We start from the raw sequence: 57671 nt of genomic DNA on the forward strand, positions 1-57671 counted from the left end.
CGTCGTCGAAGTGGCCCGGCCCCAAGAAGCTGGACCAGATGGGCGACCGTAAGGTGTCGGCCGGCCGTGGCAGCCGTTGCTCACCGTCCCAGCCGCGCGCACCCATCGAGTTCCACGACTACGCGCCGGAGCCCGACGAGAACCTGACGCCGACCGTCCGCAGCTTCGCCGACGGAAAGATCTCCCGGCTGACGCTCATGCTGATGGCCAAGGACGAGTCCGACACGATCGCATGGAAGCGGTTCGACGACGATGCCGTCCTGAGCGTCGACTACGTGGGTAAGCCGGCCAAGCCCAGCAACATCGGCCCTGTCGTGGGAAAGTCGCACGACTGCAACACGGTCGAGTCCGCTCCGGCGATCGTCACCGACCCCACCCCCGATCTGACAGCCACACCTCAGACCGCGTCCGGCGGTGAGTCCGGCGCGAAGCTGCGGGTGGCCATGGACGTGGACAAGAAGCAGAGCGACGGCACCTGGGTCAACGCCATGAGCGAGATCGTCCGTCCCAGCAGTGGATACGTCGGCGACAACGTGAAGGTCACAGCAACCGCCCCGGCTCTGCCGGAGAACACACTCCTGCGAATGCGCGCATGGACACGGTCCCACTACGGCTCCACGTGGCTGGCCGGGCCTTCCAACGGGTCCACCACGGGATGGTGCTACTTCAAGATCGACAGCAAAGCGCCGAAGCCACCGACCATCACGTTCAACAGCACCGGGACGGACTCCTACACGCCCTGCACGCCGAATGACTGTGTTCCCCACGGCAAGCCGGGGAAGGCGGGCTCCTTCACGCTCGGCCCGGCGCCCGGCGACGTGAACACCGGCTACCGCTACAAGTTGTCCAGCGGGTCCTACAGTTCGGGCTGGTCCTCCTACGTATCGGGAGCAACCGCAAAGATCAGCCCTGTGCCACCCGTCTCCGGCACGATGACCTTGCACGTCGAAGCGAAAGACAACTATGGGCCGGGGGCCGGCAACTCCGTTGACTTCGTGGTGAAGGAAGGCGACGGACCCGTCGCCCGCTGGAACTTCGCCGAGGCATCCGGCGCGGCTCTGGATACATCCACCGCTGATCCGAGTCTGCGGGACAACGCGAACCTGACCGGTGGAGCGGCCCGTACCGACCAGGGACGCCGGGGCGAGGTCACCGTCACCCCCGCGACCGAGACCGCTCCTGCTGTCAGGACCACCGACAGCGGCCTCAAACTGAACGGCACCACGTCCTACGCGGCCACCACCGGACCGGTCATCGACACCCGAGCCTCCTACACCGTCGCCGCATGGGTCCGGATCGACGCCCCCTCGCGCAACGCCACCGTGATGGGCCAGGACGGCGTCAACCGCAGCCCCTTCCTGCTGGGTTACGAGCACAACCTCAAGAAGTGGACCTTCCGGGAGGCCACCGTTGACGCCCCCGCGGGAGGAAGCTGGCCGTACGAGCGCGTCGTTTCCAAGAACGAGGCAGTGCCGAAGGTCTGGACGCACCTTGCGGGCGTCTTCAACGCCGTCGACAACACCATCAGCCTCTACGTCAACGGCGAGCTGCAAGCATCCACCGCCTTCACCACGCCATGGGCAGCCAAGGGACCCTTGCAGATAGGCCGGGTTCACTGGTCGGGCGTCTACACGGACTACTTCCCCGGAGTGATCGACGAGGCGGCTGTCTGGCAGGAGGCCCTGACCGGGGCACAGATAGCGCAGGAAAGCGCCCTTCTGGCTGCCGACGGCAAGGCCTCGGTCGAACTCGTCGCCGCGTGGAACCCGGCCGGAGCGCAGGGGGCGTCCCTGGCGGACGGTGTATCGGGCTACGGCCGCGCCCTGGCCCTCTCTTCGGGCGCTTCGCTGACCGATGAGGGTCTGGTGCTGGACGGCACTGCTGGAGCGGGTACGACACCTGGACCGGTGGTGGACGACTCGGGTTCCTTCACCGTGACCACACAGGCGATGGTGGATGGGGCGAAGGTGCTGACAAAGCCGAACGGCTACAAGGCCCAGGTCCTGGGCCAGCGCACCGCGACCGGCTCCTCATGGAGTTTGTGGTTCGAGAAGACCGGCACGAGGCAGGAACCGGAGTACGACGAGAACGGCGATCCGGTCATCGACGAGAACGGCAACCTCAAGACCGTCACCGTTCCCGTCGGCCGCTGGAACTTCGGACGCCTGACCGCGGACGGCAGCGGCGCATCCGTGCAGAGCATGGAAGAAGCGCTGGTGGATACGGAAACCCGCCTCACCGGCGTCTACAACGCGCAGGACAGAACGATCCAGCTGTATCTCACGTCCGACCAGCAGACCAGCGACGGCATCGCCTACTCCGCACAAGTCGGAACCGGTGAACTCGCGGTCGGCAAGGGCTATCTCGGATCCTGGGGCAATTTCCTCCCCGGCCGGCTCAGCGACATCCGCCTCTGGGCGGGAGCGCTGAGCGACAGCGAGCAGGTCTCCGACGTCGTCGGAACCTGAACTCTGCGCCCCGCGCCCCGAAACCTCGGGCGTGGCCGGCTCCGTACGAGCCGGCCACGCCCTCCCTCCCCGTACTCCACCCTGCTGTCCCGCCTTCGAGCGGTTCGGCCGCTCCCGGAGAGAAGACGTGTCCGTGTCCCGATCCCTTCCCGCCTTCATGAGGCGCACCACGCCAGGCCGCTCCGGCTCCGGTGGCACCCGGAAGTTCCGTGTACCCCTGGTCGGGGCGTTGGCACTCGCCCTCTCCGTACCCGCCGGACTCACGCCGATGGCGATAGCCGCAGACCCCTTGGGACGTCCCGACGTTCCGGCACCTCGGGTCAGCAAGGTCACGGCTGTCCCTGCCCTGGGTACGAGCAAGGCGCGCGAGCGCGTGGCGAAGAACAAGGCCCTCAACGCCAGGCAGGCGGCACAGGCCCGCAGTGAACACGCGGCCCGCTGGCCCAAGCCCTCCCGGAGCGACCAGGAGATATCCGGCAAGCAGGGCGCACCGGGTGCCGGGCCCGTCTCTCTGACCGCGCCTCGCCTCACCAAGGCCTCGGCCCGTGCGGCGAAGCCGGCACCGACTGCTGACGGCACCGCCAAGGTGAGCGTTCTCGACCAGAGGACCGCTCGCAACGCGGGCATCACCGGTGTGGTGTTCACCGCCGCGGTGGACTCCCCGGGCGACGCCGGGCTGACCGTCGACTACTCCTCCTTCGCCGACGCGATCGGCGGAAACTGGGGTTCTCGCCTCGGGCTCGTGTCCCTTCCCGCCTGTGTGCTGACCAGCCCGCAGAAGCGGGAGTGCCGGACACAGACCGCCGTGCCGTCCCGGAACGACGCCGTGGCGCAGACGGTCTCCGCGCAGGTGGCCGTACCCCGGGCTGCCGCTGCCAAGGGCGGCACGTCCTCGGCGGCCGTCTTCGCCGTGACGGCTTCCGCCACTGCGGCGTCCGGCGCGGGCGACTACAAGGCGACGCCGCTGGCATCGTCCTCCAGTTGGGAGGCCGGTGGCTCGTCGGGATCGTTCACCTGGTCCTACCCCCTGAGCGTGCCGCCCGCAGCCGCCGGTCCTGCGCCCTCGCTGTCCGTTTCCTACGACTCGGGCAGCGTCGACGGCCGGACCTCGAACACCAACAACCAGGGTTCCATGCTGGGTGAGGGATTCGACCTCACCTCCTCCTACATCGAGCGCAAGTACGGCTCGTGCGAGGACGACGGCCAGGACGACAAGTCCGACCAGTGCTGGAAGTACGAGAACGCCTCCCTCGTTCTGAACGGCAAGGCGACCGAACTCGTCAAGGACGACACCACGGGTGTCTGGCGCCTGAAGAACGACGACGCCTCCCAGGTCACCCACGAGACGGGCGCCGCCAACGGCGACGACGGCGACGACACCTCGGGTGGCAAGGGCGACGGCAAGGGTGAGTACTGGAAGGTCGTCACCGGTGACGGCACGGTCTACACCTTCGGTCTGAACAAGCTGCCCGGTGCGGGCACGGAGCGGACAAACTCCGTCTGGACCGTCCCCGTCTTCGGCGACGACTCAGGCGAGCCCGGCTACTCCTCCGGCACCAGCTTCTCCGGCCGTGCCAAGACCCAGGCGTGGCGCTGGAACCTCGACCTCGTCACCGACGTCCACGGCAACGCCTCCACCTACTGGTACAAGGCGGAAACGAACCACTACGCCAAGAACGGGGACAAGACCGAGCTCGCCGAGTACACCCGCGGCGGCTACCTCCGCGAGATCAAGTACGGCCAGCGTTCGGACACCTTGTTCACCGGCAACGCGTCCGGGAAGGTGTCCTTCGACTACAGCGAGCGCTGCACCGCCGATGACTGCTCCTCGCTGACCGAGGACACCGCGAAGCGGTGGCCGGACGTTCCGTTCGACGCCATCTGCACGGCCGGGGAGACCGACTGCCTGGCCACCGGGCCGTCCTTCTTCACCCGCAAGATGCTCACCTCCATCGAGACGAGGGTGTGGTCCACGGCTGCCGAGCCCGACGCGTACAAGCTGGTCGACAGCTACGCGCTCGCGTACCAGTTCCTGGACGGCGGGGACATCGGCAACCTCTCGGACAAGACGCTGGTCCTCAAGTCGCTCCAGCGGACCGGCAAGAACGGCGGATCCGTCACCGTGCCGCCGGTGGAATTCGACTACCACATGCGGCCCAACCGGGTCGACGCCACCGACGACATCCGCCCGCTGACCCGCCCGCGTATCAACACCGTCACCACCGAGACAGGCGCGATCACCACGGTCACGCTCTCCGACCCGCAATGCGTCCGGGGCAGCAAGATGCCCAAGGCGGAGGACGACAACAACCTCTCCTGCTACCCGGTGTACTGGCCGGTCAACGGTGGCGACCCCCAACTTGACTGGTTCCACAAGTACAACGTTCTCGCCGTCACCACATCCGACCCCGCGGGTCAGAACCCCGCGGTGGAGAACGCGTACACCTACGAGAACCCCGGCTGGCACTACAACAACGACCCCTTCACCCCCGAGGACGAGCGGACCTGGTCCAACTGGCGCGGCTACCAGAAGGTCACCACGTACACCGGTGACACCGACCATCCGCAGTCCAAGACGGTGCGTCTCTACATGCAGGGCATGCACAAGGACAAGCGCCTCGACGGCACGACCCGTAGCGCGAAGGTTCTGGGAATCGACGTCGCGGGCCTGAACGCCTCGGATGCCACCGACTATGAGCAGTACGCCGGATTCCTGCGTCAGGAAATCACCTACAACGGCAGCCAGCCGGTGTCCGTAGCCTTCAACAGCATCTGGAACAAGGTGACCGCGAGCCAGCAGCGGTCCTATGCCAACACCAAGGCGTACTTCGTACGCACCTCCCGCACAACCCAGTACACCTACCTGCCTGTCAGCAACACCTGGCGTCGCGGCTACACCGCCCATACCTACGACGCCACCTACGGCATGGTCACTCGAACCGAGGCCATCGGCGACCAGGCCAAGACCGGCGACGAGACATGCAGTCGTACGTGGTATGCCCGCAATCCCGCCAAGGGGCTGACCAGCCTCGTCTCCCGCACACGCGTCGTCGGATCAGCCTGCCTGGACTCCGCCGGGACGACCATCACCGACGACGAACTGAACCTCCCCGCGAACTCCAAGACCCGCGGAGACGTCCTCTCCGACACCGCGGCCGTCTACGACAACGCCTCCGCGACCGGCTGGACCGCATCCCAGACCCCGACGCGCGGGCTCGCCACCTGGTCCGGGAGAGCCAAGGCCTACCCGGCTGCCGCAGGCACCAGTGACCGACACCCCGCGGTGAACGGCGGCTGGCAGACCGTCGCCAAGACCACCCACGACACCCTCGGCCGCCCTCTGACCGTCACCAACGCCAAGGGCTACGTCACCTCCACCGCGTACTACCCCGCCGCGGCAGGTCCGCTGACCGCCACCATCGTCTCGGCACCCAAACTCACCTCCTCCAACGGCAAGATCCACAAGGCGTACACCTACCTGGACCCGGCACGAGGATCGGTCGTCAGAACGCTCGACGCCAACCTCAAGAAGACCGAGAGCGCCTACGACGCTCTGGGTCGTGTCACTGCCACCTGGGCGCCGAACCGGACCAAGGGCATCGACACGCCATCGGCGAAGTACGACTACAACATCGCGCGTGGCAGCCAGCCCTGGAGCTCCGTCAGCACCCTCAGGGCCGACGGCCAGAACTACCGGACCAGCTTCGCCATCGCCGACGCCCTGCTGCGTCCGATCCAGTCCCAGACCGAATCCCCCCTCGGCGGCCGGATCCTGACCGACACCCGCTACGACTCTCGCGGACTCGCCTACGAGACGTACGCCGACATCTACGACAACACGAAGGGCCCGAACGGCACCTACACCCGTGCCTCCTACGCCCACACCCCGGCCCTGACCCGGACCGCATACGACGCGGCGGCCCGGCCCACGACGACCACGTTCACGGTGTTCGGTGAGGACCGGTGGTCCACCACGACCAGCTACACCGGGGACTCGACCGCCACCACCGCGGCCAAGGGCGGCAACGCCACGCGCACCATCACCGACGCCCTGGGCCGTACCACCGAAACGCGTACGTACGGGGGCACGACACCGGCGGACACGGCGTACGGAGCCACTACTGGTACCTCGTACACACGGGTGAAGTACGAATACACCCGGGACGGCAAGCCGTCGCTGATCACCGGTATCGACGACGCCAAGTGGAGTTATTCCTACGACCTGTTCGGCCGCGAGACCAGCGTGACCGACCCGGACAAGGGCCGCACCCGCACCGATTACACCGACCTGGACCAGATCGCCCTCACCACCGACTCGCGCAACGCGAAACTGCTCTACGAGTACGACGAACTGGGCCGCAAGACCGGCCTGTGGCAGACGGCCAAGACGGACGCCAACAAGCTCGCCGACTGGACCTACGACAGCCTCCTCAAAGGTCTCCCCGACGCGTCCACCCGCTATGTGGGCGGAGCCGCCGGCAAGAAGTACAAGAAGCAGGTCACGGCATACGACACCCTCGGCCGCGCCACCAGCACCGACGTCGTGCTGCCGACCGACGATCCGTTGGTCACCTCCGGGGCCGTCACGTCCACTCTCACCTTCGGCACGGCCTACCTCCCGGACGGGAGCATCGCCAACACCAAGGAGCCGGGCGCCGGGGGCCTTGCCGCTGAGATCATCTCGCCCAAGTACAACTCCACCGGCCTGGTAACGGAGCTCTCGGGCACCAGTTCCTACCTCCTCGGTGTCACGTACTCCGCACTCGGCCAGGTGGAGCAGCTCTCCCTGGGGGCGGGCGCAAAGAAGACCTACATCACCAACAAGTACGAACCGGGCACCGGCCGCCTCACCCGCAGCCACGTCACGGACCAGACCCACCCGTACATGCTCCAGGACCTCAACTTCGCCCGGGACGACGCCGGGAACGTCCTGTCGATCCTCGACCCCACGACGCTGGGCGGCACTGCCAAGGCCGACAACCAGTGCTTCGCCTACGACGCACACCGTCGCATGACCGAGGCCTGGACCCCGAAGTCCGCCGACTGCGCCACCTCCGGCCGCACCACGGCCAACCTCGACGGCGCGGCACCGTACTGGACGAGTTACACGTACAACAGCGCGGGCCAGCGCAGCACCGAGACCACCCACACCGCGACCGGCAACGCGACAACCAACTACGAGTACAAGACACCGGCCGGCCAGCCCCACCCCCTGGTGAAGACCACCGGGGCGAAGGCCGCCACGTACGGCTACGACCAGGCGGGCAACACGACCACCCGCCCCGGCACCCAGGCCACCCAGACCCTGGCCTGGAACTCCGAGGGCGAACTGGCCTCCACCACCGAACCGGCGGCCGGGACCAAGCCCGCCCTGGGCACCGGCTACCTGTACGACGCGGACGGAGAACTGCTGATCCGCCGCGCGACCGGCGACGGGGACACCGTCCTCTACCTCGGCTCGACCGAAGTGCGCCTCACCGTCAAGGGCACAACGAAGAAGGTCACCGGCACCCGCTACTACAGCGCCGCCGGTCAGACGCTCGCCGTCCGCACGGCCACGTCGGGCACGGCCGGCACCAAGCTCAGCTTCCTGGCCGCCGACCACCACGGCACCAGCAGCATCGCGACCGACGCCAGCACCCAGACCGTCACCAAGCGCTACAGCACACCGTTCGGCGCTCCACGCGGCACCAAGCCGACGTCCTGGCCGGACGACAAGGCGTTCCTGGGCAAGCCGGCGGACTCGGCAACGGGCCTGACCCACATCGGTGCTCGCGAGTACGACCCGCGGGTCGGCCAGTTCATCAGCGTCGATCCGCTGCTCGAAATCGACAAGCACCAGACGCTCAACGGCTACAGCTACGCCGGCCAGGCCCCGGCCACGAACTCCGACCCGACCGGCACCTGCCTGGATCCGGGCAACGGCAGGTGCCAGCCGGGCAACAACAGCGGCAAGCCCGACCCGGCGTTTCCCAAGAACACTAACCCGGCGCCGCCGAAAGCCACGTCGCCTTCAAACCGTGGTGGAACTTCCAGCTCTTCTGGCCCGGCCGCTGCGAAAGCCCCCGAGGTGACATCCTCAAGACTTCAGGGAATCCTCAACGACATCTATCTCAAGCCCGGATCGATTCCAGAGGTCGGAACGGGCAAGGTAGGTGAGGCATTGATCAACGAACTGGAGACAGGGAAGCCGACCAAAGGCTTGTGGCATGTGGCAGACGCCGCGGATCAACTGACCCGGATCGCGAAACTTCTGGAAGATGACAGGAAGGGGGCGATTCCACCTCTCTCTGCTGCCGACAGGGCGGTAGCCCTGAGTGAAGCGGACGAGTTGTGGAAGGCCCTCGACACCAAGGACAAAGCTGGCAAAATTACGGCAATCCTGGAATCCAACAAAGAGGTATCCTCTTCGGTGAAAGCTGCGGCGAGGCGAGTTATCCGTGCACCCTCCATGTCTTCTGTTACTGGAGGAATCTATGAAGAGGTCCCGCATAAGGCGCCGAGGCTTGTCAACAGCCCGAAACTGCCCAAGGTAATTTTTGGGCTAGGTGTTGCTGGTGAATTGCTGTGGTTCCTGGATTCCGTGAAGAGTATCGTCGAAGGCGACTGTGTCTACGACTGCGATTACAGGCCACAGGTGGCCTGAGTCGCTACTGGGGTAGGGTGCCGGGTGCTTTCGGTGCCCCACCCCACCTTTGAGTGGAGGTAAAATGGGTGACTATGATTTTGTTCGCGGTGTAATTTGGAATTCATTGCCAGAGCTTCGCAGGACCCTGATGGAAATCGAAGCCGAGCAGGCGGAATTTGATGAAGGTGAGGATACTCCTTCTACGGTGAGCATCTACTCACTTGCTAGCGATGTATTTATCGACGGCGCCCTCGCCCCCTTGTTGTCCAGCGAGGAAATCGAGAAAGATGTTGCCATCAGGTGTGCCGGCGTGATCGAGACGCTCCTTCTGCGCGGGTCCACCGAGGTTCGGCAAATGGTAAGTATCCGAATCACCGACTATCTCCTCGGGTGGAATCTTTGGGAAAAATTCTCTCAGCATTCGGGTCCCGCTCTCTTGGAGGAGGTAGGTCGCAGAAAGCGCTACTATTTTTAACCTCGATCTTTCGTGACGGTCCGTCGGTTTGTCTGGCGGGCCGTTTCGGTTGTTCGGGCTGGTGGTGGGCACGCTGATGGCCCGGCTGTCGCGTCGGGTGGGCGCCGGGTTCCACTGCTCCGGTCGGGGTGGTGCTGCTCGTAGGGACGGGAACTGGCTGGTCAGCCGGGGTTCGGGAGAGCTTCGAGCCGTGTCAGGGCGTTGGTGATCGCATTGGTCCAGGGCCAGTGGCGTGCGAATCTCAGGTGCCGGCGGCGGGCGGTGGTGACGATCTGCGCTGCGGCGGAGAACAGGCGGAGTCTCAGACGGCGGGGCTCCCACCTGCGGGTTTTCCCGGTCAGGGCGAGCATGGGCATCCATGCGAGGAGGTCGAGGGCGATCTGGACGATCTCCAGCCAGATCTGGTTCTGCGCGGTGTCGTGTAGGGGCAGGTTGCGCAGGCCGGTGGCGCGGGCGGCACGGATGCGGTCCTCGGCGCGTGCCCGCTGGCGGTGCCGCAGTTCGAGTGCAGCGATCGGAACGTCCGCCGTGTTGGCGGCGAACGCGGTCAGCCGTAGTCCATCGGCGTCGGTGATCCGCAACTGGGCTCCGGGGTGGGGCCGTTCCTTGCGGACGATCAGCCGCATCCCCTTCGGCCAGACCTTGAGGGCGTCGCCGGTGATCTCGGCGACCCAGGCCCCGTCCCGGATTTCACCTTCCGGTTCGACGGCGGGTGTCCACGCGGGGGGGCCTTCAAGGTGGCCTGGTGGATGGCGTCGGTGATGGTCATGCCGACCGAGTACGACAGCCACCTGCCCCGCTGGGCGAGCCAGGCGACGAACTCATGAGTGCCGCCGCCGGAGTCGGTACGGATCAGCGTCTGACGTCCGCGCCGGTACTTCGTCGGCAGCTGGGCCAGAGCGAGTCGGGCTGCGGTGATGTGGTCGGCGGCGGTGTTGCTGCCAGCGTTTCCCGGCCTGAGCAAGCCGGCCACCGGCTCCCCGGACCCGCCGCTTCCGTGATCGACGAAGGCCATCAGAGGGTGGTGGCCGAGGGTCTTCTTCCAGGTCGCGGTGGCGTCCTGCTTGTCGGAGTGGGCCAGCACGAGCACCCCGTCCAGGTCCACGATCACCTGCCCTGAGGCGTCCGGAGCCGCGTTCTTGGCGAGATTCCAGACGCGCTCGCGGGCCTCTGCCCGAGCGGCTCGTATCGCGGCCAGGGCCTTCGGTCCAGCAGTGGCGAGAGTGTCGATGAGTCGGGAGACCGTCGGGTCGGAGGCCACCGGCCCGAACAGGCCGGGTTCGGCCCGCAGCATGGCCACATCGGCGAGGCAGTCGCCGCCGAGCGCGACCGCGAGCGCGAGATCCAGCACTGTCTTGCCGGGATCGTGCACCGCGCGGGACTTCCGCCAGGATGCCAGTGCCGTCGATATGGCCTGATCCAGACCGGACTTGCGGACCGTCTCTACCAGCAGCACCGCCCCGGCCTGCGAGACCACCCCGCGACCGCCACCCTCAACGCGGACACGCGGGTACGACCCGATACGCTTCTTCACCTGGAAAGTGCCTCCGACAGGGGCGGGAACAAGGGCCTAGGCAATCCTCATTCTCGCTGGGCAGAGGCACTTTCTGCTGTCTCGATCACCTGCTGGACAGCCCACTTCGTGAAAGCGCGAGGCTAGAAACCACCCCCCGGGGTCGCGGCCTTGATCGCGGAGATGTCGAAGGTCAGCTTCACCTTGTCGCTGACCATCACGCCGCCGGTCTCCAGCGCCGCGTTCCAGGTCAGGCCCCAGTCGGAGCGCAGGATCTCGGCGCTGCCCTCGAAGCCGACGCGCTCGTTGCCGTAGACGTCGGTGGCGGAACCGTTGAAATCCAGGTCGATCGAGAGCGGGCGCGTGACGTCCTTGATGGTCAGGTCGCCGGTGATGCGGTACGCCTCGCCGCCCAGCTGCTCGGCCCGCGTGGAGCGGAAGGTCATGAGGGGGAACTTCTCGGCGTCGAAGAAGTCGCCGCTGACCAGGTGGCCGTCTCGGTCGGCGATGCCGGTGTCGACACTGGCGATCTTCACGTCGATGGCTGCGGTGGAGTTCGCCGGGTCGGTGCCGTCCAGGACCAGGGTGCCCTCGTGCTCACCGAAGGAGCCGCGCACATTGGTGACCATCGCGTGGCGCACCGTGAAGCCGATGCTGCTGTGCGCCGGGTCCAGGGTGTACGTGCCGGTCAGCGCGGCCAGCGCCGGGTCCACCGCGGGGGCTTCGGCGGCGACGGGGGCGGCGGTCGACTTGCGGGTGAACAGAGCCATGGCTCCTCCTCGGGGTGTCCTGCGGGGGCGGGATCGAACGGCTGCCGAAGATGTTGTTTAACCTTCAACGAGAATGACTCTAACGCCATCTAGTTCAAAGTTCAACCTTTATGCCTCCGGGATCTCCGGGATCTCCGGGGCTCACTCTTCGCGCCTAGGACCGGCGGCTGCTGAACCCCGGCGCAGGCGCGGGTGGCCCCCGCCGGGAGCCGACCGCCGGTCTCACGGGATCGGTTCGGCGTCCGGCCCCTCCTGTTCCAGCAGCTCCCGGGCGAAGTCCTCCCACTGCGCGTACCGGTCCGGATGCGCGGACCCCTGGACCGCCTGGCACACGTCGCCCGGGGCCATCGACTCCCAGTCGTCGATCTGGAGCAGCCCCGGATTGGCGCTGGGCGAAGGCAGCCCGTAGAAGGACTTGGACGCGGTCGGCACGTGGGTGATCTGGGCCGGAGTGCCCCAGCCCATGCTGGGACGCTGCTGGAAGACGCCGAGCGAGTCGTGGTCGACCGGGGAGGTGTAGTTGACGAACTTCGACTCCTGCATCGCCGTCATCAGGGCGATCACCTGGGCTTCCGCGGAGAGGGCCGCACCCTTCCCAACGCCGATGACCGTACGGGCATGGGCCAGTTGCTCCCGACCCAGGTCGGACGGGTCCGCGAAGGCCTCCCGCAGCTCGCTGTCCGGGGCCGCCTTGAGCAGATGGGCGGTGACCGTGCCCACCTCGCCGGTCGGAGGCAGCCCGTAACTCTGCTGGAAGTCCCGCAGGCCCTGAGCGCCAGGGGCCTGGGGGGCGGGTGACGGCGGCGGGGCGGGGTCCGCGTGTGCCGGGGCTGCCGCGGTGAGCAGGAATCCGGCGACGGTCACCGCGAGCATGCGGTGGAGGAGTAGGCTCTTCGGCCGATTCGTTCGCGTACGGACCTTTCCCGCACGGACCTCGACCGTACGGCCCCCTCGCGTACGGCCCCTTCCCGCACGGACCTCGCCCGTACGGCGCCCTCCCGCAGGAGCCTCTCCCGCACGGATCTCCCGCATACGGATCATTCGCATACGGAACCGTCCCGAGGTGCCGTCGCGAAGTCAAGAACGTCCCACACCGTGTCAATCAATGAGGTATCGACCAAAGGCCACTGCGACTGGACATGCGAGTGCCCCCGCCCGGACGGACAGGGGCACCGGGCCTGCGGGCCTGCGGGCCCGGCCCGTCAGGACCCCACGCTGAGCGTGAACCGGCGCGGGTTCCCGTCGTGTGCCGCGCCCGAGACGTCCGGCTCGCCGTCCGGGCGGACGTCGTCGTACGGGAAGGCGTAACCGATCGGGCTGTTCGCGTGGACCACCCGGGACCAGTGGTTGGTCACCGCCGCCCTGTAGTAGTCCGCCGTCGACGTGCCGTTCGGCTGGCTCGGGTGGCTCAGCATGATCGAGCGGTTGAATCCCGCCGCCAGCCGGGCCAGGATCGCCTTCTTGTCGTCGGAGTCGCCCGGGTTGTTGGTGAACGGGCCGTGGTTGCAGGTGAAGATGTCCTTCGACTCCGGCTTGGTGAACGTGTGGCCGCCCTCGAACGTGAGGACGTCCCCGCTCACCCGGCCCGCCCGCGAGCCCCGGCCGCCCTGGAGGTCGATGCGTAGGTCCTCGGAGCGGTACTTCGCCCACACCTCGTCGATCTGAGCGGCGAAGAGGTCCCGGAACGGCATCTCGGCCGGGCGGTCGAAGTACGGGGCCATGATGTTCTGCGGCGAGACGACCCGCAGGACGCTGCCGCCGTCGCCCCGGGTGATCAGCCTGTCCCAGGGCTGCCCGTCGGCGGCGGCCTGGGCGGTGAGGTCGTCGGCGATCCGCCGCACCGCGCCGTCCGGGAGCGGGGCCACCGTGTGCGTACCGTCGCCCTCCAGCGTGATGCCGATCGGCAGGGCGGTCACCAGGTCCACGTAGCTGATGTTGGAGTACAGCTGCTCCGTGTTGAACGTGAACTCGCAGAAGGACCAGGTGCGCCCGTGGTTCGGGTCCGAGGGCGTCGCGAAGGCGGGCTCCACCAGCGCGGGGCCCGGGTTGAGGTAGAAGTCCAGCTTGTCGTCGCGGGCGAAGTAGACCCGTGCCCCGTACATCCGCGGCAGGGTCAGCACGACCGGGCCCGCACCCGCGGACTTGAGCGGGATCGCGCAGTCGACGGGCAGGGGGGTCTGCGGGGCGCCGGGGGAGTCGGGTCGGTAGACCTCGCCGTTCGGCCGCAGCAGCAGCCAGCGGCCGGTGCCCAGCTCGTGGCCGGTGACGTACGCGTGCACCGTGCCCGGCAGCGACGTGTTCTCCAGCGCCAGTTCACAGGTCGCTGGGGCCGCGGAGGCGCGCGGGCCGAGAGCGGTTCCCCAGGCGGGGTAGGTCAGCGCCGAGGCCGTGGCGGCGGCGCCGGTCAGGAACATTCTGCGCGAAATCACGAGGGAGCTCCCTGGGTGTGTGGGGGCGCAGGCCGGGCGGTGTGTGGGGGAGAGAGGTGGGAGAGGTGGGGGGTGCCGGACCGTGGGGGTGCCTGCGGTGCGCACCACTCTCGCGAGGCCCGGGGCGAGCGTCAAGACTTGTGACTGAGAGCGCTCTCAGAAATTCAGGGTCTTCACAACTCGACGCCGGGAAGCGGCACTTGCCGGAACCGAGCGGGCGTGAAGCGTGGCCACCCGGAAGTGGCCCGGAACAAGAGGTGAACGAACTCCCGGTCCGGCCCGCCGGCTCCCCGCTCCGGCCCGCTCACCACCCACTTGGACTTACGCACCGGGGTTGTTGGACGGAGTCGGCCCCCGGAGCCGAAGTTCGTTGACGGTGTCCCGACACGGCGGCTACTCAGGGGCCATGTCGCCAAGATGCCCCTCCGTCGGCCTGGTCGCCGTCGCCTCAGCAGCCGTTCTGGCGCTCGTGGGGACCGCCCTCCCCGCCGCAGCCGCCGATCCGTCCCCCGCACCGGCCGGGGCTGCGAAGCCCAGCGGCTCCGCCACCATCGGCTCCCCCCAGCTCTCGGTCGCCGTCGGCGACGACTTCCCGCGCGTCCTCTCGTACACCGACAGGGCAAGTGGCAAGCGGCTCCTGGGCTCCACCCGGCCGGTCACCGCCGTCACCCTCAACGGCACGGCCCACCCGGTGAAGCTCAAGAGCGCGCCGAAGGTCACCGGCTCCGCCGCCCGCTACACCCTCGCCTTCGACGGGCTCCCGGGCGTCGAGATCGACGCCTCGCTGACCGTCTCCGGGCGGGCCGCCACGTTCAAGGTGACCGCCGTCCGGGACACCGCCGCCTTCCGGGTCGGCACGATCGGCATCCCGGGGCACGACCTCATCTCCGTCGGCTCCGCCGAGGCCGGGGCCGCCACCGCGTTCACCACGCTCGACCCGGACTCCACCCGGACCGCCGACCGGTTCGCGAAGGTCACCGGGCAGACACGCCCCGACGCCGCGCCCGTCGGGGCCAGTTACGCGATCCTCAACACCGGCTCGCTGGCCGCCGCGATCGAGTCCAACTCCTCGTACGACAAGCCCTCCGGCCCCACCGGCGGTGACGACGCCCGCTTCTGGCACCAGGCGCGCGCCGAGGAGGGCGGCGGCGTCCGGGTCGGCGTCTGGTCCGGACAGTGGACCTACCGGGGCGAGGGCGCGCCGAAGCCCGAGAGCGGCGAGAACCTGCCATGGGCCAAGGTCGTCATCACCCCGGACGCCAACGGCGACAAGACCGTCGACTGGCAGGACGGGGCCATCGCCTTCCGCTCCATCGGCGTCACCGCGCCCGGCAGCGAGGACACCGCGAAGCGGGTCGTGACCCACATCCCGTTCAACTTCGCCAGCCAGGCCACGCACCCCTTCCTGCGCACCCTCGACGACGTCAAGCGGATCTCCAAGGCCACCGACGGCCTCGGCCAGCTCGCCGTCCTCAAGGGGTACGGCTCCGAGGGCCACGACTCCGCCCACCCGGACTACGGAGGCAACTACAACAAGCGGGCGGGCGGGCTGAAGGACCTCAACACCCTGCTCAGGAAAGGCGAGAAGTGGGGTGCCACCTTCGGCGTCCACGTCAACGCCACCGAGTCCTACCCGGAGGCCAACGCCTTCAGCGAGCAGCTCGTCGACAAGACCAAGCCCGGCTGGAACTGGCTCAACCAGAGCTACTACATCGACCAGCGCCGCGACATCAACAGCGGGGACCTGGAGAAGCGCTTCCAGCAGCTGCGCGACGAGACCGACCGGAACCTCAGCTTCCTCTACATCGACGTCTACTACTCCCACGGCTGGATCGCCGACAAGACCATCCAGTCCGTGCAGAAGCAGGGCTGGACCGTCGGTACCGAGTGGTCCGACAAGTTCGAGCGCGCCTCGCTCTGGTCGCACTGGGCCAACGACCTCAACTACGGCGGGGCCACCAACAAGGGCCTGAACTCGCAGATCATCCGGTTCATCCGCAACGGTGAGAAGGACATCTGGAACGATCACCCGGTCCTCGGCCAGAGCGCCCTGGAGGACTTCGAGGGCTGGACCGGCGAGACCGACTGGAACGCCTTCACCGCCAACATCTGGCAGAAGAACCTGCCCGCGAAGTACCTTCAGCAGCAGAGGATCACCCGCTGGGACGGCGACGACATCACCTTCACCGGCGGGGTGCGCGGCACGGTCGAGGACGGGAAGCGGACCTTCTACGAGCAGGGCCGCAAGGTGCTCAGCGGCACCGGCTACCTGCTGCCGTGGGACGCGGGCAAGAAGCTCTACCACTACAGCGAGACCGGCGGCACCAGCAGCTGGGAGGTGCCCGGCAAGGGGCCGTACACCGTCTATGAACTGAGCGACAACGGCCGCGAGAAGGTCGCCACCGTCCGTCCGGTGAACGGGAAGATCACGCTCACCGCCACCGCCGGGCAGCCGTACGTCCTCTACCACGCCCGTGCCCCGAAGGAAGCCGCCGCCGACTGGGGGCAGGGCACGCACCTGAAGGACCCCGGCTTCAACGACCGTGCCCTGAAAGGCTGGAAGAAGACCGGCACCGCCGTACGGCACACCGACGAGCAGGGGCGCAACAGCGCCGCCCTCTCCGGCCCCGCCCAGGCCGCCCTCTCCCAGACCGTCACAGGCCTCAAGCCCGGCAAGCGCTACACCGCCTCCGCCCTCATCGAGGTCGAGCCGGGCAGGACCCGGCGTACGGTGCTGAGCGCGGGCGGGACGTCGGTCGCCGTCGACCGTTCCACGGTGAAGGACCACGTCGCCGCATCCGACTGGCACGGCACCTACTTCCAGCGCGCCAAGGTCAACTTCACCGCCCCCGCGAACGGCCGCACCACCCTGCGGATCGCGGCGGCCGCGGGCAGCGGGGCGAGGGTCCGCGCCGATGACGTACGGATCGTGCAGAACGCCCCCGCGACCCGGCCCGGCACGGTGGTGTACGAGGACTTCGAGGCGGTCGACCAGGGCTGGGGCCCCTTCCTCAAGGGCGACGCGGGCGGCTCCACCGACCCCCGCACCAGCATCTCCCAGCTCCACGCCCCGTACACCCAGTCCGGCTGGAACGGGAAGCTGATCGACGACGTGCTCGGGGGCGGAGAGTCCCTGAAGTCCCATGAGGAGAACACCGGGCTGGTCCACCGGACCGCCCCCTGGACCGTCCCCATGAAGGACGGCCACCGTTACAAGGTGGAGTTCGCCTACCAGTCCAGCCACGCCGGGGCCTACAGCTGGGTCGACGGCTACGACCGGGTCGCGGGCGGCAGGGCCACCTCCACGGAGACCCGCTCCACCCCCATCGGACAGCAGCGCACCACCGGCCACTTCAGCCGGACGCTCACCGCGGGCTGCGGCGACACCTGGACCGGGCTGCGCAAGAGGGCCGGAGCACCCGAGGGCGCGGACTTCGTGCTCGACGACTTCACCGTCACCGACCTGGGCCCGGCCCCCGCGGGGCAGGAGGCCGTCTGCGGCACGCTCGACGTGGCCGCCGACGCGGAGACCCTGGAGCCGGGGGCCGCGAACACGGTCAAGGCGACCTTCGGCAACGACGAGGCGACGGCCGCCACGGGCGTGCGGCTCGCGCTGACCGTGCCCGAGGGGTGGCGGGCCGAGCCTGCGGGCCCGGTCGCCTTCGACACGGTCGCCCCGGGCGCGAAGGTCACCGGCAGCTGGCGGGTCACCCCGCCGGCCGACGCCCCCTACGCGACGTACCAGCTGGAGGCGAAGGTCACGTACGCCGTCGAGGGCGCCGGGCGCACGCTCGGCGCGGGGACCTCCGTCCGCACCCTCCCGCCGCCGCCCACCGAGGACAGCTGGGCCAGTGACCTCGACTGGACGGCCTCGCGGAACGGCTGGGGGCCCGTCGAGCGCGACCTGTCCAACGGGGAGACCGGCACCGGTGACGGGGGCCCACTGAAGATCGGCGGGGTCGCGTACGCCAAGGGGCTGGGCACCCACGCCCCGGCGAAGATCCGCTACTACCTGGGCGGGAAGTGCGCCTCCTTCACCGCCGAGGTGGGCGTGGACGACGTCCAGGCCACCCGGGGGAGTGTGCGGTTCTCGGTCACCGCCGACGGTACGGAGAGGGTGAAGTCGCCGGTGCTGGGTGCCGCCGATCCGGCCTGGCAGCTCGCCGCCGACATCACCGGCGCGAAGTACGTCGAACTGATCGTCGACGACGCCGGTGACGGCAACGGCAACGACCACGCCGACTGGGGCAACGCCCGTTTCCACTGCGGAAGTTGACGCAGAGGGGCGATACGGGGAGGGGCGGCGCCGGAACCGGAGCCGCCCCTTCGGCCTTTCGCCCCGGAGCGCTGGGCCATACTGGGGGGAGCTCGGCGGCCCCCTCTGTGCCGTGTGGCCCACCGCACACCTTCCCTTTGTGGGGTCTCTACAATGCAAGGCGGCGTTTCGCTGGTGGATCGCCTGCATGGTGCAACGGTTCTGTCCACTCCCACCACGAAACCGGGCGGGAGACTGTACGGAGTCGACGGCACGATTTCTGGGTCCGGGTTCGTAGGGTCAGTACATGACCGTTGTGGACGAAACCCAGGGTGAGCCGAGCGACGCCCGAGGCCGGGTGGCCGAACTGCTGGCCCTGCGCGAGCAGGCACGGCGCGGACCGAGCGAGCGGGCGACCGAGGCGCAGCACGCCAAGGGCAAGCTGACCGCGCGGGAGCGGATCGAGCTGCTGCTGGACCCGGGCTCGTTCAAGGAGGTCGAGCAGCTGCGCAGGCACCGGGCCACCGGGTTCGGCCTGGAGGCCAAGAAGCCGTACACCGACGGTGTCATCACGGGCTGGGGCACGGTCGAGGGCCGCACGGTCTTCGTGTACGCGCACGACTTCCGGATCTTCGGCGGGGCGCTCGGCGAAGCGCACGCCACGAAGATCCACAAGATCATGGACATGGCCATCTCGGCCGGCGCACCGCTGGTCTCCCTCAACGACGGCGCGGGCGCCCGCATCCAGGAGGGCGTCAGCGCGCTCGCCGGGTACGGCGGCATCTTCCAGCGCAACACGCGCGCCTCGGGCGTCATCCCGCAGATCTCGGTGATGCTCGGCCCGTGCGCCGGTGGCGCGGCCTACAGCCCGGCGCTGACCGACTTCGTCTTCATGGTCCGCGAGACCTCCCAGATGTTCATCACCGGACCGGACGTCGTGAAGGCGGTCACCGGCGAGGAGATCACCCAGAACGGCCTCGGCGGCGCGGACGTGCACGCCGAGACCTCGGGCGTCGCGCACTTCGCGTACGACGACGAGGAGACCTGCATCGCGGAGGTCCGCTACCTCATCGGGATGCTCCCCTCCAACAACCGCGAGAACCCGCCGACCGTCGACAGCGACGACCCCGCCGACCGGCGCAGCGACGTCCTGCTGGACCTGGTCCCGGCCGACGGCAACCGCCCGTACGACATGCACCAGGTCATCGAGGAGCTCGTCGACGACGGCGACTACCTGGAGATCCACGAGCGCTGGGCCCGCAACATCATCTGCGCGATGGCCCGCCTCGACGGCCAGGTCGTCGGCATCGTCGCCAACCAGCCGCAGGCGCTGGCGGGGGTCCTGGACATCGAGGCCTCCGAGAAGGCCGCCCGCTTCGTCCAGATGTGCGACGCGTTCAACATCCCGATCATCACCCTTCTGGACGTCCCCGGCTTCCTTCCCGGAGTCGACCAGGAGCACGGTGGGATCATCCGCCACGGCGCGAAGCTGCTCTATGCCTACTGCAACGCCACCGTGCCGCGGATCTCGCTGATCCTGCGGAAGGCCTACGGAGGCGCGTACATCGTCATGGACAGCCAGTCCATCGGGGCCGACCTCACCTACGCCTGGCCCACCAACGAGATCGCGGTGATGGGCGCCGAGGGCGCCGCCAACGTCATCTTCCGCCGGCAGATCGCGGACGCGGAGGACCCCGAGGCCATGCGCGCCCGCATGGTCAAGGAGTACAAGTCCGAGCTGATGCACCCCTATTACGCGGCCGAGCGCGGCCTGGTCGACGACGTCATCGACCCCGCCGAGACCCGCGAGGTGCTCATCGCCTCGCTCGCGATGCTCCGCAACAAGCACGCCGACCTGCCGTCCCGCAAGCACGGCAACCCCCCGCAGTAGTCACCGCCGCCGCGGCGCGATCCGCCGCCCGGTCCACGACCATCTGCCGAGAAGACGGAGACACCCCACCATGAGCCTCACTTCCGCCGAGTCCGTCCTGCGCGTCGAGAAGGGGTACGCCGACCCCGAGGAGCTGGCCGCCATCACCGCCGTCCTGATGGCCCGCGCCGCCGCCCAGCCCGCCGCCCCCGCCCGCCGCGGCCGCGACACCGCGGGCTGGCGCCGCCTGGAGCGCACGCCGGGCTTCCGCGCTCCGCACAGCTGGCAGGGCTGACGCCAGCCGCCCCGGCGTTCCCAGGGTCACGAAGAAGGGCCCCGCACTCCTCTCAGGAGTGCGGGGCCCTTCTCGGTGCCGGAGGGGGCTGCTCAACGCAGGCGTGCCATCAGGGCGTGCTCGACCAGTGTGATGAGCGCGCTCTTGGCGTCGGCGCGGTGCCGGGCGTCCGTCGTCAGGATCGGCGTGTCCGGGCCGATCTGGAGTGCTTCGCGTACCTCGTCGGGAGTGTAGGGCTGGTGTCCGTCGAACCCGTTGAGGGCGATGACGAAGGGCAGGCCGCTGTTCTCGAAGTAGTCGACGGCGGGGAAGCAGTCGGCGAGGCGGCGGGTGTCGACGAGGACGACGGCGCCGATGGCGCCGCGGACCAGGTCGTCCCACATGAACCAGAAACGGTCCTGACCGGGCGTACCGAACAGGTACAGGATCAGGTCCTGGTCCAGGGTGATACGCCCGAAGTCCATGGCCACCGTCGTGGTGGTCTTGTCCCCGGTGTGGGTCAGATCGTCGATGCCCGCCGAGGCGGACGTCATCACGGCTTCGGTGCGCAGCGGGTTGATCTCCGAGACGGCACCGACAAACGTGGTCTTACCCACGCCGAAGCCCCCTGCCACCACGATCTTCGCCGAGGTAGTGGAGCGGGCCGCTCCGCCGCTAGAGCTTGCGAAGTCCACTGAGCACCCTTTCGAGCAGTGTCACATCTGGCTGGCCGCCGGCGGCCTCGTCGCCGCCGGGCTGATGGATAGCGACGAGTCCGGCCTCGGCCAGGTCGGCGACGAGGATCCGGGCAACGCCGAGGGGGATCGAGAGAAGGGCCGAGATCTCGGCGACCGACTTGATCTCGATGCAGAGCCGGCAGATCCGCTGGTGCTCGGGCAACTGCCCTTGCAGCCGGGTCGGATCGGCCGTCGTGCTGACCAGCGCCTCGATGGCGAGCTGGTAACGCGGTCGGGTCCGGCCGCCGGTCATGGCGTACGGGCGGACGAGCGGGTTGTGCGCGGCGGGCTTGGCGGCCTTGGGGGCCTGCCGCTGAACGCGGGGCTGCTGCTGGGGTGCGTCATATCGCTGGGGCTGCTGCGGCTGCTGAGGCCAGCCCGACCCCGGCTGCTGCTGCGGCCACTCGGACCCCTGCGCGCCGTGAGCGCCCTGCGGCTGCTGATATGGCTGATACTGCCCGGGGCCCTGCCCGCCGGGCGCGCCGGGGAAGCCGAAACGGTTGTCACCGTGCTCACCCGGAACCCGCTGCTCACCGTCGTATGGGTGTCCGCCTGTGGGTGCTGCCACGTTTCCTCCTCCGACTGCCGGTCGCCGATCCCAGTGGGGCCGCGCCACCGCACCTTATGGCGCGGTGGCGAGAAACGCACTGCCTGTCTACTAGTTAAGAAGACTTCCCTGGAGCTCGGCACGGAGGTCCGGGGTCAGGACACTGCCCGCGCGGTCGACCAGAAGTGCCATTTCGTACCCAACCAGACCGATATCGGCGTCCGGGTGGGCGAGAACGGCCAGCGAAGATCCGTCGGAGATGGACATGATGAAGAGGAATCCTCGCTCCATCTCCACAACTGTCTGGTTCACGGCGCCGCCCTCGAAGATCCGCGAGGCACCCGCGGTCAGCGACGTCAGACCGGAGGCGACGGCCGCCAGCTGGTCGGCGCGGTCACGCGGGAATCCTTCGGACATCGCCAGCAGGAGTCCGTCGGCGGAGACCACCACCGTGTGGGACACCCCGGGGGTGTTGTCCACGAAGTTGGTGATCAACCAGTTGAGATTCTGCGCCGCCTGGCTCATCGGGCTCACACTAACGCTCCTGGTTGTAGGTATTACTGGTGTCCGACCCCGCGCTGCGTCCCTGCTGGATTCCCCGCCGCAGGTTGCTCAACCTGCCGCGGACGTCCTCGGGTGCGCGGGAGACCTGTGGGCCGCCCTGCTGGGTCTGCTCCGCCGTGCCCTCGACCAGGTTGGCCTTGGGTACGCGCCGGGGGAGACCGGAGGGGGTTATTCCGCCCGCCTTCGGCTCACGGAGCTTCTCGGCTCGCTCCCAGCGCTCGTCGTTCGCCGAGCGCCAGTCGTCGGTGCCGTTCCCGTCCGTCTGCGGTGCCTGCCGCTGTTCCTGCTGCGGAGTCGGAGCGGGCTGGTCGTTGCCACGGCCACCGGGGCCGGGCTGCCAGTGCTGCTGACCGCCGCGGCGCGGCAGACCGGCTTCGGTCAGCTCGGGGCCGACGTTCGGGGTGGATCCCGGACGGTCGAAGCCTACGCGCTCCGAAGGCTCCGCGGGAGCGCTCGGAACAGATTCCGATTCGGCCGGAGCGGTCGGCTCAAAGGTGTTCTGGAAACCGCTCTGAACAGGCCAATCGTCCTGGTGGGACTGGTCTGCCGAAGCGGTGTACGGGTCGGAGTACTGACCCTGGGGGGCGTCCTGCGTGGCATATGCCGATTCCGGATAGCCGTCGTAGCCGTCCTGCTGTCGCGGCTGAGGATGCGGGTGCCCCTGCTGCTGCGGGTAGCCGTCCTCGCCGTCGTGCTGCTGCTCGTAGGGCGCCGGGTAGGCCTCCTGCTGCGGCTGCTGCCCGTACTGGTTCTGCCCGTACTGGTCCTGGCCGTACTGCTCGTCGGCGTAACCCTGCTGACCGCCGTACTGGTCCTGCCCGGCGTACGCCTCCGGCGCGTAACCCTGCTGTTCCTGGGTGTTGTCCCCGAACGCGTCGTTGCCGCCGGCCTGGGCCTCCAGCGCCGCCCTGCGCTCCTCGCGCATCAGCGAGCGCCCGACCGGGTCCAGCTGCGCCGGATCCGCCGGAACCTCGTAGCGCGAGTCGTCGAAGCCCAGCTCCGCGGCGGTACGCATCGGAGCCTGCTGCTGCTGGGACGGCTCGAAGGCGTGCTGCTGCTCGGGGATGATCGAGGAGACGGTGAAGTCGTCCTGGCCGTCGAGGGGTTCGCCACCGCCACCGTGGGTGATGGCGTCCGGCAGCATGACCAGCGAGGTGGTTCCGGCCTGCTCGCCCGAGGGGCGCAGCTGGACCCGGATCCCGTGCCGGTCGGCCAGTCGGCCGACCACGAACAGGCCCATGCGCTGCGACACCGCGGCGTCGACGGTCGGCGGGTTGGCCAGCTTGTGGTTGATGTCGGCGAAGTCCTCGGCGGTGAGGCCGATGCCCTTGTCGTGGATCTCGACCATGACGCGGCCGTCGGGCAGCCGGGTCGCGGTGACCCTGACCTTGGTCTGCGGGGAGGAGAACGTCGTGGCGTTCTCCAGCAGCTCGGCCAGCAGGTGCACGAGGTCGGTGACGGCCTGGCCGTGGATCTCGGCCTCCGGTACCCCGGACAGCTCGATGCGCTCGTAGGACTCCACCTCGGAGGAGGCGGCGCGCAGCACGTCCACCAGCGGAACCGGCTGGTCCCAGCGGCGGCCGGGCTCCTCGCCCGCGAGGATGAGGAGGTTCTCGCCGTTGCGGCGCATACGGGTGGCCAGGTGGTCCAGCTTGAAGAGGCTCTCCAGCTGGTCCGGGTCCGCCTCGTTGTTCTCCAGGTCGGTGATCAGGGTCAGCTGGCCCTCGATCAGGGACTGGCTGCGGCGCGAGAGGTTGGTGAAGATCGCGTTGACGTTCCCCCGCAGCATGGCCTGCTCGGCGGCGAGCCGGACGGCCTCGCGGTGGACCTGGTCGAAGGCGCGGGCGACCTCGCCGATCTCGTCCTGCGTGGTGATCGGGATCGGCTGCACCCGGGTGTCGACCCGGCCCGGGTCGGTGCGCGAGAGCTGGTCGACCAGGGAGGGCAGCCGCTGCTCGGCGATGCCGAAGGCGGCGGTTCGCAGCTGGCGCATCGAGCGGCTCATCTGGCGGGCCATGAGCCCGGCCAGGATGAAGGCGGCCAGCAGCGCGATGACGACGATGAGGCCGTTGACGATGGCGTCGGTCTTGGCGTCGGAGGAGATGTTCGCCGCCTCCCTCACCGCCTTGCCCACGAGCTCGTCCTCGACGGTGGCGTACCCCTCGAACTTGGCGGTGGCGGCGGCCATCCAGGTCTCGGGCGTGATGCCCTTCGCGGCCAGCTCCTCGGGGTCCTGACCCTTGCCGATCTCCTGGGCCATGCCGTCGAAGACCGAGCCGTCGATGCTGGGCGGGGCCACGAACGGCTCGCCCGCGGCCTCGGCCTGATCCTTGGCGGCCTTGATCTGGCGGGCGCCCTCGGCGGCCTTGCCGGACATGACCTGCTTCAGCCGGTCCACGTCGGCCTGGGTGCCGCCGGAGTTGAACTCGCCGAGCGCGATCTGCTCCAGGTAGTTGTACGAGCCGAAGGCCTTGACCTGCTCGTTGTAGGTGCCGGGCTTCTTGCTCGGGCGCACCAGCAGGTGCGTGCCGATCGAGCGCTGAAGCGATTCTGCGGCCTTGGCCAGCTCGATCGCGTAGACGGTACGGCCGTAGCTGGTGACGTTGCCGGTGCCGAGGCCGAGCTCGTTGGCGAACTGCATCAGCGAGTGCTGGACCTGTGTGTAGCCCTCTTCGGTCTTCACGGGGTCCAGGGCCTGCGAGTAGGCGACCTTGCGCAGCTCGGGGAGCTTGGGCTCCTCGGCCTTGAAGAGCTGAAGGCGGCGCTCCAGGCCCGCCTTCGCGGGCATCTGCTCCACCGCCGCGTCGAACTTCTTCGCGGCCTCGTCCGTGGTAGCGCGGGCCTCCTCGACCACTTCGGCGTCCCGGTCGCCCGAGAGCAGCGGCTGGGCGGTGAGGTCACGCTCGTTGAGCAGGGCCTGTCCGTAGCCGGACGCGGCGCGCACGACGACCGCGATCTTCTCGGCCTCCTGCGCCTCGCTCCAGGTGTCGATGGACCCCTTCACCTCGAAGCCGCCCATGACCAGGCCGACCAGCACCGGGATCAGGAGGATGGCGTTCAGCCGGGTGGCCACCCGCCAGTTGCGCGGGGCCATCGGGCTGGTACTGCCACCGGCCGGTTCCGTCGCGGGCACATCGGCAGGTGACGCCCCAGCGCGCGACGGCGGGGTGAAGTTGCCCCGCTCGGGCTGCGCCGCGGAGCCCTCGTTGCTTCGCCTCACTCGACCAACAACCTCTCGGCGTCGGCACCTACGTTGTGCCGGATGATTCGTTCAGGGCCGTACTACTCGGGAGTTCGTCGAATTGCAGCACGGGTACGGGCCCCGTTCCAAACACTCGGAATCGTCGATTCCGAGTGGCCCAGGCCTCAGATAAAACGGGCATAAAGAGCGAGCCCCGTCAAAAGGCGGGGCTCATGTGAGCGCAGTGGCACCGAATGGATGCATCGGGTGGCGGTGCGCAATCAATTCTCTGTCGAAACGTTATGAACGCGGGGGCGGATCGTGTCAAACGACACAGGCCGCCCCCGCGTGACTACGGCAACTTCCGTATGCCGATAACGACTTACGCCTGGTTGACCTGCTACTTCAGGCGTGCCATCAGGGCATGCTCGACCAGCGTGATCAGGCCACTCTTGGCGTCCGCGCGGTGCCGGGCGTCCGTCGTGATGATGGGCGCGTCGGGGCCGATCTGGAGTGCTTCGCGTACTTCGTCGGGGGTGTAGGGCTGGTGTCCGTCGAAGCCGTTGAGGGCGATGACGAAGGGCAGGCCGCTGTTCTCGAAGTAGTCGACGGCGGGGAAGCAGTCGGCGAGGCGGCGGGTGTCGACGAGGACGACGGCGCCGATGGCGCCGCGGACCAGGTCGTCCCACATGAACCAGAAACGGTCCTGACCGGGCGTGCCGAACAGGTACAGGATCAGGTCCTGGTCGAGCGTGATGCGGCCGAAGTCCATGGCGACGGTGGTCGTCGTCTTGTCCCCGGTGTGGGTCAGATCGTCGATGCCCGCCGAGGCGGACGTCATGACGGCTTCGGTGCGCAGCGGGTTGATCTCCGAGACGGCACCGACGAACGTGGTCTTGCCCACGCCGAAGCCGCCCGCCACCACGATCTTCGCCGAGGTGGTGGCGCGGCCCGTACCGCCGCTAGAGCTTGCGAAGTCCACTGAGCACCCTTTCGAGCAGTGTCACATCCGGCGCGCCGCCGGTCTCTCCGTTGCCCGGCTGGTGAATGGCCACCATGCCGGCTTCCGCCAGGTCCGCCACCAGGATCCGGGCGACGCCGAGTGGCATCGACAGCAGCGCCGATACCTCCGCCACCGACTTGACCTCACGGCAGAGGTGGCAGATCCGCTGGTGCTCGGGGAGCAGGGTCCCCAGGTGCGCCGGGTCTGCCGTCGTGCTGACCAGCGCCTCTATCGCGAGCTGGTAGCGCGGCCGGGTGCGGCCGCCGGTCATGGCATAAGGGCGAACCAGCGGCTGGTCGCCTTCCCCGTCGTACGACGCGTGGTGCAGTGCGCCGTACGGATCGGGTGAGGCGGGTGGCGGGGTCATGAATCCTCCGGGCGTGACAGCAGGTTCTCGGCTTGCCGTCTGCAAGGGGCCGGTGGGGGGACTGAAGCGGCCCGTCGGGTGAGGGTTGTGGGCATTACCTGGGGGGATCGTGTCGTGAATCCGCTGGAAGGCTGCCTAGTGGAGCAGACTGCCTTGGAGCTCGGCGCGGAGGTCGGGCGTGAGGACGGTGCCCGCACGGTCGACAAGGAGGGCCATTTCGTACCCGACCAGACCGATGTCGGCGTCCGGGTGGGCGAGAACGGCCAGTGAGGAACCGTCGGAGATGGACATGAGGAAGAGGAATCCCCGCTCCATCTCCACAACTGTCTGACTCACGGCGCCGCCCTCGAAGATCCGGGACGCGCCGGCGGTCAGCGACGTCAGCCCGGACGCCACGGCGGCGAGCTGGTCGGCGCGATCGCGCGGGAATCCTTCGGACATCGCCAGCAGCAGGCCATCGGCGGAGACCACCACCGTGTGGGACACCCCTGGGGTGTTGTCCACGAAGTTGGTGATCAGCCAGTTCAGATTCTGTGCGGCCTGACTCATCGGGCTCAACTAACGCTCCTGCTGGTGAGTGGGGCCGAGATGGATACTGCCGGTCGACGGGCCGTTGTTGGCCTGCCGACCCTGCTGGATGCCCCGGCGGAGATTGGTGAGACGACCGCGTACGTCATCGGGCGCACGCGAGACCTGTGGTCCGGACTGGTGATTCTGCTGCTGAGCCGTCCCCGGAACCAAATTGGCGCGGGGAACCCGGCGGGGCAGCCCGGATGTGGTGACCCCGCCGGCGGCGGGCTTCTTGACCCGCTCGGCCTGTCGTACGAGTTCGTCGTTGGGCGAAGCGCGCCAGGAGCTGGTGACCGGGGCGTCGTCCGCACCGCGCTGAGGAAGCGGCGGAACGGGTGCGCCGGTGGGCTCCGGAGCCGCGGGTGCCTGCGGCTCGGCGGACTGCTGGCCGCCCTGTCCCGGACCGTGGAACCAGTTGGTCTCCAGGGTGTCGTACAGCGGCGTACGGCCGTCCCCGGGACCGGCGGGCGGCAGGGCCTCCGGCTGCTGGGGCTGGACCGGCAGCGCGGGACGGCGCGGCGTCTCGCCCGCCGGACGCGGCGCACCGAAGTCGTTGCCGTCCAGGCCGCGCTGACGCGGCGCGGGCGGCTGCTGACCCTGGTCGTACGCGCCCGGGTTCTGCTGGTCCTGGTTCTGCTGGAGCGGGACGCCGAAGTCGGGCCGCGCGAACTGCGCGGTGCTCGCCGGGTCCTGGCCCTGCGGGCTCTGCTGCGGGTACGGACGACCCTGCGGCGCCGAGAAGTCGGGCCGGGCGAACTCGGAGGTCGCGCCGGGACCCTGGTGGTCGTCCAGCGGCTGCCGCTGGTTCCGCTGGTCGCCCTGGGCGCCGAACCCCTGGTCCTGACCGGGTTCCGCCGGCCGGGCGAACTGCCCCGTCGCGTCGTGCTCGTCGTGACCGCGCGGCGCGTCGGCGCCCCAGCTGGTGGTCGCCGGGCGCTGCGGCTGCGGGTTGCCCCCGGGCAGCTCGGCACGCGGACCGCCGGGCGGCGGCAGCTGACGGCCGGGGCCGCCGGGCTGCTGGAATCCGCCCGGCTCCTGGCGGGGCTGCTGGGCCTGCTGGTTCTGGGGCGCGCCCGGGCCCTGCTGGTTCTGCTGGGCCTGCTGGTTCTGCGGCGCGAACTGGTTCGTACGGCCGTTCTGGCCGGGGGCGGCCGGAGCGCCGTGACCGAACAGGTTCGGCTGGCCCGCGTCGTTACGGCCCTGGGCGTCACCCTGGCCACCCTGAGGACCGCTGTGGGCACCGCCCTGGCCGCCTCGGGCGCCGAGCCGGGCGCTGTTGCCGAAGGCGCCGGAGAGGCCGCCGCCCTGGCGCTGCGGTTCCTGGCCCTGGGCCGGGAAGTCCTGGCCGCGGCCGCCGTTGTTCGGCTGTCCACCGTTCTGCGGGCCCTGCGCCCGGCCCGGTCCGCTGTCGCGGGCGGGCAGGGCCGCCCGCGGACCCGAGCCCGCGCCGACCTGGCCGCGCTGCGCGCCCGGCCCGGAGCCGAGGCCCTTGGACCCCGGTCCGCCGGGGCCGCCGCCGAGGCCCGGACGCTGGCCGTTGCCCGCGCCGTTGCCCGCGAGCAGGCCGCCGGGGGCGCCGCCGGGCTGCTGGCCGGAGCCCTGCTTGGACGGCGGCTGCTTGCCGCCGTGCGCGACGTCGACGGGCAGCATGACGAGTGCCGTCGTACCGCCGGAGTCGGAGGGGCGCAGCTGGATCCGGATGCCGTGACGCAGCGACAGCCGGCCGACCACGAACAGACCCATGCGGCGGGAGACCGAGACGTCCACGGTCGGCGGCTGCGCGAGCCGCTCGTTGATCGCGGCGAGGTCCTCGGGGGAGAGGCCGATGCCGGTGTCGTGGATCTCGACGAGCACGCGGCCGTCGGGCAGCGCGTGACCGGTGACCCGGACCTTCGTCTGCGGCGAGGAGAACGACGTGGCGTTCTCCAGCAGCTCGGCGAGCAGGTGCACGAGGTCGTTGACGACGCGTCCGGCGACCTCGGTGGCGGGCACCGCGGACAGCTCGATGCGCTCGTACTGCTCCACCTCGGAGGCGGCGGCGCGGAGCACGTCGACCAGCGGGACGGGGCGGGTCCACCGGCGGCCCGGCTCCTCGCCCGCGAGGACGAGGAGGTTCTCGCCGTTACGGCGCATACGGGTCGCGAGGTGGTCGAGCTTGAAGAGGGAGGAGAGCTGGTCCGGGTCGGCCTCGCGGGACTCCAGTTCGGAGATGAGTGAGAGCTGACGCTGGATGAGGCCCTGGGAGCGGCGCGAGAGGTTGGTGAACATCGCGTTGACGTTGCCCCGCAGAAGGGCCTGCTCGGCGGCGAGGCGGACGGCCTCGCGGTGCACGTCGTCGAAGGCCGCGGCCACCTGGCCGATCTCGTCCCGGGAGTGCACGCCGACGGACTCGACGGAGGTGTCGACGTCCTGCGGGTCGGTCTCGGAGAGCTGCTTGACGAGCTCGGGCAGCCGGTCCTGGGCGACCCGGGTGGCGGTGTCCTGGAGGCGGCGCAGCGAACGGATCATGGAGCGGGCCACCACGAAGGCGCCGACGAGCGAGACACCGAGCACGATGAGGATGACCGCACCGTTGATGATCGCGTCGCGCTGGGAGGCCTGCCGCAGCTCACGGGCCTTGGCCTCCATGTCGCTGAGGAGGGTGGCCTCGATGGTCTCCATGGCCTTGATCTTGATGGTGCTCTGGTCGTACCAGTCCAGGTACGACCGGACCAGCTTGCCCTCGATGTCGTTCGTGGTGTTGAGGACGCGCTTGGCGTACATGTTCCCGGCGTTGATCTCCGGGTTCCCGTTGTCCAGGGACGTCATGAGCTCTTCGGCGCTCTCGCCGGTCGTCCCGTAGATCGTCTTGAACGAGCGGATCGCCCGGTCTTCCTTGTCGAGCGCGTTCTTTCCGAACTGCCGGTCGTTCGGGTTCATGTGCGGGTCTTTGACCTGGCCGCCCGGGAGCGCCGCGGCGATGATCGCGCGCTGCACCGAGGCGTATTCCTTGGCGGAGGAGAACGCCGCCAGGGCCCGGGTCCGCTTGATCATCTCCGGGTTGCTGGTCGCCTGGGCCATGTCCTGCGAGAGACTCAGCAGCGAGGTGATCAGCTGGCTGTACTGGTCGATGGTGTTGAGGCTCGGCGTGTCCTCTTCGTACGCCGTCTTGCGGATCGTACGGATGTGGCCGAGCTGGGAGGCGATCGCCGAGATGCTCGCGTGGATGCTCTCCAGCGCCTCGTCGCCCTCGGAGTCACCGATCGAGTCGGTCTCGTTCAGGAAGGCGTCGGTGGCCCGGTCGGTCTTGTCCCGGGGGCCGGTGACCTTGTAGTCGGTCGGCTTGGACTTGTTGGACAGCGGACCGGCCGACTGGTCGCGCTCGACCTGGAGCGCCTGGGCGAGCGTGGTCGCCTGCTTGGTCATCTTCGTCAGCAGCTGCATGTGCTCCAGCTGCTGCATGTCGTTCATCGACTCCTGGATCCGCAGACCGCCGAGGCTGGTCGCGGCGACGACCGGGAGGGCGAGGAGCGAGACCAGTCGCGTACTGATGCGCCAGTTACGGAGCGCTATTCGCGAGCCCGTGTCGACCGGGCCGCGGGAGGAGGCGGACGTGTTCGGCTCCGCACCGCCGCCCGTCGTGGAGCCCGGGCGCTGCGCACGGTCGCTGTTGTCGCCGGCACCGGCCGGCCCGGGGTTCTGGGCGTGCTGGGGCGAGGAACCGCGGTCGGTCCCGCCGCGCGGCTCCTGTTCCGCCGGAGCGCTGCCATCCCTCTTGAAACGTCCCTGCACTAGCGTCGCAACCTCTGGACCAGGCGTTCCACCCGCGTAAACGGACAGAACGGTGTCGGCGTCGTGGGGCGCTGGACGCGCCCCCTTGATGGTCGTTGAGTGACCGGCGAACTCCCCCTCCCGCCGCCACTCGGCGCTGCGTTGCGCCCTGCGCGCCGGCACTTGAAACCCGCGGCGGTGCGTGGAATTCCAGCACAGTGCCGGATCTCCAACAAGGCCCATGTACCGGGCTGTGACCTGGGTGACACGTTGTGATGAGTGAGTAACAAGGAGTGGAGAGGGATCGTGAGTAAAGCGGACTATTGGGGACGAGTCCCTTAGGGGTGGGGGGTGTCCCAGTCGCGATGATCAGGAGCGGAATAGTGGATTCAGTGATGCAATGTCCGTTTCCTGTGCCGTGGTCAGCTGTCCGGAATGGGCTAATTGTCGATTAGTTCGTGAGCAAACTCACATGATGATCGTCGCCTCATCCCGGCTTCGGCGGGGAACCGGATGTTTAGCCTGACGCTTTACTGGGATGGCGAATCCGACAAGCCGGCGCCGCCGATGCGGCGCCCGTACCGAACAGGGTCCTGACGGCAGATGAAGACGACGACGATGTTCCGCAACATTGCCAACCCCCGGCGTACCACGCTGGCGCACCTCAAGGACGCCCAAGCGCTGCAGACGCCCCTCCAGCCGGAGCACGCCGCCGACCTGCCCGCCGTGACGGCCAACCCGCGCCGCACCATCCTCATGGACGCCCCGGTCACGGTCGCCCGGTAGCGGCCCCGCGATGGGCGAGGCTGTGCCCCTCATCGGCGCCAGCGCCTCGCCCGGCCCGGATCGCCCCGTCACGCCGCCCCGCAGGCACGCTCGCGGCGTTGGCCAAACGCCCTGGTAGCCCCGCTACAAGGGCCTTCGGCCGCCTTGCGATCGCACGCACTGGACGACACTCCTTTCGGGGCGATCCGCGCCGGGCGAGGCGCTAGCCTGGAGCGTCAGTCTTCAGTCAGCCAGCAAGTGAGGGGCGACAGCATCCCGTGCGCATCGCCAGGTTCTCCATCGACGGCAATGTCGCCTTCGGCGCCGTCGAGGGACAGGGCACCGTGGAATCCGGTGACCTCGTCCTCGACATCATCAAGGGCATTCCGTACGCCGACTTCGAGCTCTCGGGCACCAAGGTCCCGCTGAACAAGGTCCGTCTGCTGCCCCCCGTGCTCCCCAACAAGGTCGTGGCCGTCGGCCGCAACTACGCGGAGCACGCCGCCGAGCTCGGCCACGAGGTTCCCGAGGCGCCGATCACCTTCTTCAAGCCCACCACCTCGGTGATCGGCTCCGGCGACGCGATCGAGTACCCCTCCTTCTCCAGCGAGCTGCACCACGAGGCCGAGCTGGCCGTGGTCATCGGGCGTATGTGCCGCGAGGTCCCCCGCGAGCGCGTCAAGGACGTCGTCTTCGGCTACACCTGCGCCAACGACGTCACCGCCCGCGACGTGCAGAAGCGCGAGAAGCAGTGGGCCCGCGCCAAGGGCTTCGACACCTCCTGCCCGCTGGGCCCCTGGGTGGAGACCGACGCGGACCCCCACGACCTCACTATCCAGGCGACGGTCAACGGCGAGCAGCGACAGCTCGGCCGCACGAGCGACATGGTCCGCTCCGTCGAGGACCTGATCGTCCACATCACGGAGGCCATGACACTCCTCCCGGGCGACGTGATCCTCACCGGGACCCCCGCAGGGGTCGGCCCCCTGCACGTCGGCGACGAGGTCGCCGTCACCATCGAAGGCATCGGCACTCTCACCAACAAGGTGATCAAGCGTGGCTAACGCACCTGTCCGTGTACGTTTCTGTCCCTCCCCGACCGGCAACCCCCACGTCGGCCTGGTCCGCACGGCGCTGTTCAACTGGGCCTTCGCCCGGCACCACCAGGGCACCCTGGTCTTCCGGATCGAGGACACCGACGCGGCGCGCGACTCCGAGGAGTCCTACCAGCAGCTGCTCGACTCGATGCGCTGGCTGGGCCTGGACTGGGACGAGGGCCCCGAGATCGGCGGCCCGCACGCCCCCTACCGCCAGTCGCAGCGGATGGACCTGTACAAGGACGTCGCCGAGAAGCTGCTCGCCGCCGGGTACGCCTACGCCTGCTACTGCACCACCGAGGAGCTGGACACCCGCCGCGACGCCGCCCGCGCCGCGGGCAAGCCGTCCGGTTACGACGGCCACTGCCGCGATCTCACGGCCGAGCAGAAGGCGGCGTACGAGGCCGAGGGCCGCAGCTCGATCGTCCGCTTCCGGATGCCCGACGAGGCCATCACCTTCACGGACCTGGTCCGCGGCGAGATCACCGTCCAGCCGGAGAACGTCCCGGACTACGGCATCGTCCGCGCCAACGGGGCCCCGCTCTACACGCTGGTCAACCCGGTCGACGACGCGCTGATGGAGATCACCCACGTCCTGCGCGGCGAGGACCTGCTCTCCTCCACCCCGCGCCAGATCGCCCTGTACCGGGCGCTCATCGAGCTGGGGATCGCCAAGGACACCCCCGCCTTCGGCCACCTGCCGTACGTCATGGGCGAGGGCAACAAGAAGCTCTCCAAGCGTGACCCGCAGGCCTCCCTCAACCTGTACCGCGAGCGCGGCTTCCTCCCCGAGGGCCTGCTGAACTACCTCTCGCTGCTCGGCTGGTCGATCGCCGAGGACCGTGACATCTTCTCGGTGGACGAGCTGATCGCCGCGTTCGACATCAAGGACGTCAACGCCAACCCGGCCCGCTTCGACCTCAAGAAGTGCGAGCACATCAACGCCGAGCACATCCGCATGCTGGATGTGAAGACCTTCACCGAGGCCTGCGGCCCCTGGCTGAAGGCCCCGTTCGCCCCGTGGGCCCCGGAGGCCTTCGACACGGAGAAGTGGACGCGGATCGCCCCCTACGCCCAGACCCGGGTCACGGTGCTCTCCGACATCACCGACAACGTCGACTTCCTCTTCCTGGACGAGCCGGTCGACGACGAGGCCTCCTGGGCCAAGGCGATGAAGGGCGACCCGGCCGCGCTCCTGACCACGGCCCGCGCCAACCTGGAGGCGGCCGACTGGGGCGACCCGGAGTCGCTGAAGAACGCCGTCCTCACCGCCGGTGAGGCCCACGGCCTCAAGCTCGGCAAGGCCCAGGCCCCGGTCCGCGTCGCCGTCACCGGCCGCACCGTCGGCCTGCCGCTCTTCGAGTCCCTGGAGATCCTGGGCCGCGAGAAGAGCCTGGCCCGGGTTGACGCCGCCCTGGCCAAGCTGGCCGCGTAAAGCGACAGGACAGCCCGGGAAGGGCCGCAGCCGACCGGCTGCGGCCCTTCCCGGCTTTCCGCTCCGAGGCGGCCGCCGGGCGGCTACCGTGACGTACATGCCGATCCGAGCCGTGCTCTGGGACATCGACGACACGATCTTCGACTACACGGGTGCCGACCACGCCGGCATGCGGCTCCACCTGGAGAGCGCGGGACGGCCCGAGGCGTACGCGTCGGTCGACGAGGCCCTCGCCGCCTGGAGGGAGATCACCGCCGTGCACTGGGCGCGCGTCGCCGCCGGGGAGACGGACTTCACCGGCCAGCGCCGGGACCGGGTGCGGGACTTCCTCTCGCGGCCCATGACGGACGCCGAGGCCGACGCCTGGTTCGCCGGCCACCGGGTCCACTACGAGGCCGCCTGGGAGCTCTTCCCGGACGTGCTGCCGGCCCTGGACCGGCTGGCCCCCGACTACCGCCACGCGATCCTCTCCAACTCCAGCGCCCACCACCAGCACCGCAAGCTCACCGCGCTGGGCGTCCGCGACCGGTTCGAGGCGATGGTCTGCGCCGTGGAGCTCGGCATCTCCAAGCCCGAGCCCGGAGCCTTCCACGCGGCCTGCGAGGCACTCGGGCTGGAGCCCCACGAGGTGGCGTACGTGGGGGACGAGCCGGACATCGACGCGAGCGGGGCCGTGGCCGCCGGACTGACCGGCATCTGGCTCGACCGGCGGGGCCGGGGCGGAAGGCCGGATCTCCTGACGATCACCGGACTCGACCGGCTACCCGGGCTGCTGGCAGGCAATACCCGTTTTGGAGCGCCGGACACCTTCGGGTAATGTTCTTTCTGCGCCGCCCGAGCGGGACGGAAGATCCGACCGGGAAGCGCAGACAGAAGTGAAGCCCCCTCCAGGGGTTGCATTTCAGTGGGCTATGGTGTAATTGGCAACACTACGGTTTCTGGTACCGTCATTCTAGGTTCGAGTCCTGGTAGCCCAGCGCAACACCAAGCAGTAACCAGCAGTACGAGCAAGACAAGCCCCCGTTGTGTAGCGGCCTAGCACGCTGCCCTCTCACGGCAGTAGCGCCGGTTCGAATCCGGTCGGGGGTACAGATCCTTCCCGCGGGAACGTCCGGGTCGCACCCACGTTCTCGATGCAGGATCGCTAGGGCCCCCGTTGTGTAGCGGCCTAGCACGCTGCCCTCTCACGGCAGTAGCGCCGGTTCGAATCCGGTCGGGGGTACTTGTCCCACCATGGGCTATGGTGTAATTGGCAACACTACGGTTTCTGGTACCGTCATTCTAGGTTCGAGTCCTGGTAGCCCAGCGCAAGTCAGCAGTAACCACGCCCCCGTTGTGTAGCGGCCTAGCACGCTGCCCTCTCACGGCAGTAGCGCCGGTTCGAATCCGGTCGGGGGTACAACAGAGCAGTACGGAAAGGCCCTTCACCTCGGTGGAGGGCCTTTCCGCTGCCGTCTTCGTCCGTGTCACAGACCGTACCGGCGGGCCGACTCCTCACTCTGCGCCAGCCGCCGCAGCGACGTCAGCAGCGGCTCGTAGAGCACCGCCGACGCGACGGCCTTCTCGACCTGCTCGGCCTCCGAGCCGTACGTCTCCATCTCGTCCAGATCGTGCACGGCGGCCTGCTCCATGATCCGGGCCTGCCGGGTCAAGTAGCCGATGTCACAGGGGTATCCGAGCCGGACCAGCGTGGCCACCGAGGCGACCAGCGACCGGTAGACGGGGGAGAGCTCACCGAGCTCCAGCGTGGTCGACCAGCCCAACTCCGCGAGCAGCGACGCCACATGGCTGCGCGCGACGGCGGTCTCCGGGGCGTCCTCGTCCGGCGCGGGCCCGTGCGGCAGGGCCCACAGAGCCGCTCCCAGGCGGATCGTGCGGCCGAGCGACTCGTCGTCCACGTGCGCGAGCACCTCGCGGGCCGTCGCCACCGGCAGCCGTCCGACCTGGATCAGCGCCCGCACCAGCCGCAGCCGCCGCAGATGCGCCTCGTCGTACTCCGCCTGCGTCGCACTGACCCGCTGCCCGGCGGGCAGCAGCCCCTCGCGCAGGTAGTACTTGATCGTCGCCGTCGAGACGCCGCTCTGCTCGCTCAGTTCCGAGAGTCGCATTCCGTGTGCCTTCCCTTGCGCCACGCCTTGGGCAGTGCGACTATCCCATCATTGGATAGCGTCACTCTCCAACGAAACGGGGTACGACATGTTCGCGAAACCGATACCGGGCCGGACGACGGCGGCGGCCGAGGGCGATGTCGTCGTCCTGCTCATCGGGATGCGCATCAACCACTTCTGGGGCGTGCACCACTGGCTGCCGGTCTTCGCCGCGATGCCGCGCATGCTGCGGGAGTTGACCAGGAGCAAGGATCGGGGACTGCTCGGCTACACGCTGCTCACCGGCTCGCCCCGGACGTACTACGTCGTCCAGTACTGGGAGTCGAAGGAGAAGCTGTACGCGTACGCGGCCGCTCCCGACATGTTCCACCGCAAGGCCTGGGCGATGATCAACCGCAAGGAGAAGAAGTCCCGTCAGCACGTGGGGCTGTGGCACGAGAGCTACATCGTGCCCGAGGGCGGCTACGAGTCCATCTACGCCGATATGCCGGCGTACGGGCTGGCCGCGGCCACCGGCGTACTGCCGATCACGGCCCGGGGCCGCAGGGCGGCGGACCGGCTCGCCCATCGGTCGGCCGCGCAGGAGTCCGGGCCGGAGCCCGGGAAGGGGAAAGCGGCTGCCACGGCGCTGGGGCGGCCTTCCGGAAAAGGGGAGGAGTAGCGGGTCACATCCCCGCGGTACGGAGGTGGGCGGAGCGTCGGCCCGTGCGGGGGCGGCGCGTCGTGCCCCGTACGAAGGGGATGTCAGCCGCTGCGGCGCAGGGCCTCGCTCAGCCGCGCTGCCGAGTCGATGACCGCCTGGGCGTGCATCCGGCCCGGGTGACGGGTCAGCCGCTCGATCGGTCCGGAGACCGAGACTGCGGCGACCACCCGGTTCGAGGGGCCGCGCACCGGCGCCGAGACCGAGGCGACGCCCGGTTCCCGCTCGCCGATCGACTGGGCCCAGCCCCGCCGCCGCACGCCGGAGAGCGCCGTCGCCGTGAATCTGGCGCCCTGGAGGCCCCGGTGCAGGCGCTCCGGCTCCTCCCAGGCCATCAGGATCTGGGCGGAGGAGCCCGCCTTCATCGTGAGCGTGGAGCCGACCGGCACCGTGTCCCGGAGTCCGGACAGCCGTTCCGCCGCTGCCACGCAGATGCGCATGTCGCCCTGCCGGCGGTAGAGCTGTGCGCTCTCACCGGTGATGTCGCGCAGGTGGGTGAGCACCGGTCCGGCCGTGGCCAGCAGGCGGTCCTCGCCCGCCGCGGCCGCCAGTTCCGACAGCCGGGGGCCGAGAATGAACCGGCCCTGCATATCCCTCGCCACCATCCGGTGGTGTTCCAGTGCCACGGCCAGTCGATGGGCCGTGGGCCGTGCGAGCCCTGTCGCCGCGACCAGCCCGGCGAGGGTGGCCGGACCGGACTCCAGGGCGCTCAATACCAGAGCTGCCTTGTCGAGAACGCCGACGCCGCTAGAGTTGTCCATACGACGATACTCCCGTCTCACTCTGTGAAACGCAAGTTCAATTTTCCGTGGAAGTTGCGAACCTTTGGGGGCGGCCGCACAACGGCTCGTAGCCACCGCCCCGCTCGGGGGTGCGGACGGAGGCGCACCGAATCTCTAGTTGGGCCGGCGAAGACGCCGGCCGGAGGGAAAGCGATGGGTAGGACACTCGCGGAGAAGGTCTGGGACGACCATGTTGTCCGGCGCGCGGAGGGCGAGCCCGACCTTCTCTTCATCGATCTGCACCTGCTCCACGAGGTGACCAGCCCGCAGGCCTTCGACGGGCTGCGCCAGGCCGGACGTCCGGTACGGCGCCTCGACCTCACCATCGCCACCGAGGACCACAACACCCCGACCCTCGACATCGACAAGCCGATCGCCGACCCCGTCTCGCGCGCCCAGCTGGAGACCCTGCGCAAGAACTGCGCGGACTTCGGCGTGCGGCTGCACCCGCTGGGCGACGTCGAGCAGGGCGTCGTGCACGTGGTCGGCCCGCAGCTGGGGCTGACCCAGCCCGGCACCACCGTGGTCTGCGGCGACTCCCACACCTCCACGCACGGCGCGTTCGGCGCGCTGGCGTTCGGCATCGGCACCAGCCAGGTGGAGCACGTCCTGGCCACCCAGACGCTGCCGCTGGCCCGCCCGAAGACCATGGCCATCACGGTCGAGGGCGAACTGCCCGACGAGGTCACCGCGAAGGACCTGATCCTGGCGATCATCGCCCGGATCGGCACCGGCGGCGGCCAGGGCTACATCCTCGAATACCGCGGCTCCGCCATCGAGAAGCTCTCGATGGAGGCCCGGATGACCATCTGCAACATGTCGATCGAGGCCGGCGCCCGCGCGGGCATGATCGCCCCCGACGCCACCACCTTCGACTACCTGAAGGGCCGCGACCACGCCCCCGAGGGCGAGGACTGGGACGCCGCCGTCGCGTACTGGAAGACCCTGCGCTCCGACGACGACGCGGTGTTCGACGCCGAGGTCGTCATCGACGCCACGGAACTGGCCCCGTTCGTCACCTGGGGCACCAACCCCGGCCAGGGCGCGCCCCTGTCGGCCAGCGTCCCCGACCCGGCTTCGTACGAGGACGCCTCGGAGCGCAACGCCGCCGAAAAGGCCCTGGAGTACATGGGGTTGACCGCGGGGCAGCCGCTGCGCGAGATCAACGTGGACACCGTCTTCGTAGGTTCGTGCACCAACGGCCGCATCGAGGACCTGCGCAACGCCGCCTCGGTCCTTCAGGGCCGCAAAGTCGCGAAAGGCGTACGGATGCTGGTCGTCCCCGGCTCGGTCCGGGTCGCGCTCCAGGCCGTCTCCGAGGGCCTGGACAAGGTCTTCACCGAGGCGGGCGCCGAATGGCGGCACGCGGGTTGCTCGATGTGCCTCGGTATGAACCCCGACCAGCTGGCCCCCGGCGAGCGCTCCGCCTCCACCTCGAACCGCAACTTCGAGGGCAGGCAGGGCAAGGGCGGCCGCACCCACCTGGTCTCGCCCCAGGTCGCCGCCGCCACCGCGGTGCTGGGCCATCTGGCCTCGCCCGCCGACCTGTCCGACACCCGTACCCCCGCCGGAGTCCGATAGCCATGGAAGCCTTCACCACCCACACCGGCCGGGCCGTTCCGCTGCGCCGCAGCAACGTCGACACCGACCAGATCATCCCCGCCCACTGGCTGAAGAAGGTCACCCGCGACGGGTTCGAGGACGGGCTCTTCGAAGCCTGGCGCAAGGACGAGAACTTCGTCCTCAACCGCCCCGAGCGCCAGGGCGCCTCGGTCCTGGTGGCCGGTCCCGACTTCGGTACGGGGTCCTCCCGCGAACACGCGGTCTGGGCCCTGCAGAACTTCGGCTTCAAGGCCGTCGTCTCCTCCCGCTTCGCCGACATCTTCCGGGGCAACTCCCTGAAGAACGGGCTGCTGACCGTGGTCCTGGAGCAGAAGGTCGTCGACGCCCTCTGGGAGCTGACCGAGGCCGACCCCAGTGCCGAGGTCACCGTCGACCTGGAGGCCCGACAGGTCCGCGCGAAGGGCATCACCGCCGACTTCGAACTCGACGAGAACGCCCGCTGGCGGCTGCTCAACGGCCTCGACGACATCAGCCTCACCCTTCAGAACGAAGCGGACATCGCGGCGTACGAGGCGGCCCGACCCGCCTTCAAACCGCGTACCATTGCCGCCTGAGCAGCGCTTTTCCACGACTGCGCCCCCTGCCTCCCGGCAGGGGGCGCAGTCGCTTGTTGAGACCCCGTCGGGCGACAACTCGCCCCAGATGGCACAATCGGTGCATGGAACGCGACAGCCAACTCAAGCTCTATGGCCAAGTCGCCGACCGATTGAAGGAAGCGCACGCGAAGGTGCGTGCACTGCAAGTCCCGGAGAGCGTACGGATGGCGCTGACCCGGAAGCTGCTGGTCGTCACGGCCGCGGCGAAGCACGATCTCCCGGACGCGGCAAGGCGTCTGGACCGGATGATGAAGGACCTCGATGAGGGCCGATTCCCCGAAGGTGACTGACACGTGGAACTGCGCATCGGTCGACTTCGTTGCGGCACTAGGGTGATTAGCCCGTTTCGTGTTTGATTTGCGGTATATATCTGCCTAACGTGCGAAAAAGCTTGAACACTTTCGTTCTGGCAATGTCTCCGAAGGGGAAGACGTGAACAAGGCGCAGCTCGTAGAAGCGATTGCCGACAAGGTCGGCGGCCGTCAGCAGGCCGCAGACGCCGTCGACGCGGTACTCGACGCGATCGTCCGTGCCGTTGTCGCCGGGGACCGTGTCTCGGTCACCGGCTTCGGCTCGTTCGAGAAGGTCGACCGCCCCGCCCGGTACGCCCGCAACCCGCAGACGGGTGAGCGCGTCCGGGTCAAGAAGACCTCGGTGCCCCGCTTCCGCGCGGGCCAGGGGTTCAAGGACCTGGTGAGCGGCTCCAAGAAGCTCCCCAAGAACGACGTGGCCGTCAAGAAGGCCCCCAAGGGCAGCCTCTCGGGCGGATCTTCCGCCGCCCGTACGACGGTGAAGGCCGCCGCCGCCAAGAAGTCGGCCGCCAAGAAGGCCACGGCGAAGAAGACGACCGCCAAGAAGGCGACCCCGGCGAAGAAGACCACCGCCGCCGCCAAGAAGGCCACCGCGAAGAAGACCACGGCCAAGAAGACCACCGCGGCCGCGAAGAAGGCGACCCCGGCGAAGAAGGCCGCGACGACCGCCAAGAAGGCCTCTCCCAGCAAGACCGCGCCCGCCAAGAAGACCACGGCGAAGAAGGCGCCCGCGAAGAAGACCACGGCGCGCAAGACCACGGCCAAGAAGGCCACTGCACGCAAGAAGTGAGACCGGGCACCCGCTCGCTCCTCACACGCGCCGGGCCGGGCTCCCCCTGGGGGAGCCCGGCCCGCGGGCTGTCCGGGCCCCGTCCGGGGTGGCCCTCAGAACGTCTGCGCGGCCCTCAGAACGTCTGCAGCGTCACCAGCGTGATCCGCAGGTCCGAGCCCGTCCCCTCGCCCTCGATCCGCACCCGCTGCCCCGGACGCAGCAGCAGCAGGCCGCCCGCGTCGAAGGCCGGGGCGTCGAAGTCCACCGGCGTGCCGTCGTCCAGCAGCACACTGCCGGTCCGGGTCTCGGGGTCGTACGTGTACGAGGTCGCCTGCATGGGCGGCAGCCTATCGGTCACGGGCCGGCGTCAGCGCGGCCATCAGGCGCGCGGTGTGCGGCCCCGCGCCCAGGGCCAGGGCAACCCGCAGATCCTCGCCCGTATCCACGTCCCTGCGCACCGAGTCGAGACCGGGCAGCGCAATTTCCACCGCCCCCGACGCCAGGTGCCGGGCGCCGGACGGGCCGCCGAAAGCCGGACGGAATTCCGCACCCCGGGTGGCGGACAGAAATGTCGTCCCGATTCCTGCGGCATCCCGAAGAAATGCGCGCGGAAAAGCGGAGGCGAAATCGAGCACCCGCGCCAATTCGTCGCCGCGCAACGCGGGCAGATCCGCGTTCAGCGCGGCCACCGGCGCGGTCGGCCGCGGCCCCCGCACGAAGCGGGCGCCGTGCACCAGCGCCGCGTTGAGCCCGGCACCCGGAGCGTCCGCCACGATCCGCGCCCCGAGCGACGAGAGCGCCGCCGCGGCCGCCGGATCGTCCGTGACGACCACCACATCCCGCACCCGGTCACAGGCCAGCGCCGTGGCCACCGTGTCCTGGGCGAACGCCAGCGCCAACCGGGGGCGCGCCTCCTCGCCCGCCGCCCGCCCCAAGCGGCTCTTGGCCCGTGCGAGCGGCTTCAGCGGAACGACCAGGGACCAGGACCCCGCCGGATCGGTGTTCGTGACGATCTCCCCCTCCGTACGCATCAGGACCCATTCTCGCCTGCCGGTACGACAACCCGGAGGGTCGGTCCCGAAGGTGAGGCGTACGGTGTTCTCGACAGAGCAGGGGCCTGGGGCGAGACTTGACCGTCGGTAGCCAAGCAGCAGGTCAAGTCAGAGAGAAAGGTGTCCTCGTGCCGCGCCGCAGAATCGGCTTCTGGTACCGCCTGGCGGCGGTTATCGCCAAGCCGCCATTGGTGGTTCTGTTCAAGCGCGACTGGCGGGGGATGGAACACATTCCAGCCGACGGCGGCTTCATCACCGCCGTCAATCACAACTCCTATCTGGACCCGCTCTCCTACGGCCACTTCCAGTACAACACCGGGCGGGTGCCGCGGCTCCTGGCGAAGGCAGGCCTCTTCCGCACCCCGTTCGTCGGGATGATGCTCCGCGGCACCGGTCAGATCCCTGTCTACCGCGAGACCACCAACGCCCTGGACGCCTTCCGGGCCGCCGTGGAGGCCATCGAGCGAGGCGAGTGCGTCGCCTTCTACCCCGAGGGCACCCTCACGCGGGACCCCGACATGTGGCCGATGGCGGGCAAGACCGGGGCGGCCCGGGTCGCCCTGATGACCCAGGCGCCCGTCATCCCCGTCGCCCAGTGGGGCGCCAACCTCGCGATGCCGCCCTACGCCAAGGAGAACAAGTTCCGGCTGTTCCCCCGCAAGACGCTCCAGGTGCAGGCCGGACCGCCCGTCGACCTCAGCCGCTTCTACGGTCTGGAGCCGACGCCCGAGGTGCTGCGCCAGGCGACCGAGGTCATCATGGCCGCGATCACCCGCCAGCTGGAGGACCTGCGCGGCGAGAAGGCCCCCGCCGAGCTCTACGATCACCGCAAAGCCCGTGCTGAACAACGGCGCAAGGCCCAGGGAAAGGGATCCACGTGACGCACCCCGTAAAAGCAGCCGTCTTCGGAACCGGCTCATGGGGTACGGCCTTCGCCGTGATCCTCGCCGACGCGGGCTGCGAGGTCACCCTCTGGGGCCGCCGCGCCGAGGTCGCCGAGGCCGTCAACACCACCCGTACGAACCCGGACTACCTCCCGGGCATCACGCTCCCGGAGACGGTCCGCGCCACCACGGACCCCGCCGAGGCCCTGCGCGACGCCGAGTTCGCCTTCCTCGTCGTGCCCTCCCAGACACTGCGAGCCAACCTCGCCGACTGGGCCCCGCACCTGGGCCCCGACACCGTCCTCGTCTCGCTCATGAAGGGCGTCGAGCTGGGCACCGCCAAGCTGATGAGCGAGGTGATCGCGGACGTCACCAAGGTCTCCGCGGACCGCATCGCCGTCGTGTCGGGACCCAACCTCGCCAAGGAGATCGCCGAGCGCCGCCCGGCCGCCGCCGTCGTCGCGTGCGCCGACGAATCCGTCGCCCAGCGCCTCCAGACCGCCTGCCACACCCCGTACTTCCGGCCGTACACCAACACCGACGTCGTCGGCTGCGAGCTCGGCGGCGCCGTCAAGAACGTCATCGGGCTCGCCGTCGGCATCGCGGACGGCATGGGCCTCGGCGACAACACCAAGGGCTCCCTCATCACCCGGGGCCTCGCCGAGACCACCCGCCTGGGCGTGGCCATGGGAGCCGACCCGCTTACCTTCTCCGGACTCGCGGGCCTGGGTGACCTGGTGGCCACCTGCTCCTCGCCGCTCTCGCGCAACCACACCTTCGGCACCAACCTCGGCCGGGGCATGACGCTCCAGGAGACGATCGCCGTCACCAAGCAGACTGCCGAGGGCGTCAAGTCCTGCGAATCGGTCCTCGACCTGGCCCGCCGGCACGGGGTCGACATGCCCATCACCGAGACCGTCGTCTCGATCGTCCACGAGGGCAAGTCGCCGGTCGTCGCCGTCAAGGAGCTGATGTCGCGGAGTGCCAAGGCCGAGCGACGCTGACGTCTCCTTTACCAGCAGGTACGCTCATCGCGATATGAGCAGCGAGAACCTCCCCCAGAGCCCTGAGCGCGCCGAGAGCCCTGAGCAGCAGCGCCGCAAGCCCCGCGTGGCTGTCGTGTTCGGCGGCCGCAGCTCCGAACACGGCATCTCGGTCGTCACGGCCGGCGCCGTCATGAAGGCCATCGACCGGACCAAGTACGACGTCCTGCCGATCGGCATCACGACGGACGGCCGCTGGGCGCTCACCGCGGACGAGCCCGAACGCATGGCCATCACCGAGCGCAAGGTCCCCGACGTGGCCCAGCTCGCCGAGTCCACCGACGGCACCGTCGTGCTCTCCGTGGACCCCGGCAGCCGCGAGGTGCTCTACAGCGAACCCGGCTCCGTGCCCAAGGCGCTCGGCGAGGTCGACGTCGTCTTCCCCGTGCTCCACGGCCCGTACGGGGAGGACGGCACCCTTCAGGGCCTGCTCGAACTCTCCGGTGTGCCCTACGTCGGCGCGGGCGTCCTCGCCTCCGCCGTCGGCCAGGACAAGGAGTACATGAAGCGCGTCTTCCTCTCCTTCGGGCTGCCGGTCGGACCGTACGAGGTCGTCCGCCCCCGCGAGTGGGACCGCGACCCGGGTGCCGTCCGCAAGCGGATCGTGGAGTTCGCCGGTGAGCACGGCTGGCCGCTGTTCATCAAGCCCGCGCGCGGCGGTTCGTCCATGGGCATCACCAAGGTCGACGACCTCTCCGGCCTCGACGAGGCGATCGAGGAGGCCCGCCGCCACGACCCCAAGTTCCTCGTCGAGTCGCTGCTGCGCGGCCGCGAGATCGAGTGCGGGGTGCTGGAGTTCGAGGACGGACCGCGCGCCAGCGTGCCCGCCGAGATCCCCCCGGTCACCGCGCACGATTTCTACGACTTCGAGGCCAAGTACATCGACTCGGCCGCCGGTCTGGTGCCCGCACCGCTCACCGAGGAGCAGACCGCCGAGGTGCAGCGGCTCGCCGTCGCCGCCTTCGACGCCACCTCCTGCGAGGGCCTGGTGCGCGCCGACTTCTTCCTCACCGAGGACGGCACCTTCGTCATCAACGAGATCAACACCCTGCCGGGCTTCACCCCGATCTCGATGTACCCCCGCATGTGGCAGGAGAGCGGCGTCAGCTACCGGGAACTGGTCGACCGGCTGATCCAGGCCGCGCTCACCCGCTCCACGGGACTGCGCTGAGCGACCGCCGGGAACTGTGCGTCAGAGCCGGTCCGGGATCGTCCTTTCGACCGGACCGGCGAACGCGCTGAGCGGGGTGATGTCGTTGGCGTACTCCTGGGAGAACGTGATCTCGACATACGCCTTGCGGTACGTGGTGGTGAACCGGGGCCCGGAGCCCTCGGGCTGCTCCAGCATCCAGTTCACCCCGTCCGCCTCGACCGCCTCTGCCTGGGGGTCGTCCATCTTCGCGGGCCGAGGCACGCCGCAGCGCAGTACGATCGCCCCGTCCCCCCAGCCGGCGGTCAGCTCGGATTCCGGGGAGGGGTCGTTGCGTTCCCGGTCGAGGACGGTCTCCGGCAGCTCTCCGTCCAGGGCCTTGCAGTACGCGGCGGCCTCCGAAGACGGCGTGGGAACCGTGATCGAGGGCTGCGCGTCGCTGAAGGAACAGCCCGCCGCGGCCAGTGCGAGCACGGCGGCGGACGGACCGAGGGTGGATATCGAGCGGGGGGACCGGCGGGCGGATGACGTCACCGGCCCAGCCTAGACGGGGGTCAGAGGTGGACGACCGGGCAGGTCAGGGTTCGTGTGATGCCGTCCACCTGCTGCACCTTGGCGACCACCATGCGGCCGAGTGCATCGACCGTCTCGGCCTGGGCCCGCACGATCACGTCGTACGGACCGGTGACGTCCTCTGCCTGGATGACTCCCGGAATACTGGAAATGGTCTCGGCGACGATCGACGCCTTGCCCACCTCGGTCTGGATGAGGATGTACGCCTGTACCACGGAACCTCCAGGGCGGCCACGAGGATCATGTGGGGGAAAGGGACGCCACGTTATCGCGTTGCCGAGCGCGACGGGGAGACCTACGGGCCGGATGACGTCCACAGCGTGGCGCACAGGACACAGAAGTTGACGTATCTCTTGACGGTACAGACAGCAGTGACGGCTCGCGACCGGGGGCCCGGACGGGTGTCCGGGGCGATAAAGGAGAGGTGAGACTCGGTGAAGGGAACCGTGGGCGAGTTGGGGGAGTTCGGGCTCATCAGAGAGCTCACGTCCCGGCTCACCACCACCCCGGCGGTGCGGCTGGGGCCCGGCGACGACGCCGCGGTCGTGGCAGCTCCCGACCGCAGGGTCGTGGCCAGTACGGACATCCTGCTGGAAGGGCGGCACTTCCGCCGCGACTGGTCGACGGCGTACGACGTCGGCCGCAAGGCGGCCGCCCAGAACCTCGCCGACATCGCGGCGATGGGAGCCGTGCCCACCGCGCTGCTCCTCGGCCTGGTCGTCCCGGCCGACCTGCCCGTCACCTGGGCCGCCGAGCTGATGGACGGCCTGCGCGACGAGTGCCAGGTGGCCGGGGCGGCCGTCGTCGGCGGCGATGTGGTCGGCGGTGACACGATCACCGTCGCCATCACCGCGCTCGGCGACCTGCGCAACCACGAACCGGTCACCCGGGCCGGCGCCTGCCCCGGGGACGTCGTCGCGGTCACCGGCTGGCTCGGCTGGTCCGCCGCCGGGTACGCAGTGCTCTCCCGCGGCTTCCGCTCGCCCCGCGCCTTCGTCGAGGCCCACCGCCGCCCCGAACCGCCGTACCACGCGGGCCCGGCGGCCGCCGGACTCGGCGCCACCGCGATGACCGACGTCAGCGACGGGCTGGTAGCGGACCTCGGGCACATCGCGGAGGCCAGCAAGGTCCGGATCGATCTGCGCTCCGGCCTCATCGACATCCCCTCACAGATGTCCGACATCGGCCAGGCCGTCGGCGTCGACCCGCTCCAGTGGGTGCTGACCGGGGGAGAGGACCACGCGATCGTGGCGACCTTCCCGCCCGACGTGAAACTCCCCGCCCGCTGGAAGGTGATCGGGGAGGTCCTCAACCCCTCCGCCCTGCCCCAGGTCACCGTCGACGGCGCCCCCTGGACCAGCAAGGGCGGCTGGGACCACTTCGGCTCCATCGAGGACACCCACTAGCCGATCGCGGGTCGGGGGCTCCCGCTAGATTGCTGGGTATGCCCATACGTACCGCTGTACCGCCCCGCGTGCTCACCGTCGCCGGATCCGACTCCGGCGGCGGTGCGGGCATCCAGGCCGACCTGAAGACCATGCTGGCCCTCGGCGTGCACGGCATGAGTGTGCTCACCGCCGTCACCGCACAGAACTCCCTCGGCGTCCAGGGCGCGTGGGAGCTTCCGGTGGACGCCGTACGCGCCCAGTACCGCAGCGTCGTCGACGACATCGGCGTCCAGGCCGTGAAGACCGGGATGCTCGCCTCGGCCGTCCTCGTCGAGACCGTCGCCGAACTCCTCGCCACCACCGACGCCCCCGTCGTCGTGGACCCCGTCGGCGTCTCCAAGCACGGGGACGCGCTGCTCGCCGCCGAAGCCCTCGACTCCGTACGGCGGAAGCTGCTGCCCCTCGCCACCGTCGCCACCCCCAACCTCGACGAGGTGGCCCAGCTCACCGGGGTGCAGGTCACCGACGAGAGCGGAATGAGCCGGGCCGCCGAGGAGATCCTCGGCTTCGGGCCGCGCTGGGTGGTCATCAAGGGCGGCCATCTGCCCGGCGAGGCGGTGGACCTGCTCACCGACGGAAGCGCGGAACACTGGCTGCGCGCCCCCCGGCACGACAACCGCCACACCCACGGCACCGGCTGCACCCTGGCCTCAGCCATCGCCTCCGGGCTCGCACTCGGTCAGGACGTGCCCACGGCCGTACGGGGCGCGAAGACGTACGTCACCGGCGCGATCGAGGCCGGGTTCCCGCTGGGCGGCGGCATCGGCCCGGTCGACCACGGCTGGCTGACCCGCCCGGCCTCCTGACCCACCCCGACAAGCCGCCTGAGCACAGCAAAAAGCCGGTCCACCGAGGTGGACCGGCTTTTTGGGCAACCGGAAGGCTGCGCTACGACGGGAACGTCAGCGCGCGACCTTGCCGGCCTTGATGCACGAGGTGCAGACGTTGAGCCGCTTCGGCGTCCGACCGACCACGGCACGCACGCGCTGGATGTTGGGGTTCCAGCGACGGGACGTACGGCGGTGCGAGTGCGAAATGTTGTTGCCGAAGCTCGGCCCCTTGCCGCAAACGTCGCAGTTGGCAGCCACGGGTCACTCCAAAGACTTCAGATGCACTTACAGTGAAATCCGGCGCGCCGGAATCAGTTGACTGAAGTGGCGGTACCGGAGGAATGGCCCGACTCTCATCGGGCAACCGGAGCAGCATACAACGCCTGCTTCGGAGATACGAAACTACCACGGGTTCACCCGCCCCCGCCCCGCCCCCTGTCCCTGCCGGTGCCCGGGCAGGCGGGCTAACCTGCGGTTCAGCCCGTAGCCACGGCCGCTTCAAGGAGGACCATCGGTGCCGCAGCTCCCCGACGACCTGGATGCCGTCGCGGTGCGCACCTGGTGCTCGCTGGCCCTGGAGGCCCTGGGCCGGGAGCGCGCGGAGATCGACGCGATCAACGTCTACCCCGTCGCCGACGGTGACACCGGCACCAACCTCTACCTGACCGTCGAGTCCGCCGCCGCCGCCGTCGAGGCGGTGTTCGCCGCCCACGAGACCGGCACCACCGTGCCCGCCACCGCCGACGCCGTACGCGCCATGGCGCACGGCGCCCTGATCGGCGCCCGCGGGAACTCCGGCACGATCCTGGCCCAGCTGCTGCGCGGCATGGCCGGGGTGCTCGCGGAGGGCGGCGACCCGGACCGGCTGCGCCTCGCCCTGGTCCGGGCCGATGCCGCCGCCCGCCAGGCCGTCGCCCACCCGGTGGAGGGCACCGTGCTCACCGTCGCCTCGGCGGCCGCCGAGGCGGCCCAGGGAGCGGAGCCGGAGCTGTGCGCCGTGGTGAACGCCGCCTACGAGGGGGCGCGCGAGGCGCTCGCTAAGACCCCCGGCCAGCTCGCCGTGCTCGGCCGGGCCGGGGTCGTGGACGCCGGAGGGCGGGGGCTGGTCGCGGTCCTGGGCGCCCTGGTGGAGGCGGTGACCGGGCAGGCTCCCGTACGGGGACCTCGCACCGGAGCCGGCAGGGCGGCCGCTCCCGTGGACGGCGGGTCGGTCGTGGGGCTCCCGGTGGGGGGCGTTCCGGTGGCTTCCGGAGCTGGTCATGTGCCCGACAGCGCCGAGGACTGCCCGCAGGAGGGGGAGGGCGGGCCCGCGTTCGAGGTGATCTACCTCCTGGAGGCCCGAGACGAGCAGGTGGCCCGGCTGCGCACCCGGCTCGACGCCCTCGGCGACTCCCTGGTCGTGGTGGGCGGCGACGGGCTCTGGCACGTCCACGTCCATGTCGACGACGCCGGGGCCGCCGTCGAGGCGGGCGTCGAGGCCGGGCGGCCCTACCGGATCCGGATCACCCACTTCGCCACCGAGAGCGGCCACGACGCGCGCACCCCGACCGAGCCCGCCCAGCGCGCCGTCGTCGTCGTGGTCCCCGGCGACGGACTGGCCGGACTCTGCACCGAGGCCGGCGCCACCACCGTGATCGCCCGCCCCGGCGAACCGCCCGCCAGCGGCGAACTGGTCGACGCCATCCGCCGGGCCCACGCGCGTGAGGTGGTGCTGCTGCCCAACGACGCGGCCCTGCGCCACACCGCGGCCGCCGCCGCCGAGCAGGCCAGGACCGAGGGGGTCCGGGTCGCCCTGGTCCCCACCCGGGCCGCCGTCCAGGGCCTGGCCGCCCTCGCCGTCCACGAGCCGGACCGGGGCTTCGACGAGGACGTGGTCGCCATGACCTCGGCCGCGGGCGCCACCCGCTACGCCGAACTGGCCGTCGCCGAGCGCCAGTCGTGGACCATGGCGGGCGTCTGCCAGGCCGGGGACATCCTCGGGCTGATCGACGGGGACGTGGCAGTGATCGGCGCCGACGTCCCGGCCACCGCCCGCACCGTGCTCGACCGGATGCTGGCGGCGGGCGGCGAGCTGGTCACCCTCGTCCTCGGCGAGGACGTTCCGGACGCGCTCGCCGACGCGCTGGCGGAGCACGTACGCGAGGGCCATCTCGCCGTGGACACGGTCGTCTACCGGGGCGGCCACCAGCGGGCGCCGCTCCTGATCGGCGTCGAGTAGTCCCGTATCCGCTTCGCGGCCGCGCCCGGCGGACAGCTGTCAGTGCCGTGGTGTGCAATGGATCGCGTGTCCTCGTTCGATGAACCCCTCAAGAAGCTGCTCGGCGGAGCCACCGCGAAGGTGATGGCCGAACACCTCGACCTGCACACGGTCGGTGATCTGCTGCACCACTACCCGCGGCGGTACGAGGAGCGCGGCAAGCTGACCGCGCTGGCCGACCTCCCGCTGGACGAGCACGTCACGGTCGTCGCCCAGGTCGCCGACGCCCGCATCCTGATGTTCAACAACGGCCGGGGCAAACGCCTGGAAGTCACCCTGACCGACGGCAGCGGCCGCCTCCAGCTGGTCTTCTTCGGCCACGGCGTCCACAAGCCGCACAAGGAGCTGCTCCCGGGCCGCCAGGCGATGTTCGCGGGCAAGGTCTCCGTCTTCAACCGCAAGATGCAGCTGGCCCACCCCACGTACCAGCTGCTCGACGCCTCCGACGCCGACGAGGCGACCGAGGCCGTGGACGCCTTCGCCGGTCGGCTGCTGCCGATCTACCCCGCCTGCAAGCAGCTCGACTCCTGGCGGATCGCCAAGGCCGTGGACGCCGTGCTGCCCAGCGCGCGGGACGCCGTGGACCCGCTGCCCGACTCCCTGCGCGAGGGCCGTGGCTTCACCCCGCTGCCCGAGGCTCTGCTGAAGGTGCACCGCCCGCAGACCAAGGCGGACATCGAGGACGCCAGGGCCCGCCTCAAATGGGACGAGGCGTTCGTCCTCCAGGTCGCGCTGGCCCGCCGCCGCTACGCCGACACCCAACTCCCCGCCGTCGCCCGCCGCCCCGTCGCGGACGGCCTGCTCGACGCCTTCGACGCCAAGCTGCCCTTCACCCTCACCGAGGGCCAGCAGAAGGTCAGCAAGGAGATCTTCGACGACCTGGCCACCGAACACCCGATGCACCGGCTCCTCCAGGGCGAGGTGGGAAGCGGGAAGACGATGGTGGCCCTGCGCGCCATGCTCACCGTCGTCGACGCGGGCGGCCAGGCCGCGATGCTCGCCCCCACCGAGGTCCTGGCACAGCAGCACCACCGCTCGATCACCGAGATGATGGGCGAGCTGGCCGAGGGGGGAATGCTGGGCGGCTCGGACCGGGGGACCAAGGTCGTCCTGCTCACCGGCTCCATGGGCATGGCCGCCCGCCGGCAGGCCCTGCTCGACCTGGTCACCGGCGAGGCCGGGATCGTCATCGGCACCCACGCCCTGATCGAGGACAAGGTCCAGTTCCACGACCTGGGACTGGTGGTGGTGGACGAACAGCACCGCTTCGGCGTCGAACAGCGGGACGCCCTGCGCTCCAAGGGAAAGCAGCCGCCCCACCTCCTCGTCATGACCGCCACCCCCATCCCCCGTACGGTCGCGATGACGGTCTTCGGCGATCTGGAGACCTCCGTCCTTGACCAGCTCCCGGCCGGACGCTCCCCGATCGCCAGCCATGTCGTCCCCGCCAAGGACAAGCCCCACTTCCTCAGCCGCGCCTGGGAACGCGTCCGCGAGGAGGTGGGACACGGCCACCAGGCGTACGTGGTCTGCCCCCGCATCGGCGACGAAGCCGAGGAGGCGGAGGGGAAGGGCGTGAAGAAGGCGAAGGCCAAGAAGGCGGCGCCCGAGGCGGACGGGGACAAGCGGCCGCCGCTCGCCGTCCTGGAGATCGCCGAGCAGCTGCGCACGGGCGCGCTGGCCGGGCTGGGCGTCGAGGTGCTGCACGGGCGGATGCCGCCCGACGAGAAGGACGACGTCATGCGCCGGTTCGCCGCCGGTGCCGTGGACGTCCTGGTCGCCACCACGGTCATCGAGGTCGGGGTCAACGTCCCCAACGCCACCGCCATGGTGATCATGGATGCCGACCGCTTCGGCGTCTCCCAGCTCCACCAGCTCCGCGGCCGCGTCGGCCGTGGCTCGGCGCCCGGGCTCTGTCTGCTGGTCAGCGAGGCCCACGAGGCGAGCCCCGCCCGCGCCCGCCTCTCGGCCGTCGCCGCCACCCTCGACGGCTTCGAGCTCTCCCGCATCGACCTGGAACAGCGCCGCGAGGGCGATGTGCTGGGCCAGGCCCAGTCCGGGGTGCGCTCCTCGCTGCGGATGCTCACCGTCATCGACGACGAGGAGGTCATCGCCGCCGCCCGTGAGGAGGCCGTCGCGATCGTCGCCGCCGACCCGGAGCTGGAGCGGCTGCCGGAGCTGCGCACCGCCCTGGCCGCCCTCCTGGACAAGGACCGCGAGGAGTATCTCGACAAGGGGTGAGAGCGCGGGGGATGTCCTGCCGACCGGGCCGGTGCGGGCCGTACGCCATATCGTGGACGCACGGCACGCGCCCACCGCGCGCCGTCGGCCCCCGCACCCGCCCACGACCCCGAGGACCCGACACTCATGACCCGCGTGATCGCCGGCTCGGCCGGCGGACGCCGCCTGGCCGTCCCGCCCGGCACCGGCACCCGCCCCACATCCGACCGTGCGCGCGAGGGCCTGTTCTCCACCTGGCAGGCGCTGCTCGGCACCCTGGAGGGGACCAGGGTCGCCGATCTGTACGCCGGATCCGGCGCCGTCGGCCTCGAAGCGCTCTCCCGGGGAGCGGCCCACGCCCTCCTCGTCGAGGCCGACCAGAAGGCGGCCCGCACCGTCCGCGACAACGTCCGCACGCTCGGCCTGCCCGGAGCCGAGGTACGTACCGGCAAAGCCGAACAGATCGTGACAGGACCGGCGCCCGCCGACCCGTACGACATCGTCTTCCTGGACCCGCCGTACGCCGTCACCGATGACGATCTTCGCGAGATCCTGCTCACACTCCGTGCTCAGGGGTGGCTCACCGGCGATGCGCTCGTCACCGTGGAACGCAGCACCCGGGGCGGAGAATTCGGCTGGCCCGCCGGATTCGAGCCACTGCGGGCCCGTCGCTACGGCGAGGGAACGCTTTGGTACGGTCGCGCCGCCGCTACGTGCGAAGACGCACGATGACCGGACCGGAGAGCGAGGGAATCACTGTGCGCCGCGCCGTCTGTCCGGGGTCTTTCGACCCCATCACCAACGGACATCTCGACATCATTGGCCGAGCCTCGAAGCTGTACGACGTGGTGCACGTCGCGGTGATGATCAACCAGTCCAAGAAGGGGCTGTTCACCGTGGACGAGCGGATCGAGCTGATCCGCGAGGTCACCGCCGACTTCGGCAACGTCGAGGTGGAGTCCTTCCACGGCCTGCTGGTCGACTTCTGCAAGCAGCGGGAGATCCCTGCGATCGTGAAGGGCCTGCGGGCCGTCAGCGACTTCGACTACGAGCTCCAGATGGCCCAGATGAACAACGGCCTCTCGGGCGTCGAGACCCTCTTCGTGCCGACCAACCCGACGTACAGCTTCCTGTCGTCCTCGCTGGTCAAGGAGGTCGCGACCTGGGGCGGTGACGTCTCCCACCTGCTGCCGCCCACGGTCCACGAAGCGCTCATGGAGCGCCTGGGCGAACAGTGAATCGCTGACGGCCCGTCACGAGGTGTCGGGCGGCGGCCGACTGGCCTTACAGTCGTCCCGTCCGTCTCCAACAGAACAGCGGCTCCAGCGGAGCGGCAGAGAGTGGCGAGCACACGGTGGACGTGCAGAAGAAGCTCGACGAGATCGTCGAAGCGGTCGGAAACGCCCGCTCCATGCCCATGTCGGCCTCGTGCGTGGTCAACCGCGCCGAGCTGCTCGCCATGCTCGAAGAGGTGCGCGAGGCGCTGCCCGGCTCCCTCGCCCAGGCGCAGGAGCTGATCGGCGGCCACGAACAGTTCGCCGAGCAGGCCCGGCAGGAGGCCGAGCGGATCATCGAGTCCGCCCATGCCCAGCGGGCCTCCCTGATCTCCGACACCGAGATCGCCCGCCAGTCGCAGAGCGAGGCCGACCGGATCCTGTCCGAGGCCCGCCGCGAGGCCGAGGAGGTGCGTGCCGAGGCCGACGACTACGTCGACAGCAAGCTCGCCAACTTCGAGGTCGTCCTCACCAAGACCATCGGCTCCGTGGACCGCGGCCGCGAGAAGCTGCTCGGCCGCGGCCAGGGCCTGGACGAGCAGGGCTATCAGGACCCCGACTTCGCCGAGGCCCCCGAGCGCAGCGCCGACCCGGAGACCCTGCGGCAGCGGGCCGACGCGTACGTCGACGCCAAGTTCGGCGCCTTCGAAGCCGTCCTGGCCAAGACCCTGGAGGCGGTCGGCCGGGGCCGGCAGAAGCTGCACGGCCGGGTCGCCACCGACGACCTCGGCGCGCACATCGCCGCCCAGGACGCCGCGGCCGGCCAGGGCCACACGAGCGACGCCGACTATCTGGCCGGCCTCGCCGAGCTCGCCACCCCGCAACCGCAGCAGGCCCCCCAGGGGCAGCCGCACTACCAGGAGCAGCCGCCTCAGCCCGAGCCGACCTATGCGCAGGCGGCGTACGGCTACCAGGAGCAGCCTCTCCAGCAAGGCGGCGAGGGTGTCCAGGACCCGTACGGCTACCAGCAACAGCCCGACCCGTACGCGGCCTACCAGCAGACCGGCTACGACCCGAACGCGTACCCGCCCCCGCCCCAGGCCCAGCCGGACTACGGCTGGCCCCAGCAGGCTCAGCAGCCCCCGCAGGCGCCCGGCCAGCAGGGCGGCGGGGCGCTGGACGAGACGAGCCTCTTCGACACCAGCATGATCGACCTGGAGCAGCTGCGCCGGTACGAAGAGGGCCGCTGATCCGGGACGGGCTGGTCCGATTGGGTGCTGAGCGGTCCGTCCAGTATCCTGAATCCTCGGTCGCGCGTAGGTCCGCGATCCAGGCTGCCCGTTTCGACTCCGGACCGGGTCGGCCCTCCCCTCTGTAGTACGACCCCCATGATTCGAAAGCAGGAAAAGCCCTGAACGGCCACCTCGACCACCGCAACCCTCTCGTGTTCGATACGCACGAGCTGGGTCGGCGTCCCGGTGCCCTGAAGCGGCTGACCCGCTCGGTGGACGCACCCGGTTCACCGGTTCTCGGTATCGACGGCGTCATCGGTGTGCCGGAAGGCGCACCCGTGGAGCTGGACCTCCGACTCGAATCGGTCATGGAAGGGGTGCTTGTCACAGGCACCGCCCGTGCAACCGCCGAGGGGGAGTGCGTAAGGTGTCTGGAGCCGCTGACCGTCGAGGTCGACGCGGATTTCCAGGAGATGTTCTCGTACCCTGACGCCGATGACCGGGGCCGCAGCACTGCGGACCCGGCCGACGACGCCGAGGACGACGAGGACAGGTTCTTCCTTGAGGACGGCTTGTTCGACCTCGAGTCAGTGCTGCGTGACGCGGTAGTGCTCGCACTGCCCATGCAGCCGGTGTGCAAGGAGACCTGCGCCGGTCTGTGTTCCGAATGCGGAATCAGGCTGGACGAGAACCCGGGCCACCACCACGATGCCGTCGACATTCGTTGGGCGGCACTGCAAGGACTCGCCGAGACCGTTCAGGACGGCGAGAAGGACAACATGGGCGGCGCCGAACCGGGCGTCGACGAGAAGCAGGAGAAGTAGCCGTGGCTGTTCCGAAGCGGAAGATGTCGCGCAGCAACACGCGCCACCGCCGGTCGCAGTGGAAGGCTGCGGTCCCCACCCTGGTTTCGTGCGAGCGTTGCCAGGAGCCCAAGCTCCAGCACATTGCGTGCCCGAGCTGCGGCACCTACAACAAGCGCCAGGTCCTCGAGGTCTGAGCGGCTGGTGAGAGGCCCGATGTCTGAGTTGTCCAACGCCAAGAAGCAGGCAGACAACGTCAACACAGCCTCGTCCCACACGCTTCTGGAAGGGCGGCTCGGGTATCACCTCGAGTCCGCCCTTCTGGTGCGTGCGCTGACCCACCGTTCGTACGCATACGAGAACGGCGGTCTGCCCACCAACGAGCGGCTCGAATTCCTCGGGGATTCGGTGCTCGGCCTGGTGGTCACGGACACGCTGTACCGCACCCACCCCGACCTGCCCGAAGGCCAGCTGGCCAAGTTGCGGGCCGCGGTGGTCAATTCGCGTGCGCTTGCGGAAGTGGGCCGCGGCCTCGAACTCGGCTCCTTCATCCGGCTCGGCCGCGGTGAAGAGGGCACGGGTGGCCGGGACAAGGCTTCCATCCTCGCCGACACACTGGAAGCAGTGATCGGCGCGGTCTATCTCGACCAGGGCCTCAGCGCGGCCTCGGAGCTGGTCCACCGGCTCTTCGACCCGCTGATCGACAGGTCCTCGAACCTCGGTGCCGGCCTGGACTGGAAGACCAGCCTCCAGGAGCTCACCGCGAGCGAGAGCCTCGGAGTCCCCGAGTACCTCGTCACGGAGACCGGCCCGGACCACGAGAAGACCTTCACTGCTGCTGCTCGCGTCGGTGGTGTCTCGTACGGCACCGGCACCGGCCGTAGCAAGAAGGAAGCGGAGCAGCAGGCGGCTGAGTCCGCCTGGCGCGAGATCAGCGCCGCCGCTGAGGCACGGCAGGCCGCGGAGAAGTCCGCGGCCGACGGAGGGGCCGCCGACACCCCTGCCGACCCGTCGCCGAGCACGGACGCCGCTCCGGCCTGAAGCGGAACGAGAACCCCTCGGTGCCCTGCGCACCGGGGGGTTTTCCCTGTCCTGGGGTTCCCCGTCCGGGACGCGGTCTGCGCAAGGCCGCTCCCGTACTACCGTCGTCGTGTCTGGAGTAGTGCATCGTGCCCGAGCTGCCCGAGGTAGAAGTCGTCCGCCGGGGCCTTGAGCGCTGGGTCAGCGGCCGCACCGTCACCGAGGTCGAGGTCCTGCACCCGCGATCGGTCCGCCGGCACCTCGCGGGCGGCGTCGACTTCGCCGCCCGGCTGCGGGGGGCCCGCTTCGGTACGGCGATGCGCCGGGGCAAGTACCTCTGGGTGCCCATCGAGGA

At 69.6% G+C, this 57671-nt stretch carries 47 protein-coding genes, 5 tRNA genes and 1 pseudogene (2 of these 53 running past the window's edge); 34 read left to right on the top strand and 19 right to left on the bottom strand.

Annotated elements, in window-relative coordinates:
- From RI138_RS24915 to RI138_RS24925, 3 genes are all read left to right on the top strand, one after another.
- Window positions 1-2468 carry the 3' portion of a LamG domain-containing protein gene (locus RI138_RS24915; RefSeq protein WP_311121699.1) on the top strand. It extends 1408 nt beyond the left edge of the window, so only the last 2468 of its 3876 coding nucleotides appear in the window; the start codon falls outside the window, past its left edge; its stop codon occupies window positions 2466-2468.
- Window positions 2469-2841: 373 nt separating this feature from the next.
- Window positions 2842-9114 (top strand): RHS repeat-associated core domain-containing protein, encoded by a 6273-nt coding sequence (locus tag RI138_RS24920; protein WP_311121700.1) that lies wholly within the window; start codon window positions 2842-2844, stop codon window positions 9112-9114.
- 64 nt (window positions 9115-9178) lie between these two features.
- Window positions 9179-9571: a hypothetical protein gene (locus tag RI138_RS24925; RefSeq protein ID WP_143660026.1), complete on the top strand. Its 393-nt coding sequence runs from the start codon at window positions 9179-9181 to the stop codon at window positions 9569-9571.
- 161 nt (window positions 9572-9732) lie between these two features.
- Here the strand turns inward: RI138_RS24925 and RI138_RS24930 are convergent.
- The 4 genes and pseudogenes from RI138_RS24930 to RI138_RS24945 all read right to left on the bottom strand — a co-directional run bounded on the left by RI138_RS24930 (window position 9733) and on the right by RI138_RS24945 (window position 14268).
- Window positions 9733-11105 (bottom strand): annotated as a pseudogene (locus tag RI138_RS24930) (IS1380 family transposase).
- Between the two features lie 122 nt (window positions 11106-11227).
- Window positions 11228-11854, bottom strand: a complete 627-nt coding sequence (locus tag RI138_RS24935) for a YceI family protein (protein ID WP_311121701.1) — start codon at window positions 11852-11854, stop codon at window positions 11228-11230.
- Between the two features lie 222 nt (window positions 11855-12076).
- Window positions 12077-12727 (bottom strand): peptidoglycan-binding domain-containing protein, encoded by a 651-nt coding sequence (locus tag RI138_RS24940; protein WP_311121702.1) that lies wholly within the window; start codon window positions 12725-12727, stop codon window positions 12077-12079.
- 329 nt (window positions 12728-13056) lie between these two features.
- Window positions 13057-14268, bottom strand: coding sequence for a glycoside hydrolase family 64 protein (locus RI138_RS24945; protein ID WP_311123003.1), 1212 nt, complete (start codon window positions 14266-14268; stop codon window positions 13057-13059).
- Window positions 14269-14689: 421 nt separating this feature from the next.
- Here RI138_RS24945 and RI138_RS24950 point away from each other — a divergent pair, with 421 nt between their 5' ends.
- From RI138_RS24950 to RI138_RS24960, 3 genes are all read left to right on the top strand, one after another.
- Complete coding sequence (locus RI138_RS24950; RefSeq protein ID WP_311121703.1) at window positions 14690-18559, top strand: endo-alpha-N-acetylgalactosaminidase family protein; 3870 nt, start codon at window positions 14690-14692, stop codon at window positions 18557-18559.
- Between the two features lie 286 nt (window positions 18560-18845).
- Window positions 18846-20429 (top strand): acyl-CoA carboxylase subunit beta, encoded by a 1584-nt coding sequence (locus RI138_RS24955; RefSeq protein WP_096626725.1) that lies wholly within the window; start codon window positions 18846-18848, stop codon window positions 20427-20429.
- A gap of 70 nt (window positions 20430-20499) precedes the next feature.
- The gene (locus tag RI138_RS24960; RefSeq protein ID WP_096626726.1) at window positions 20500-20703 is read left to right on the top strand and encodes an acyl-CoA carboxylase subunit epsilon; all 204 of its coding nucleotides are present in this window, start codon (window positions 20500-20502) and stop codon (window positions 20701-20703) included.
- A gap of 92 nt (window positions 20704-20795) precedes the next feature.
- On the opposite strand, the gene RI138_RS24965 is transcribed toward RI138_RS24960, so the two are convergent.
- The 8 genes from RI138_RS24965 to RI138_RS25000 form a co-directional block, all read right to left on the bottom strand.
- The gene (locus RI138_RS24965) at window positions 20796-21377 is read right to left on the bottom strand and encodes a GTP-binding protein (protein WP_014048542.1); all 582 of its coding nucleotides are present in this window, start codon (window positions 21375-21377) and stop codon (window positions 20796-20798) included.
- The gene (locus RI138_RS24970; protein ID WP_096633089.1) at window positions 21358-21987 is read right to left on the bottom strand and encodes a DUF742 domain-containing protein; all 630 of its coding nucleotides are present in this window, start codon (window positions 21985-21987) and stop codon (window positions 21358-21360) included. Before RI138_RS24970 ends, RI138_RS24965 begins: the two co-directional genes overlap by 20 nt.
- A 90-nt stretch (window positions 21988-22077) precedes the next feature.
- Window positions 22078-22491 carry a roadblock/LC7 domain-containing protein gene (locus RI138_RS24975; RefSeq protein WP_006127847.1) on the bottom strand — a complete coding sequence of 138 codons (414 nt, stop codon included), beginning with the start codon at window positions 22489-22491 and terminating at the stop codon, window positions 22078-22080.
- A gap of 10 nt (window positions 22492-22501) precedes the next feature.
- Window positions 22502-25750, bottom strand: a complete 3249-nt coding sequence (locus tag RI138_RS24980; RefSeq protein WP_311121704.1) for a sensor histidine kinase — start codon at window positions 25748-25750, stop codon at window positions 22502-22504.
- A gap of 361 nt (window positions 25751-26111) precedes the next feature.
- Window positions 26112-26693, bottom strand: coding sequence for a GTP-binding protein (locus RI138_RS24985; RefSeq protein WP_003966011.1), 582 nt, complete (start codon window positions 26691-26693; stop codon window positions 26112-26114).
- Window positions 26674-27081 (bottom strand): DUF742 domain-containing protein, encoded by a 408-nt coding sequence (locus RI138_RS24990; RefSeq protein ID WP_072487285.1) that lies wholly within the window; start codon window positions 27079-27081, stop codon window positions 26674-26676. Before RI138_RS24990 ends, RI138_RS24985 begins: the two co-directional genes overlap by 20 nt.
- Window positions 27082-27216: 135 nt before the next feature.
- Window positions 27217-27630 (bottom strand): roadblock/LC7 domain-containing protein, encoded by a 414-nt coding sequence (locus RI138_RS24995; protein WP_006127850.1) that lies wholly within the window; start codon window positions 27628-27630, stop codon window positions 27217-27219.
- A 9-nt stretch (window positions 27631-27639) separates the two neighbouring features.
- On the bottom strand, window positions 27640-31422 hold the full coding sequence (locus RI138_RS25000) for a sensor histidine kinase (protein ID WP_311121705.1): 3783 nt from the start codon (window positions 31420-31422) through the stop codon (window positions 27640-27642).
- A gap of 582 nt (window positions 31423-32004) precedes the next feature.
- Between RI138_RS25000 and RI138_RS25005 the strand changes: the two genes are divergently transcribed.
- From RI138_RS25005 to RI138_RS25045, 9 genes are all read left to right on the top strand, one after another.
- Window positions 32005-32187 carry a hypothetical protein gene (locus tag RI138_RS25005; RefSeq protein WP_096626273.1) on the top strand — a complete coding sequence of 61 codons (183 nt, stop codon included), beginning with the start codon at window positions 32005-32007 and terminating at the stop codon, window positions 32185-32187.
- A 257-nt stretch (window positions 32188-32444) separates the two neighbouring features.
- Window positions 32445-33230 carry a fumarylacetoacetate hydrolase family protein gene (locus tag RI138_RS25010; protein ID WP_311121706.1) on the top strand — a complete coding sequence of 262 codons (786 nt, stop codon included), beginning with the start codon at window positions 32445-32447 and terminating at the stop codon, window positions 33228-33230.
- On the top strand, window positions 33223-34698 hold the full coding sequence (gene gltX / locus RI138_RS25015; protein WP_311121707.1) for a glutamate--tRNA ligase: 1476 nt from the start codon (window positions 33223-33225) through the stop codon (window positions 34696-34698). Before RI138_RS25010 ends, gltX begins: the two co-directional genes overlap by 8 nt.
- Before the next feature lie 97 nt (window positions 34699-34795).
- Window positions 34796-35515: an HAD family hydrolase gene (locus RI138_RS25020; RefSeq protein ID WP_311121708.1), complete on the top strand. Its 720-nt coding sequence runs from the start codon at window positions 34796-34798 to the stop codon at window positions 35513-35515.
- Between the two features lie 88 nt (window positions 35516-35603).
- Window positions 35604-35675: transfer RNA gene (locus tag RI138_RS25025), tRNA-Gln, on the top strand.
- A 39-nt stretch (window positions 35676-35714) separates the two neighbouring features.
- Window positions 35715-35787 (top strand) — tRNA-Glu (locus RI138_RS25030).
- Window positions 35788-35847: 60 nt separating this feature from the next.
- Window positions 35848-35920 (top strand) — tRNA-Glu (locus RI138_RS25035).
- 12 nt (window positions 35921-35932) lie between these two features.
- A tRNA-Gln gene (locus tag RI138_RS25040) sits at window positions 35933-36004 on the top strand.
- 20 nt (window positions 36005-36024) lie between these two features.
- Window positions 36025-36097, top strand: a tRNA-Glu gene (locus tag RI138_RS25045).
- Between the two features lie 67 nt (window positions 36098-36164).
- On the opposite strand, the gene RI138_RS25050 is transcribed toward RI138_RS25045, so the two are convergent.
- On the bottom strand, window positions 36165-36806 hold the full coding sequence (locus tag RI138_RS25050; protein WP_311121709.1) for a MerR family transcriptional regulator: 642 nt from the start codon (window positions 36804-36806) through the stop codon (window positions 36165-36167).
- A gap of 88 nt (window positions 36807-36894) precedes the next feature.
- On the opposite strand from RI138_RS25050, the gene RI138_RS25055 reads away from it, so the two are divergent.
- The gene (locus tag RI138_RS25055; protein WP_311121710.1) at window positions 36895-37467 is read left to right on the top strand and encodes a DUF4188 domain-containing protein; all 573 of its coding nucleotides are present in this window, start codon (window positions 36895-36897) and stop codon (window positions 37465-37467) included.
- Between the two features lie 83 nt (window positions 37468-37550).
- Here the strand turns inward: RI138_RS25055 and ndgR are convergent, their stop codons facing one another.
- A complete protein-coding gene (gene ndgR / locus RI138_RS25060; RefSeq protein WP_026237628.1) occupies window positions 37551-38267 on the bottom strand; it encodes an IclR family transcriptional regulator NdgR in 717 nt (238 codons plus the stop codon).
- Between the two features lie 174 nt (window positions 38268-38441).
- On the opposite strand from ndgR, the gene leuC reads away from it, so the two are divergent.
- The 4 genes from leuC to RI138_RS25080 all read left to right on the top strand — a co-directional run bounded on the left by leuC (window position 38442) and on the right by RI138_RS25080 (window position 41608).
- Window positions 38442-39869: a 3-isopropylmalate dehydratase large subunit gene (gene leuC, locus RI138_RS25065; protein ID WP_311121711.1), complete on the top strand. Its 1428-nt coding sequence runs from the start codon at window positions 38442-38444 to the stop codon at window positions 39867-39869.
- 2 nt (window positions 39870-39871) lie between these two features.
- Window positions 39872-40465 carry a 3-isopropylmalate dehydratase small subunit gene (gene leuD, locus RI138_RS25070; RefSeq protein WP_311121712.1) on the top strand — a complete coding sequence of 198 codons (594 nt, stop codon included), beginning with the start codon at window positions 39872-39874 and terminating at the stop codon, window positions 40463-40465.
- Between the two features lie 104 nt (window positions 40466-40569).
- On the top strand, window positions 40570-40797 hold the full coding sequence (locus tag RI138_RS25075; RefSeq protein ID WP_026291031.1) for an SCO5555 family protein: 228 nt from the start codon (window positions 40570-40572) through the stop codon (window positions 40795-40797).
- 142 nt (window positions 40798-40939) lie between these two features.
- Entirely contained in the window at window positions 40940-41608 is a 669-nt protein-coding gene (locus RI138_RS25080) for an HU family DNA-binding protein (RefSeq protein WP_096626286.1), read from the top strand.
- Between the two features lie 115 nt (window positions 41609-41723).
- On the opposite strand, the gene RI138_RS25085 is transcribed toward RI138_RS25080, so the two are convergent.
- Together RI138_RS25085 and cofC are read right to left on the bottom strand one after the other, a co-directional pair.
- Window positions 41724-41927, bottom strand: coding sequence for a hypothetical protein (locus RI138_RS25085; protein WP_311121713.1), 204 nt, complete (start codon window positions 41925-41927; stop codon window positions 41724-41726).
- Window positions 41928-41937: 10 nt separating this feature from the next.
- Window positions 41938-42621, bottom strand: a complete 684-nt coding sequence (cofC, locus tag RI138_RS25090) for a 2-phospho-L-lactate guanylyltransferase (RefSeq protein ID WP_096626456.1) — start codon at window positions 42619-42621, stop codon at window positions 41938-41940.
- A gap of 149 nt (window positions 42622-42770) precedes the next feature.
- Between cofC and RI138_RS25095 the strand changes: the two genes are divergently transcribed.
- From RI138_RS25095 to RI138_RS25105, 3 genes are read left to right on the top strand one after another with little or no spacing between them, the layout of a single operon-like run.
- The gene (locus tag RI138_RS25095) at window positions 42771-43523 is read left to right on the top strand and encodes a lysophospholipid acyltransferase family protein (RefSeq protein ID WP_096626290.1); all 753 of its coding nucleotides are present in this window, start codon (window positions 42771-42773) and stop codon (window positions 43521-43523) included.
- The gene (locus tag RI138_RS25100) at window positions 43520-44530 is read left to right on the top strand and encodes an NAD(P)H-dependent glycerol-3-phosphate dehydrogenase (RefSeq protein ID WP_311121714.1); all 1011 of its coding nucleotides are present in this window, start codon (window positions 43520-43522) and stop codon (window positions 44528-44530) included. Before RI138_RS25095 ends, RI138_RS25100 begins: the two co-directional genes overlap by 4 nt.
- A gap of 34 nt (window positions 44531-44564) precedes the next feature.
- Window positions 44565-45740, top strand: a complete 1176-nt coding sequence (locus RI138_RS25105) for a D-alanine--D-alanine ligase family protein (RefSeq protein WP_311121715.1) — start codon at window positions 44565-44567, stop codon at window positions 45738-45740.
- A gap of 21 nt (window positions 45741-45761) precedes the next feature.
- Here the strand turns inward: RI138_RS25105 and RI138_RS25110 are convergent, their stop codons facing one another.
- Both RI138_RS25110 and RI138_RS25115 read right to left on the bottom strand, forming a co-directional pair.
- Entirely contained in the window at window positions 45762-46253 is a 492-nt protein-coding gene (locus tag RI138_RS25110; protein ID WP_311121716.1) for a DUF3515 domain-containing protein, read from the bottom strand.
- A 20-nt stretch (window positions 46254-46273) separates the two neighbouring features.
- Window positions 46274-46507, bottom strand: a complete 234-nt coding sequence (locus tag RI138_RS25115; protein WP_096626298.1) for an Lrp/AsnC family transcriptional regulator — start codon at window positions 46505-46507, stop codon at window positions 46274-46276.
- A 219-nt stretch (window positions 46508-46726) separates the two neighbouring features.
- On the opposite strand from RI138_RS25115, the gene RI138_RS25120 reads away from it, so the two are divergent.
- On the top strand, window positions 46727-47698 hold the full coding sequence (locus RI138_RS25120; protein ID WP_096626300.1) for a thiamine-phosphate kinase: 972 nt from the start codon (window positions 46727-46729) through the stop codon (window positions 47696-47698).
- Window positions 47699-47736: 38 nt separating this feature from the next.
- On the top strand, window positions 47737-48546 hold the full coding sequence (gene thiD / locus RI138_RS25125) for a bifunctional hydroxymethylpyrimidine kinase/phosphomethylpyrimidine kinase (protein WP_096626302.1): 810 nt from the start codon (window positions 47737-47739) through the stop codon (window positions 48544-48546).
- Between the two features lie 96 nt (window positions 48547-48642).
- On the opposite strand, the gene rpmB is transcribed toward thiD, so the two are convergent.
- On the bottom strand, window positions 48643-48828 hold the full coding sequence (rpmB, locus tag RI138_RS25130) for a 50S ribosomal protein L28 (protein WP_026171429.1): 186 nt from the start codon (window positions 48826-48828) through the stop codon (window positions 48643-48645).
- Between the two features lie 256 nt (window positions 48829-49084).
- Between rpmB and RI138_RS25135 the strand changes: the two genes are divergently transcribed.
- The 9 genes from RI138_RS25135 to mutM form a co-directional block, all read left to right on the top strand.
- Window positions 49085-50788, top strand: a complete 1704-nt coding sequence (locus RI138_RS25135; RefSeq protein ID WP_311121717.1) for a DAK2 domain-containing protein — start codon at window positions 49085-49087, stop codon at window positions 50786-50788.
- A 57-nt stretch (window positions 50789-50845) separates the two neighbouring features.
- Window positions 50846-53068: an ATP-dependent DNA helicase RecG gene (recG, locus tag RI138_RS25140; protein WP_311121718.1), complete on the top strand. Its 2223-nt coding sequence runs from the start codon at window positions 50846-50848 to the stop codon at window positions 53066-53068.
- Between the two features lie 126 nt (window positions 53069-53194).
- Window positions 53195-53779, top strand: a complete 585-nt coding sequence (gene rsmD / locus RI138_RS25145) for a 16S rRNA (guanine(966)-N(2))-methyltransferase RsmD (RefSeq protein ID WP_311121719.1) — start codon at window positions 53195-53197, stop codon at window positions 53777-53779.
- 26 nt (window positions 53780-53805) lie between these two features.
- Window positions 53806-54285 (top strand): pantetheine-phosphate adenylyltransferase, encoded by a 480-nt coding sequence (coaD, locus tag RI138_RS25150; protein ID WP_179500055.1) that lies wholly within the window; start codon window positions 53806-53808, stop codon window positions 54283-54285.
- A 116-nt stretch (window positions 54286-54401) separates the two neighbouring features.
- Entirely contained in the window at window positions 54402-55511 is a 1110-nt protein-coding gene (locus RI138_RS25155) for an ATP synthase F0 subunit B (RefSeq protein WP_311121720.1), read from the top strand.
- A 194-nt stretch (window positions 55512-55705) separates the two neighbouring features.
- Entirely contained in the window at window positions 55706-56317 is a 612-nt protein-coding gene (locus RI138_RS25160; protein ID WP_096626314.1) for a YceD family protein, read from the top strand.
- A 2-nt stretch (window positions 56318-56319) separates the two neighbouring features.
- Entirely contained in the window at window positions 56320-56493 is a 174-nt protein-coding gene (gene rpmF / locus RI138_RS25165; RefSeq protein WP_003965982.1) for a 50S ribosomal protein L32, read from the top strand.
- Window positions 56494-56512: 19 nt separating this feature from the next.
- Window positions 56513-57337 carry a ribonuclease III gene (rnc, locus tag RI138_RS25170; RefSeq protein ID WP_311121721.1) on the top strand — a complete coding sequence of 275 codons (825 nt, stop codon included), beginning with the start codon at window positions 56513-56515 and terminating at the stop codon, window positions 57335-57337.
- A 128-nt stretch (window positions 57338-57465) separates the two neighbouring features.
- Window positions 57466-57671, top strand: partial view of a bifunctional DNA-formamidopyrimidine glycosylase/DNA-(apurinic or apyrimidinic site) lyase gene (mutM, locus tag RI138_RS25175; protein ID WP_311121722.1) — the 5' portion only. 655 nt of this gene lie beyond the right edge of the window; the window shows 206 of its 861 coding nt (coding positions 1-206); it begins with the start codon at window positions 57466-57468; the stop codon falls past the right edge of the window.

Source organism: Streptomyces durocortorensis (assembly GCF_031760065.1).
In the GTDB taxonomy this organism is placed as follows: Bacteria; Actinomycetota; Actinomycetes; order Streptomycetales; family Streptomycetaceae; genus Streptomyces.

What these genes read in the sequence shown, in the direction of transcription:
- RI138_RS24925 (WP_143660026.1), top strand. Translation starts at nt 9,179, where the DNA reads ATGGGTGACTATGATTTTGTTCGCGGTGTAATTTGGAATTCATTGCCA.
- RI138_RS24935 (WP_311121701.1), bottom strand. Translation starts at nt 11,854, where the DNA reads ATGGCTCTGTTCACCCGCAAGTCGACCGCCGCCCCCGTCGCCGCCGAA.
- RI138_RS24940 (WP_311121702.1), bottom strand. Translation starts at nt 12,727, where the DNA reads ATGCTCGCGGTGACCGTCGCCGGATTCCTGCTCACCGCGGCAGCCCCG.
- RI138_RS24945 (WP_311123003.1), bottom strand. Translation starts at nt 14,268, where the DNA reads ATGTTCCTGACCGGCGCCGCCGCCACGGCCTCGGCGCTGACCTACCCC.
- RI138_RS24950 (WP_311121703.1), top strand. Translation starts at nt 14,690, where the DNA reads ATGTCGCCAAGATGCCCCTCCGTCGGCCTGGTCGCCGTCGCCTCAGCA.
- RI138_RS24955 (WP_096626725.1), top strand. Translation starts at nt 18,846, where the DNA reads ATGACCGTTGTGGACGAAACCCAGGGTGAGCCGAGCGACGCCCGAGGC.
- RI138_RS24960 (WP_096626726.1), top strand. Translation starts at nt 20,500, where the DNA reads ATGAGCCTCACTTCCGCCGAGTCCGTCCTGCGCGTCGAGAAGGGGTAC.
- RI138_RS24975 (WP_006127847.1), bottom strand. Translation starts at nt 22,491, where the DNA reads ATGAGCCAGGCGGCGCAGAATCTCAACTGGTTGATCACCAACTTCGTG.
- RI138_RS24990 (WP_072487285.1), bottom strand. Translation starts at nt 27,081, where the DNA reads ATGACCCCGCCACCCGCCTCACCCGATCCGTACGGCGCACTGCACCAC.
- RI138_RS24995 (WP_006127850.1), bottom strand. Translation starts at nt 27,630, where the DNA reads ATGAGTCAGGCCGCACAGAATCTGAACTGGCTGATCACCAACTTCGTG.
- RI138_RS25005 (WP_096626273.1), top strand. Translation starts at nt 32,005, where the DNA reads ATGAAGACGACGACGATGTTCCGCAACATTGCCAACCCCCGGCGTACC.
- RI138_RS25020 (WP_311121708.1), top strand. Translation starts at nt 34,796, where the DNA reads ATGCCGATCCGAGCCGTGCTCTGGGACATCGACGACACGATCTTCGAC.
- RI138_RS25050 (WP_311121709.1), bottom strand. Translation starts at nt 36,806, where the DNA reads ATGCGACTCTCGGAACTGAGCGAGCAGAGCGGCGTCTCGACGGCGACG.
- RI138_RS25055 (WP_311121710.1), top strand. Translation starts at nt 36,895, where the DNA reads ATGTTCGCGAAACCGATACCGGGCCGGACGACGGCGGCGGCCGAGGGC.
- ndgR (WP_026237628.1), bottom strand. Translation starts at nt 38,267, where the DNA reads ATGGACAACTCTAGCGGCGTCGGCGTTCTCGACAAGGCAGCTCTGGTA.
- leuC (WP_311121711.1), top strand. Translation starts at nt 38,442, where the DNA reads ATGGGTAGGACACTCGCGGAGAAGGTCTGGGACGACCATGTTGTCCGG.
- leuD (WP_311121712.1), top strand. Translation starts at nt 39,872, where the DNA reads ATGGAAGCCTTCACCACCCACACCGGCCGGGCCGTTCCGCTGCGCCGC.
- RI138_RS25075 (WP_026291031.1), top strand. Translation starts at nt 40,570, where the DNA reads ATGGAACGCGACAGCCAACTCAAGCTCTATGGCCAAGTCGCCGACCGA.
- RI138_RS25085 (WP_311121713.1), bottom strand. Translation starts at nt 41,927, where the DNA reads ATGCAGGCGACCTCGTACACGTACGACCCCGAGACCCGGACCGGCAGT.
- cofC (WP_096626456.1), bottom strand. Translation starts at nt 42,621, where the DNA reads ATGCGTACGGAGGGGGAGATCGTCACGAACACCGATCCGGCGGGGTCC.
- RI138_RS25105 (WP_311121715.1), top strand. Translation starts at nt 44,565, where the DNA reads ATGAGCAGCGAGAACCTCCCCCAGAGCCCTGAGCGCGCCGAGAGCCCT.
- thiD (WP_096626302.1), top strand. Translation starts at nt 47,737, where the DNA reads ATGCCCATACGTACCGCTGTACCGCCCCGCGTGCTCACCGTCGCCGGA.
- recG (WP_311121718.1), top strand. Translation starts at nt 50,846, where the DNA reads ATGGATCGCGTGTCCTCGTTCGATGAACCCCTCAAGAAGCTGCTCGGC.
- rsmD (WP_311121719.1), top strand. Translation starts at nt 53,195, where the DNA reads ATGACCCGCGTGATCGCCGGCTCGGCCGGCGGACGCCGCCTGGCCGTC.
- rnc (WP_311121721.1), top strand. Translation starts at nt 56,513, where the DNA reads ATGTCTGAGTTGTCCAACGCCAAGAAGCAGGCAGACAACGTCAACACA.